We start from the raw sequence: 57,437 nt of genomic DNA on the forward strand, positions 1-57,437 counted from the left end.
GGTCGCCTCCGGGTCGAGTCGTTCCCCAGCCTTCACCGGCATCGTGCCACCACCTCCACGGGTCCACCCTACCGAGCTGGACCAAGATAAGAACGATCAGTACTATCAACTCCCATGTGGGAACAAGTAGCCGAGGCGTTCGAGCGGAACTTCACCGAACACGGCGAGCTGGGCGCGGCGTTCGCCGCGTACCACCGCGGCGAACTGGTGGTCGACCTGTGGGGCGGTACGGCGGACCCCGAGACCGGCCGCCCGTGGGACCGCGACACGATCCAGCTGATGTTCTCCGGTACGAAGGGCCTGACCGCCGCGTGCATCCTGCTGCTCGTACAACGCGGGCTGATCGCACTCGACGATCCGCTCAGCCGCTACTGGCCCGAGTTCGGTGCCAAGGGCAAACAACTCACGACGGTGGCGCAGGTGCTGTCGCACCAGGCGCGGTTGCCCTGGGTCGAGGCGGGGTACGCGGACCTCCTGGACCACGAGGCGATGGCGGCACACCTGGCCGCGCAGGCGCCGGCGACGGATGCTCGCGCGGGGTTCGTCTATCACCCGATCACTTGGGGCTGGTTGCTGGACGAGCTGATGCGGCGGGTGGATGGGCGGACCGTGGCGCAGTTCTTCGCGGACGAGTTCGCGAAGCCGCTCGAGTTGGAGGTGTGGATCGGGTTACCCGAGGAACTGCACTGGCGGGTCGCGGCGATGGTCGCGCCGCCCGGCGTCCTCGTCGACGGTCCGTGGACCGAGCTGAACCGGCCGAACCCGTTGTGGATCCCAGGTGCCGAGAAGATCTGGAACAGCCCGGAATACCGGTCCGCCGGGTTGTCCGCGGTCGGTGGCTACGCGACTGCGCGCGGGATGGCGAAGTTCTACGCCTCACTGCTCGATGCAGCTGGAGTGCTGAGTCCGGAGACGGTCGAGCTCGGCCGCCGGGAGATCCGCCGCGGCGTCGACCCGACGTGGGGGAGTCCGATGCGGTACGGGGCAGGCTTCGAGTTGCAGGCCGGAGACGGCCGGATGGGCGATGAACCGGACGCGTTCGGACACGCGGGAGCAGGCGGTTCCCGGCACGGCGCGTGGCCGGGCCGGGAAACCACCTTCTGCTATCTGATGAACGAGGTACGCGTCGGACCTGACGCGCGCCCGGTCAACCTGCTCGAAGCGCTCAGCCGAGGTAGTCGCGCCACGGGCCGGTGATCGCGAGCGTGATGCCCGGCGTCTGGATGTTGACGAACAGGACCTTGCCGTCCGCGGAGAACGACGGCCCGGTGAACTCGGAGTCGTTCAGCATGTTGCGGGCGATCGCGTACGTCGGCCCGCCCGGCGTGGCGCTCAGCACGTGGCTGCTGGCGTTGCCGTCTTCGGCCAGCACCAGCGAGCCCCACGGGGTGACGGTGACGTTGTCCGGGCTGTCGAAGTTGTAGTCGTCGTACTTCGCGTCCGGGCCGAGGTCGGCGGCGGCGTTGTCCGGGAAGTACGTGACCAGCTGGATGGTCTCGGTCTTGTAGTTGTAGAACCAGACCATGCCGTCGTGCGGGACCGCGTCCTTGGGCAGGTCCGCCGTACCGGACTCGGCGTACGAGTTCACGACGTACACGCCCTGCTTGGTGCCGAAGACGCCCTCGAACTTCTTGCCCCGGGTGATCTGACCGTCGGTGAACTGCTTGCGCACCGACGTCGTGGTGCCGTCCCGGTCCGGCACCGCGACCCACTTGACCCGGAACGGCCGGAGCAGCTGCGCGGAGGTCAGGTATGCGACGTCCGGGATCGGCTTGCCGTCGTCTCCCAGGATGGCCAGCGCCTCGAGCGTGCCGAAGTCCTTGTTCTGCAGGTCCTGCCAGCTGCGCGGGCCCAGCTTGTAGCCGCGCGGCGCGGTCCAGCGGTAGAACGTTCCGTTCGGGCCGGAGGCGTCCTCGGACAGGTAGACATGGGTGCGGTCCTCGTCGATCGCGAGCGCCTCGTGCGCGTACCGGCCGAGGGCCTTGAGCGGGACCGGGTGCGCGGTCTTGCCGTCGCCCCAGACCTCGAAGACGTACCCGTGGTCCTTCAGCCGGGTGGTGCCGTTGGCCTTGTTCTCGGTCTCCTCGCACGTCATCCAGGTGCCCCACGGGGTCGGGCCGCCGGCGCAGTTCGTCAGCGTGCCGGAGATGCCGACCCACTCGCCGAGGTTGGTGCCGTCCCGGTCGACGTCGATGACCGTGCAGCCGCCGGCCGCGCCGACGCCGCTGTCGTAGACAGTGCCCTCGATCTGCGGTACGCCGAGCTCGCTCGCGCTGCCGATCTCGTGGTTCTGGATCAGCTGGTAGCGGCCGTGGTTCGCGGCGAACACCGCCGTACCGTCGTGTAGGGCCGGGGTCGGGTGGCCGCTCTTCAGCTTGGTCTCGCCCGCCTTGGTGACGATCTTGTACTTGAACCCGGCCGGCAGCGCGAGGATGCCGTTCGGGTCGTCGAGCAGCGGCGGGAAGGGCCGGTGCTGCGGGAACGGCGCTCCGCCGTTGCTGCCGTTGCTGCCGTTGCTGCCGTGTGATGCCGGCGCGGCCTCGGCGAGCGTCGGCACGGCGCCGACGGTGGTGAACCCGACCCCGGCGGCACCGGCGGCGGCACCACGGAGGACGGAACGACGATCGACAGACATGGTGTGACTCCTTGGCAATGACGGTTCCCGAGGTCTGGATCCTTCCGGGCGTGGGCTGCCGGACGGGAAACACCAGGTGAACTGCTCTCAGCCAACTCTCAGTTCCGGCACTGCAACGAACGGTGACCGTACGGCGTCTAGGCTGAGAGGTGATCGCGATGCGCAAGGTACTGATCATGGCCGTGGCGACGAGTGCGATGGTGGTTGCGTGCGGCAACGAATCGACGAGTGGAGGACAACCGTCCATGACGCCGAGCACGAGTAGCAGTTCCGAACCGGCGACGCCGTCAGGGGGTCTGGTCGAGCAGGCCAAGGCCGACCTGGTGAAGCGGCTCGGCGTCGACGCCGCCGCGATCAAGGTGATCAGTTCGGCCGAGGTGACCTGGCCGGACGGCAGCCTCGGCTGCCCCGAGCCGGGCATGCGCTACGCGCAGATGCTGGTGAACGGGAACCGGACCGTTCTGGAGGTCGACGGCAAGCAGTACGCGTACCACTCGAGCGCACACCGGGCGCCGTTCCTCTGTGAGCATCCGACGCCGAGCGTTCGTTGAAAACTTTCCTGATCACCGGGTGTATCAACCCGCGCCGAGGGTGACTCCGCAGAAATGTGGGGGAAGCCTTCGGGCCGTTGCAGGGGGGAGGGCGGCGCGGGGCTGCGTAGAGGGGGAGCCTGACGCGGTGCGGAGGGTCCGGTTGGTCAGGCCGGAGGTCCGCACCGCGTCGGCGCGTCACGCTTTCTACGGGAGGGATGCGAGCGCGTCGCCGGCCCGCAGGACCGGACCAGTACCCGGCTCCGGCTGCGTGAGGGCGAACGCGAGCAGCGCGTCGGCGGCCTGCTTGGCCGACTCGCCGGTGACCGACATCCGGCCGGCGATCAGGCCGGCCACCAGCGGCGTCGCGAACGAGGTACCGCTCCAGCGTGCCATGCCCTGGAACGAGCGCAGCTGACCGGTGTTCGGCGGTTCGGTGCACTCGTAGTCGCCGGTGAGGAAGGCGTTCACCAGGTTCGTGCCCGGTGCGTACACGTCGACCCAGCCGCCGAAGTTGCTGTACGACGCGCGGTCCCGCCCGTTGTCCGCGAGCGCGCCGACGCCGACCGACTCCGGGAACGCGGCCGGCCAGAAGTAGTCCCTGGTCGACTCGTTGCCCGCGGCGGCGACCAACGCCAGGCCGTTGATCCGGTCCAGCCGGGTCTTGATGAACACGTCCAGCCCGAGCGGCGCCAGGTTGTGGCGGGTCCGCGTCCCGGCGGACAGGCTGATGATGTCCGGCGCCAGGTCGAGGACCTCGTCGAGCGCCTGTGCGAGGTCGAACTCCCAGATCGCCCCGGCGCTGGTGAAGTAGCTCTTGACAACGATCTCGACGTTGCGTGCGACCGCCCGCAGCACACCCGCGATGAACGTGCCGTGCCCGGCGTACGGCCGGATCCGCCCGGAGCCGTCGAACGCGTTCTCCGGGTCGCCGGTGACACCGTTCAGCCAGTACGCCGCGGGCGCGTCCGACCAGCCGACGTCGAGTACGACGACCTTCACGCCACGGCCGTCCGCGGCGCCGCCGGACAGCAAGGGTGTCGGCAGCACCGGGTCGGGCGGAATGCCGGGCGGTACCTCCTCGGGTTCCGTCGCGGGACAGGGGCTGACGCTCGGGCAGACGTAGAACAGGTGCTCCGGTGTCACCACGCCGCGGCCGAGCCGCAGGTCGGCGTACCGCAGGAATCGTTGGGTCGGCGAACGATCTTCGGGAGCCTGCTCCGGGACCCGCTCCGGCAGCAGCAGCCGGGTGACGCCGCCGATCCCACCCTCGGCGGGCTGACCGCCCTCGAACAGCTCGATCACCCGCGTGAGGTCCTCGTCGCGGACCAGGACGACGCCGGTCCGGTACAGGTACTCCGCGCCCTCGGGCTCCTTCTCCCAGGCGGGTGGGTAGACCTCGACCTCCTTGCCGAACGCCTCCAGGATCAGTTCGATCTGGGCGACGTACTTTCGTTGGCTTGATTGATTTTCCATCTCCTGATTTCCCCCCTCGCGCTACGAAATGCTCGTTATCATTACAGAGTGCCACCGGCCGGGGGGAGTGCTGAGGCGGTAGAAAATCTGCTGCCGCTCGCGTTGTCGCGCCCGCACGACGCGATCGCTTCCGCACGTACCGTGCTGGCGGCGGCTCCCGCCACGGTCGAGGCCTCGATCGCGCATCAGGCGTGGGGGATCGGGTTGCGTCAGCTCGGCGACGTGCCGACAGCGGTTCGCGAGTTGCGGACCGCACTGCGGCTGGCGGAGCAGTCCGGGCGGTCGGAGCGCGAGGCGGATGTTCTTGCCACGTTGGGCGCGACGCTCGGGCGGGCCGGTCGCAGTCGTGAGGGGCTCGCGAGGCTCGATCGGGCGGTGCAGCTGAGCCGGGGTGCGTTGACGGGGCGCGTGCTGTTGCGGCGGGCCGACGTACTGCTCGTGCTCGGGCGGCATCGCGAGGCGCTCGACGATCTGCGCTCGGCGATCTCGCGGTTGCGGCGGTCCGGCGATCAGGTCTGGGAGGCGCGGTCGCGGAACTACCGCGGCTTCATCCAGCTCGCACTGGGCGGGACGAAGCGGGCGGACGCTGACTTCGCGGTGGCGGAGAAGCTGTACGCCGCGACCGGGCAGGAGTTCGAGTACGCCGAGGCGCGGCAGAACCGTGGTTTGGTCGCGTACTCGCGGGGGGATCTGCCGGCCGCCCTGCGGTACTTGGACGAGGCCGGGCGGCGGTTCGCTGCCGTCGGGGTGGTGTGGCCGGATCTGGCGATCGACCGGTGTGGGGTGTTGCTGGCGGCGGGGCTCGGCGCCGAGGCGGTTGCCGAGATGGATCAGGCTCTCGGTGCCTTTGGTGGTCCGGCGACCAAGCGAGGAGAGCTGTGGTTCGCGGCGGCTACTGCTGCGCTGGCCGCGGGGGATGCGGCAGGGGCGCGGGAGCGGGCGGAGCGGGCGCGGCGGCTGTTCTCCGCGCAGCGGCGTGAGTGGTGGGCTGTTCGGTCGGCAATGGTCGTGCTGGAGGCCCGGTATCGGTCGGGCGAGCGTGGTGAGGCGCTCCTGCGGCAGGTGAGTTCGGTGGCTCGGCGGCTGGATGCGTTGGGTGCGTCGGAGGCGTCGGCCGCGCATCTGCTGGCTGGGCGGTTGGCTTTGGATGTGGGACGGATTCGGGCTGCTGATCGGCAGTTGGAGTTGGCCGGTCGGCACAGCAAGGATGCGCCGCCGATCGCGCGGAGTGCGGCGTGGTTGGGGAAGGCGTTGCGGGCCGAGGCGCGCGGCGAGGTGCGGTCGATGTTGTCGGCGTGTGCTCGTGGGTTGGATGCGCTGGACGAGCATCGGTTGACGATGGGGGCCACTGAGCTGCGGGCGTTGGCTACCGGGCAGGGGGCTGAGCTGGCCGAGTTGGCGCTGCGGGATGCGTTGCGGCGCGACGATGCGCGGCGGTTGCTGCTGTGGGGCGAACGGTGGCGGGCGACGGCGCTCGGCGTACCGCCCGTTCGGCCGCCTGACGACGAGCAGTTGGTCGCGGAGTTGGCTGCTTTGCGGGACGTCGTACGACGGTTGGACGCGGCGCCGGATCCGCTGTTGGACAAGGAACGCCGCCGCCTGGAGAAAGCAGTCCGCGACCGAGCCCTCCGCGCCGCCGGCGGTTCCCTCGAACGGACAACCCGCTTCGACATCTCCGAACTGATCGAGGCCCTAGGTCGAACAGTCCTCATCGAACTCATCGAGATCGCCGGCACCCTCCACGCGGTATTGGTAAAAGACGGCAACCTCACCCGCCACGAGGTGGGCCCGCTCGCAACAGCCGCCCTGGAAGTAGAACGCTCCCGCTTCCGCCTGAGGCGGCTGGCCCACGCCCGCCCGACGGGCGGGAGAACCGCCGGCCCGGGCGGCAGCCCGGTCGCGCAGGACGGTTCCTGGGACGTCGCGCCGGGGGGACCGGATGGCGGTCGGCCAGCCGCCCCGGGCGGCGGCTCTCCTGGCTCGTCCGGCGGCGGGCGGGGCACCTCTTACACCTCCTCTCCGGGGCCTTCGTTGGAGGTGCTTGGGGAGCGGTTGGCGGCTGCGATTCTGGGACCTGCGCGGGGATTGATCGGGGATCGGCCTGTCGTGGTTGTGCCGCCTGGGAGGTTGCAGGCTTTGCCTTGGGGGATGGTGGTGGGGGATCGGGCGGTGAACGTCGTGCCTTCGGCGGCGGCCTGGTTGCGGGCGCGGCGGTTGCGGCCGCCAACGGATCGGCGGGTGGTGCTGGTGTCGGGGCCGGGGTTGTCGGCCGGTCGGGCGGAGGTGATGCGGCTGGCCGAGCAGTACCCGGACGCCACCGTCCTCGCCAACGGCGACGCAACAGCCGAGAAGGTACTGCGTGCCCTCGACGGCGCCTGGATCGCGCATATCGCCGCCCACGGCACGTTCCGCTCGGACAGCCCGTTGTTCTCGTCGTTGCGGCTCGACGACGGACCACTCACCGTGTACGACTTCGAGCGGCTCCGCAGAGCGCCGTACCGGATGGTCCTGTCGAGCTGCGACTCCGGCCTGGCGAAACCGGTCGGCGCGGACGAGCTGCTCGGGTTGAGCAGCAGTCTGATCCCGCTCGGCGCCGCCGGCATCCTGGCCAGCGTCGTACCGGTCAATGACCCGGCGACCGCACCCCTCATGCTCGCCCTGCACGAGAACCTCCGCGACGGACAGTCCCTCGCGGAAGCCTTCGCAACAGCCCGCCGGGATGCCCGCGGCGACCCGGTGGCAGACGCGGCGGGCGGGTCGTTCGTTGCGCTCGGCGCCTGATGTATCACCAATGGTCCGGAGTGCTCTGTACCAGTAAGAGAGCGCTCCGGTGAGAGGGGGACGGCATGCGGGACGATCCGACGGTCGTCGACCTGGTCACCAGGGCCAGGGACGGCGACAAGTCCGCCTGGGACGAGCTGGTCGTGCGGTACGCGCCGCTCGTCTACTCGATCTGCCGGCGGTACCGGTTGCCGCAGCCTGACATCGACGACGTCGGGCAGAGCGTCTGGCTGCGGCTGGTCGAACACCTGCCCGGCCTGCGCGAGCCGGCCGCGCTGCCGGGCTGGATCGCGACCACGACCCAGCGCGAGTGCTTTCGGATGATCCGCGCGACCAGCCGGGTCGAACCGGTCGACCTCGCCGACTCGCCGGACGTACCCGAGCAGGCGATCGCCGAGGAAGAGGTGCTGCGGCACGAACGCGGCACGATCCTGCGGACCGCGTTCGGCGAGCTGTCGCGGCGCTGCCAACAGTTGCTGTCGTTGCTGATGCAGGACCCACCGGCGCCGTACGACGAGATCAGCCGGCGGCTGGACCTACCGATCGGCAGCATCGGCCCGAACCGGGCGCGGTGTCTGGGCCGGCTCCGGCAGACCCCCGCGCTGCTGCGGTTGGCCGCCGATGGACCCGATGGACCTGATGGACCCGACGAGGCAGCGAGGAGGTGAGATCCGTGATGAACCCGGACTGGAACGACGACGAAAAGTTGATCGAGGCCTTGCGGGCGGCACTTGCCGCCGCGGACGACGTACCGGCTGCGTTCGTCGAGGCCGGCAAGTCGGCGTTCGCCTGGCGGACGATCGACGCGGAGCTGGCGGCGCTCACCTACGACTCCGCGCTCGAACCGCTGGACGCGGTGGCGATCCGTTCGGAGAGCGCGATGCTGCGGTCGCTCACGTTCGCCTCGGACGGGTGGACGGTCGAGGTGGAACTCACCCCGAACGCCGTCCTCGGTCAACTCGACCCACCCGAGGTCGGCACGGTCACCGCCCGCGGCGACGGCGGCGAACTGGCCACCGCGGACATCGACGAACTGGGCTTCTTCGTGCTCGGCCCACCGCCGGCCATTCCATACCGTTTGGTATGCACCACGCAGTCCGGTACGACGATCCTCACCGGGTGGATCACGCCCTAGCGGCCTCGATACGCGAACGGATCCAGGTGTACGGCGGTCAGACGGCGAACACCTGGGAGTCGTCCGCGAACGCCTTGAACTCCAGGGCGTTCCCGGCCGGATCGAGGAAGAACATCGTCCACTGCTCACCGGTCTGCCCCTGGAACCGGACGTACGGCTCGATCACGAACTCCGTCCCGGCCGCCTTCAGCCGCTCCGCGAACTGCTGGAACTCCTCGACGGCGAGGATCAAACCGAAGTGCGGCACCGGTACGTCGTGCCCGTCGACCGGGTTGTGGATCCGCTGCGGCCGGGCCGGCGCGAGGTGCGTGACGAACTGGTGCCCGCGCAGGTTCCAGTCGATCCACGTCTCGGAACTACGACCCTGCTCGAGCCCGAGCACGTCACCGTAGAACGTCCGCGCAGCATCGAGATCGTCGACCGGCATAGCGAGGTGGAAGCGAGGGATGGGGGAGTCGAGAATTGTCATACCGGCAATTCAAGCAGTCGTCTCGTGGCGTTGTTCGATCTCGACGTGCGGCCGGGACTGCCACAGCGCCCACTCGGCGCTGACATCTCCCGCCGTGCGCAACAGCAACGGCAGATGGTCGTGGAGCAGCGTGTCGACCGTGGTTTCCGCGGCGTGGACCGTCACGTTCATCGCGGCGCGGACGGTCCCGTTGCCGTCGCGTACCGGTGCTGCGACCGAGCGGACGCCGGGCGCGAGCTCCTCGTCCGCGAGCGCCCATCCACGCGCCCGGATCTCGGTCAGCTCGTCGCGCAGTTGGTCCGCGCTGCGGCCGATGTACGGCGGGAGGCCGGCGCGGCTCGGTTGCGCCAGTACGTCGGCCAGTTCGTCCGGGGCGAGCGCAGCGAGCAGTACCTTGCCCTGCGACGTCTGCGCCGCCGGGAAGCGGGTGCCGATGTCGACGCGGAGCGCGATCAGCTTGGGCACCGACACGCGGGCGACGTACACGATGTCCGAACCGTCGAGCTGCGCCATCGACGACGACTCGCCGGTCCGCGCGACCAGGGACTCCAGGTGCGGTTTGGCGATGTCCCACAGGCCGAGCGAACCGACGTAGGCCATCCCGAGCGTGAGCACCTTCGGCGTCAGCTGGAACGAGCCGCCGGTGGTGCGGACGAAGCCGAGCTCCTCCAGCGTCAGCAGCAGTCGGCGCGCGGTCGGCCGGGCGAGGCCGGCCGCGGTCGCGACCTCGGACAGCGACATCGTGCGGTGGTCGGCGTCGAAGCAGGCGAGCACGTCCAGCCCGCGAGCCAGCGACTCGACGAAATCCGGACCCGCGCCACGGCCTGCCATCTGTCCTCCTGTCGTTGCCTACTGCTCACTAGGTTTCACTACGGTGCACCGAAGATGGTGCCACGTGCCTCCCGGGTCGAGTCGGACTTGTAGTCCGTGTACTGATACGGGTTGTCCAGCACCTCACCCTTCGGCAGCTCCGGGTTCATCCCGCTCTTCCACGCGTCCTCGCCGAGCGTGGACCGCAGGTACTCGACGGTCGCCTCGACCTCCCGTCGTACGGCGGCCAGGTCGCAACCGACCAGCTGGTGGTCCTGTTTCACGATCCGGCCGTCGACGATCACCGTGTGGACGTCCCCGCGCTGCGCCTGGAACGCGACCTGCCCGTACGGGTTGATCAACGGGAACGACACCGGCGACGCGTCGTTCTTGATCAGGATCACGTCGGCGGTCTTGCCCGGTTCGAGGCTGCCGAGGTCGTCGCGGCCGAGCGCCCTCGCGCCGCCGCGGGTCGCCCAGTCGACGACGTGCTCGGCGCGCAGATGGCTGTGCGTCACGGTGGCGCCCTTCATGTGCGCCTCAAGGTGTTCGCGGGCGCGGTCGGCGCCGAGCGTCGCCCGCATCGCGCTGAACAGGTCGCCGCTCCACCAGACGCTGGTGTCCATCGACAGCGACACCGGGATGTGGTGCCGCCGGACCTGCCAGGTCGGCGGGTAGCCCTGGCCGGCGCTCTGCTCGGACTCTGTGGAGACCGAGATCGAGCCGCCGGTCGCGGCGATCCGCTGGTACGAGTCGGTGGTCAGGGTGGCGGAGTGTACGTAGATGTTCTTCGGCGTCATGAAGTCGTTCTCGTGCATCAGCTTGATGCCGTTGTCGTTGGTCGCGCCCCACACGCCGGCGTGGGTGGTGACGGCGAGGTCGAGCTCGCGGGCGACCTCGAACGCGGCGCGCTCCGGGAACGCCGGGTCGCCGGTGACGTCGAACGCGAGTTGCAGACCGATGTCGTCGGCGTCCTTGAGGCGTTCGAGGAAGGCGCGGACGGACGGGTCCGCGGTCCACTCCCACGGGCCGGCCTGGATGTTGCCGTAGGCAAGCACGAACCGGCCGGGTACGGCGCGGAGCGCGTCCACGGCGGCCTCGGCATGGTCCACGCTCTGCAGGCCGTGCGACCAGTCGACCGTGGTGGTCACCCCGGCCTCGAGCGACTCCCACGCTGACGTGAGGTTGCCGGCACGGATGTCCTCGGGGCGGAACGCCTTGCCGTGCTCGAGGTAATACCAGACGAAGTACTGCGTGAGCGTCCAGTCGGCGCCGTACGCGCGCATCGCCGTCTGCCACATGTGCCGATGGGTGTCGATCATCCCCGGCATCACAATCCCACCGGCCGCGTCGATGCTGTACGTCCCCTCGGGCACGTCGAGCTTCTGCCCAACCCCGGCAATCCGACCGCCAACAACCAAAACGTCGGCATCGTGCAGCACGGTATGCCGATCATCCATCGTGAGCACAGTCCCGCCCCGCAACACCACAGCCCGCCCACCCACCGCTGACCCCCCGCCCCACCCCGCCGCACCCTCGGCCTGCCCGGACGGGGTGCTGCCGCCCGCCGCGCCCCGAGCGTGCCCGGACGGGGTGCCGCCGGCCGCACCTTCCGCCTGCTCCGGCGTAGCGGCGGCGCCGGCTGCCTGACTCGGGGTTTCGTTCGTTGTCATGATCCCCTCCAGCATTTTCGGACATGCGTCCGTATCACGGTCGACGGGGCGCTGAGGCTCACTGTGTGCTGGCTGTCCGGCGCTGTCAAGGGTTCGCGATGAGCGGTTGACAGGCCGGATTCAGCGGCTGAGACTGAGGCGGTCGAAGACTGCGGACAGTTGTCCGCGAATGTTCGCGGGAGGTTTGGGTGACTGGTCCGTTGGCGGGGCTGTTGGTGGCGGACTTCTCGCGGATTCTCGCGGGGCCGTACGCGACCATGTTGCTCGCGGACCTCGGGGCGGAGGTGATCAAGGTCGAGGCGCCGGCCGGTGACGACACCCGGTCCTGGCAACCGCCGGTCCGGGACGGCGTCTCGACGTACTACCTCGCGGTGAACCGGAACAAGCGGTCGATCGCGCTCGATCTGAAGGACCCGGCGGATCTGGCGGCGGCACAGGAGCTGGCGCGGCGGGCGGACGTACTGGTGGAGAACTTCCGGCCGGGTGGGTTGGCGCGCTTCGGCCTCGACTACCCGTCTGTTGCCGAGGGCAACCCGGGGGTTATCTACGCGTCGATCAGCGGATTCGGGTCCGGGCCGCGGGGTGCCGCGCTGCCCGGGTACGACCTGATCGTGCAGGCGATCTCCGGGTTGATGAGCCTGACCGGCGATCCGGACGCCGAGCCGTTCCGGGCCGGGATCTCGGTGTTCGACGTGATGGCCGGCCTGCACGCGACGATCGGCGTACTGTCCGCGCTGCACACGCGGGCGGAGAGCGGGCGCGGGCAGCACGTCGAGGTGAACCTGTTGTCGTCCGCGTTGTCGGGTCTGGTGAACCAGTCCAGCGCGTACGTCGCCGGTGGCGTCGTACCACAGCGGATGGGGAACAGCCATCCGAGCCTGTTCCCGTACGAGCCGTTGCCGTGCGCCGACGGGGACCTGATCATCACGGCCGGGAACAACGGGCAGTTCCGCAAGCTGGTCGAGGTCCTCGGGGTGCCGGACCTGGCCGACGATCCGCGCTTCGACCGCAACGAGAAGCGGACGGCGAACCGCGACGAGCTGCGCCCACTCCTGGTCGAGCGGCTCCGCACCCGCACCCGAATGGATTGGTTCAACGACATCATCGCCGCCGGCGTCCCGTGCGGCCCGATCAACACGGTCGATGCCGGCGTCGCCTTCGCAGAAGACATCGGCCTGGACCCGGTGGTGACCGTCGACGGCATCCCCACCATCCGCAACCCGATCACCTTCTCCACCACCGCACCGACGTACCGCCTCCCCCCACCATCCCTCGACGAACACGGCACCGACCTGAGGAAGTGGCTGACAAGTGACTGACGAACCGACGCCCACCTCACCGCCGTCCGGGCCCGTCGGCTCGCCGACGCCGAAGCGCGCGGCGGCGGTGCCGAGCTTTCCGACGTCGCTCGGTACGTCGACGGCGGACGAGATCCGGTTGCTCGGGCAGGACCTGACGGCGGACCTGATGGGCAAGGTCGGGTTCGGTGAGCTGGCCTTCTGGCTGGTGGCGATGCGCCGTCCGACACCGTCCGAAACCCGCGTCTTCGAAGCTGTTCTGGTAGCCCTCGCCGACCACGGTTTCACGCCCACCGCGATCGCCGCCCGCCTCACCTACCTGTCTGCGCCCGACTCCCTCCAAGGCGCCCTGGCCGCCGGGCTGCTCGGCGGCGGCAGCCGCTTCCTAGGCGTAACCGAAGACTGCGGTCAATTCCTGGATGCGGCCTTGGGAGAAGAGCTTCCAACGGATGACGCAGGTTGGGACGCCCTCGCGTTGCAGATTGTCCAACAGTCCAAAGTGAGCGGGACGTTCATTCCCGGGTTGGGGCATCCGGTGCACAAGGTGCAGGATCCTCGGACGCCTGTGTTGATCGGCATCGCGAGGGACGAAGGCCTGGAAGGGCCACATCTCAAGCTGTTCCAGGCTATTGGGCGGGTGCACGAGCAGGTGCTCGGGCGGCGGCTTCCTCTGAACGGTGCGGGGGTGTGTGGGGCCGCGCTGGCCGACCTCGGGTTGCCGGTGGAGCTGCTGCGGGGCTTCGCCTTGCTGGCGCGTGCCGCCGGCTTGCTGGGGCAGATTGCCGAGGAGCGGCGGCGGCCTATCGGCATGGATGCCTACCTGACCATCGATCGCAACGCCGAGTACGTCGAACCTTAAGGAGCACCAGATGGCCACAGTCGCCGCGGTGATCGCCTCCACGCACCATCCGTTCTACTACCGCGCGAGCACCGCGACCGGCGCGGACCGCCCGCCGTTCGCCGACGAGTGGGTCGCGAAGATCACGGCGTTCCGCGAGACCCTCACCAAGGCGCGCCCGGACATCCTGGTGATGGTCGGCAGCGACCACTTCCACCAGTTGTGGCTGGACAACATGCCACAGTTCCTGGTCGGCAAAGCGCCGTACTTCGACGCCAACTGGTACAACGAGGAACGCGAGTTCGGCCTCCCGCGGATGCGCCTGGCCGGCGACGAGCAGCTCGCGGCGCACATCCTCCGCAACGGCCTGGACGCCGGCTTCGATCTTGCCTTCAGCAACGAACTGCGGATCGACCACAGCATCACCTGCCCGATCATCACGCTCCGGCCGGACGCGGACCTGCCGATCGTGCCGATCTACACCAACATCTTCGCGCCACCGCTGCCACGGCCGGGGCGGTTCGTCGAGCTGGGCCGGACGATCCGCCAGCTGGTCGAGTCGTGGCCGATCGACAAGCGGGTGGCGATCATCGGTACCGGGCACCTGTCGCTGGAGCTCGGCGGCCCGCGGCAGTTCGGTGCGCACGGGCCGGATCCGGAGTTCGACCGCAAGGCCGTCGACTGGATCGCGAGCGGTGACATCGACGGCTGCCTGTCCGAGGTGACGCTGGACAGCCTGCACCTGCCCGGCAACGCGACGCACGGGTTCATGGACTTCATGCTGATGATGGGCGTCGCGGGCGCCGGTGCGAAGGCGGATCACGTGGACTCGCTCGACCTGTTCCACACCATGGAGGCGTACTTCACCTGGTATCCGAACGGAGCGCCGTCGTGAACGAGCGAAGCGAGTTCAGCAACCAGCAGAGCAGCATTTGCTCAGCCGCGCCCGGAGCGAAGCGAGGACGCGGATGAGCAAGTACCTGCTGAACAAGTTCCTCTACACGGTCGACCGGGACCCGGAGCTCGTGGAGCGGTACCGCAATGATCCGGCCGGTACGGTCACGTGGTGGGAGGCGGAGGTCGCCAACCAGCTCCTGAACTGCGCGGTCCCGGAGCGGTCCACGTGGCAGTCGTTCACCGACGCGGAGCGCAAGGCGTTGCGGGAACACGATCACGTGGCGCTGTTCGAGCTGGGTGCGCACCCGTTCCTCACGCTGACGTTGTTCATCGCGATGTTCGAACGCGATCACGGACCCCTCGAGTACCAGAAGGCGTACGGACGCGCGCTGCAGACGCACTCGTTACCCTATCCGGACATCGCTACCTGAGGAGGCCGCGTGCGAGCCGCAGTACTGCACACCCACGGTGAACCGCCGACCCATGCGGATCATCCGGATCCGGTCGCGGGTGCGGGTCGCTCGATCGTCCGCGTGACGGCGGCGCCGATCGTGCCGCTCGATCTGTTGTGCGCTTCCGGTACGTCGTACTTCGGCGCGCCGGCGTTGCCGTACGTACCGGGTGTGCAGGGCGTCGGCGTGGTGGAAGAGTCCGCGACGGTCGCGCCCGGGACGCGGGTGTTCTTCGCGACGTCGGCCGGCATGGCGCCCGGCGACGGCAGCCTGGCCGAGCGGGCAGCCGTACCTGACGAGGACTTGGTCGCGCTGCCGACCGAGCGCGACGGGGAGCCGACGGGGGAGTCCGGCGATGCCGGGGTCGCTGATGCAGCTGTCGCGGCGATCGGGCTCTCCGGGGTGGCCGGGTGGATGACGTTGACGTGGCGCGCTGGGATGCAGGTGGGGGAGCGGGTGCTGGTGCTCGGTGGCGGCGGCGCGGTCGGGCAGGTGGCGATCGGGGCCGCCAAGGTACTCGGGGCGTCGCGGGTGGTCGCCGTCGTACGGTCGGACGCCTCGCGGGAGCGGGCGCTGGCAGCGGGAGCCGACGAAGTAGTTGCCCTGAGCGACGATGTGGACGAGTTGACGGCCCGGTTGGGCGAACCGGCGTACGATGTGGTGATCGATCCGGTGTTCGGGGTGGCGGCGACGGCGGCGGCGCGGGTGCTCGCGCCGGGCGGGCGGTTGGTGAATCTCGGTGGATCGTCGGGCGACGAGGCGGTGTTCTCGTCCGCGGTACTGCGGAGCAAGTCGGCGAGCGTACTGGGCTACACGAACAACGCTCTGACCGCGGCGCAGCGGCACGACGCGTTGACCGCCGTACTCCGGCACGCCGCGGCCGGTGCGATCCGGGTCGCCCACGAGACCGTCACGCTCGCCGACGTGCCGGACGCGTGGACCCGGCAATCCACAGGAGCGACTTCCGGTCGGTTGGTCCTCACCTTCCCAGCAGCTCAGTGACGAGGCCGTAGGTCTGCGCTTCCTCGGCGGAGAGCACCCGGCCGCTGGTGAGGTCTTCGGTCACCTCGTCGGCGGTGCGGCCCGTGGCTTGAGCGATGAGATCGCGGAGCCGCGCGATCTCGCGTTCGTGCTGGGCGGCGAGCGCGGTCAGCTCGTCGGCCGTGCCGTTCGCGGTGAACGGCGGAACCGACAGCACGAACATCGCGTGCTGGTGAGCCTGCCGTTGTTCACCGGCGGCGAGCACGGCGACCGCCGGACCACGAACGGTGCCACGGGCAACGACGTGGACCGGGCAACCGATCAGGTCGATCGCCGCCGCGACCGAGAGCGCCGCGTCCAGCTCGGACTCCGTCGACGACAGGTGCACCCTGATCGGTTCGTTGCTCTCAGCATCCAACAGCAGGAGCTGTGCTGCCACATGATTGGCCAGCCCGTCATCCAGCCGGCCGCCGACCAGAATCACCCGCTCCGCCAGCAACCGATCGGCCAGTTCCCGCTCCACCGTCACCGATGCGGGCTCGTACCAGGTCGGCAGGATCGGCTGGGGCGGATCCGAGGGTTGCGGGCCTCCAGGCTTCGCGGGCTGCCACGGCCCGGGAACCTCGGGTCGCTGCGGCGGCCAGGTGGCGGTCGGCTTCTCGACGTACATGTGTCCTCCTTCGACAGTTCCAGCCTGAAGCAGGTGGATGCTGAGGAGAAGGTTGTTCCGCTGTCAGCAGACGGATGGTCAGCTCAGCACGGAGACGGCGCGGATGATCCTGTCCCAGAAAGCATCGCGGTTCAGGTGCGTCGCGATGTGGGCGTTCGGCGGGCGGCCGGTGTAGCCGTCGAGGTCGACGACCGTGGCGCCCGCGGTCCAGACGCCGGCGGTTTCGACGACGAGATTCGCTTCGACACAGTGCACGATCCCGGGGTCGATGACGCGCGCGACGGCGACCGGATCGTGCAGCGGTGGGGACGGGAACCCGAACAGATCGCGGTACGTCGAGGCGAAGAACGTCATCCACTCGATGCACACCCGCGCGAGCGGCGTACCGATGCGGGTGAAGCGGGCGAGCACGTCCTGGGTCACCAGCGCCTGGTGGGTGACGTTCAGCCCGCACATGGTGAACGGGATACCGGAGCGGACCACCAGGTCGGCCGCCTCCGGGTCGACGTACGCGTTGGCCTCGGCGAGTGGGGCGATGTTGCCGCGGTCGGTCGAACCGCCCATCCAGACGATCTCGGTGATGTTGGCCGCCGCCTCGGGCGCCGCGGTGATCAGCCGCGCGATGTTCGTCAGTGCCCCGGTAGCCACGATCGTCGCAGGAGTACGCAGTACGTCGACCAGCAGCTCCTGCGCCGAGAGGTCGGACTCCGGCACCGACGGCGAATCGGTGAACGTCGGTCCGTCCAGCCCGGTCCCGCCGTGGACGTCGTCGGCGATCCGGAGCGGCCGGACCAGGGGCCGATCGGCCCCACGCGCCACCGGTACGGACGCGGCCCCGGCCAGCGACAGCACCCGCCGGGCGTTCAGCGTGCACTTGTCGACGGTCTGGTTCCCGGCGACAGTGGTGACCGCCTGCAGCGAGACAGCGGGATCGGCGACGGCGAGCAGGATCGCCAGGGCGTCGTCGTGGCCGGGGTCGCAGTCGAGGATCAGGGGCGTAACCATGCGTCAGCCTATGTCAACCTGCTTTGTGGAGGTTGCTGAAGGTCCTATGTTTGGCAGCATGAGCGAGAAGGAACCGCCGGCCAAGGACCAGGCCTCGGAGCCGAACGGCGCCGACCGGAGCGGCGACCGCAAGGACGACAGGCCGCCGCACAAGCCGTGGCGGACCGAGGGGCTGCCCGCCGGGCACGGGGACGACAAGCCCCGTGGGCCGCGCTGGTGGAAGTGGGCGGCGTGGATCCTCGGCGGCTACCTCGTGCTGTTCCTGCTCACCACGATGCAGGACCAGATGTCCGGCGCCGAGCAGACGATCGCGTACACCGACTTCACCGCGCAGGTGCAGAAGCAGAACGTGGCCGAGATCTTCTCCCGCGGCGACACCATCGAGGGCCGGTTGAAACAGGCCGCCGAGGTGCCGGGCAAGTCCGGCCAGACGTTCACCAAGTTCACCACCGAGCGGCCGACGTTCGCGAACGACAACCTGTACGGCGACCTGCAGAAGGGCGGCGCCACGGTCCGGGCGACGCCGGTGGTCGCGCAGCGCGGGGTGCTGGTGAACCTGCTGATCTCGCTCGGCCCGTTCATCCTGATCGCGGCGTTCTACTTCTGGCTGTTCCGGCGGAGCCGGGCCGGCGGCGGACTGGGCGGCGGAATCGGCGGGCTGCTCGGCGGGAGCGGTCAGCAGAAGAAGCCGGTCGACCCGAGTACGGTCCGGGTGACCTTCGCGGACGTGGCCGGGATCGACGAGGTCGAGGCCGAGATCGAGGAGGTCGTCGACTACCTGAAGGATCCGGGCAAGTACCGGCGGCTCGGGGCGCGGGCTCCGAAGGGCGTGCTGCTGGCCGGTGCGCCCGGTACCGGCAAGACGCTGCTCGCGCGGGCGACCGCGGGTGAGGCCGGCGTACCGTTCTTCTCCGCGAGCGCCTCGGAGTTCATCGAGATGATCGTGGGTGTCGGCGCGAGCCGGGTCCGGGAGCTGTTCGGCGAGGCGCGCAAGGTGGCGCCGGCGATCATCTTCATCGACGAGATCGACACCATCGGCCGTGCCCGCGGCGGTGCGCGTTCGGTCGGCGGGCACGACGAGGGCGAGCAGACGCTGAACCAGATCCTCACCGAGATGGACGGCTTCTCCGGGGCCGAAGGTGTCGTCGTACTCGCCGCCACCAACCGTCCCGACGTACTCGACCCGGCCCTGCTGCGCCCCGGCCGCTTCGACCGGACGATCACCGTGCACGCACCTGACCAGCCGGGCCGCGAGGCGATCCTGAGGGTGCACGCCCGGGGCAAGCCGCTCGCGCCCGACGCGGACCTGGCGGCGCTGTCCCGCTCGACACCCGGCATGACCGGCGCCGACCTCGCGAACCTGCTGAACGAGGCCGCTCTCGCGGCGGCCCGCCAGGGCGAGTCGCAGATCACGATGCGGGACCTGACCGACGCGCTGGAGAAGATCCAGCTCGGTACGGCGCGGAACGTCGTGATGCCGGAGGAGGAGCGGCGGCGGACGGCGTACCACGAAGGTGGTCACGCGCTGCTCGGCATGATCCAGAAGGGCGCCGACCCGGTCCGCAAGGTGTCGATCATCCCGCGCGGGCGGGCGCTCGGGGTGACGCTGTCGACGCCGGAGGCGGACCGGTACGGCTACGACGTGGAGTACCTGCGCGGCCGGATCATCGGCGCGCTCGGCGGGATGGCGGCCGAGCAGGAGGTGCTCGGCGTCGTCACCACCGGCGCGGAGAGCGACCTGGAGACCGCGACCCGGATCGCCCGCTCGATGGTCGGCCGCTGGGGCATGTCGGAAGCGATCGGCCCGGTCTCGGTCCTCCCCGCCGAGGGAGACGCCCGCATGGCCGGCGTCTCCGATCAGCTGCTCAACACGGTCGACGAAGAGGTCCGCCGCCTGATCGAACAGTGCTACACCGAAGCCCGCCGCCTGCTCCGCGACAACCGCCCCAAACTCGACTCGATCGCCGCCGAACTCCTCGAACACGAAACCCTCGACGAAGCCGACGCCTACGCCGCCGCCGGCATACCCCGCACCACCCGCCTCCCCGAACCCCAGCCCGCCCGACGCGACCCGGTCTAGTTCACCGCAGGAGGACCGACACCCCGTCGTAGGACGGGGTGCCGGACGCGTTGGTTGTCTATCCGACGGTGACCGTCTGTTGCAGGTCGTTGTAGCCGGTGGTTGGTTGCCAGGTGCTGTTGTTTGCGAGGCGTACGGCGTACACCGCGTTGTACGTCTCGGTGGAACCGGGCAGCTTGGCCTGCGAGTGCAGCTTCGGGTCGGCGATGTTGAGCAGCACCTTGTATTTCCCGGGCACCGGGGGTGCGGGCACGGTCCAGTTGAGGTCGGTCGTCGTACCGGCACCCCAGCGGCGAGGATCGGCCGGGACGCCGACCTTGTAGGTGTGCTTGTCGCTCTGGAAGATCAACTGAACCTGACGCGGGTTGTACGGTGCGGCCCACCCGTCGTTGCGGATCTTCAGGTCGACGTTCACCCTGCCACGCTGAGCCGAGACCGTGGACTGCGTCAGGGCGAACCGGTAGCCGAGCTTCTGCTTGGCGATCTCGATGTTGGAACCCCAGCTGGCGAGTACGTCCGGGTGGTACTCGATGTTCAGGAACGAGAAGTGCAGGCGTGCCATCTCGGCCGACGCCGACGGCCACTCCGAGCGCGGCGGGTTCACGCCGCACGTCTCACCGCCCTCGGGCACGTAATTGGTGTCCTGGGCAACGAAATCCTTGTCCAGTTCGATCGGGTCGCTCAGGTACGTTCCGTAGTCGTCCGGGCTGGCCAGGAAGCAGTCGTTGTGCTGGCCGATCCGGGCGACCGCGGACCCGTCGTACGCCTGATCCGCGGTCAGACCGCCCGCGGTTCCGGTCGGTAGGCCGTACATCCGTTGCTTCATGTACGGCGTACGCACCTGGACCATCTTGTCCTTCGGCAGCGCCTGGAGCAGTGCGTCGATGACGGCCTTGCGGTCGGCCCAGTTCTGGTCCGAGACCTGGCTCGGGTCGGCCGGGTTCGAGAAGTAGTCGGTGTAGTACCCCTCACCCCAGAGGCCGACGAAGCCGGACTGGACGACCGCGATCATGTCGGAATTCGCGCGCAGGATCGGGGCCAGCTGCTTGATCTGCTTGACCACGCGGGACACCGGTGCGTCGCCGTACGGGGTGGGTGGTGGCCAGCCTGCGCCGGGCAGCGCGTACGCGAACCGGACGATCATCTTCACGCCGGCCGCTCGGGCGGTGTTGAAGTCGGCCTGCATCAAGTCGAGGTAGTGCTTGTCGATCGTGTCCTGCTTGGCGAACTTCTCCAAGTAGAACAGGCGGAGGATCTGGGTGATGTGCTCCTGGGTGCGGAAGTTGCGCAGCTTGGTCACGTCGAGCGGGACGTAGCCGGAGTTGTCGGCGTAGTAGTGCGTCTCGGCGTGGTGGTAGAAGCCGCGCTCCTGGTTGGCGATCACCTCGTCGTTGGTCGTGTAGGTGACAGTCGTGCCGGGGGCGGCTTCGTGCGCCAGGGCTGCCTGGGTCGGTAGCAGCAGTCCGATCGCTGCGAGGGCTGGGACTAACCGGGTGACGAGCCGTCTCATGGGGATCTCCTAGCTGACATCTCGCGTGGCGGGCGATGAGATAATCATGGAGTCCAGGGAAATTATGTCAAGGCCTGAGGCCGCTGGTGATGGTCGCCTCCACCTCGTCGAGCGCCAGCCGGACCGCCCCGAGCGCCACCCCTTCGTCCGCGAACGCCGACACCCGGATCTCCGGCGTCCGCAGACACCACCGATCCAGCTCCCGTCGCAATGGCTCGACCATGACGTCCGCCGACCGCGAGAATCCACCGCCGATCACCACCAACTGCGGATCCAACGTCAACACCAACGCGGACGCCCCCACCGCCAGATCCTTCACATACCCGTCCACCGCTGCCAGCGCGCTGACGTCCCCGGCCCGAGCGGCAACAAACACTCCCTCGAACGCATCGGTCGTCGGGTGGTTGGTGAGCCAGGCGTGCAGGTGGTTGGGCGCGGTCTGCCAGCCGACCGCGGGTAGGGCGCCGATCTCGCCGGACCAGTTGGCGAAGCCCCGGTGGAGTTTGCCGTCGATGATCAGCCCGGCGCCGGTGCGCAGGCCGGCCAGGAGGAAGACGACATCTTTCGCGTAGCGGGCCACGCCGCGCCAGTTTTCGGCGAGGGCGGCTAGTTTGCAGTCGTTCTCCACGCGCACCGGACCGGGAACGAGGCGACGTACGTGAGCCGCGAGATCGACCCCGGTCCACTCAGGCAGCGAGTCCGAGAGCATGACCTTCCCGGTGCCGTCCACCAAGCCGGTGGAGGCGACACCGGTCGCCCAGATCTCGCCGGCGCCCGCGATGGCTTTTGACACGCAGCGGTCGACTGCCGCCAGCCGTGCGCGGCGGCCGGCCTCGGCCGGTACGTCGACGCGCACCTGGTGGAGGACCTCGCCGTCCAGGTCGGTGACCAGCGCGAGCACCTTGTGACCGCCGACGTCGACCCCGAGCAACCGACCGGCCCCGGCATTGAAGCGGTAACGCCGGGCAGGACGCCCGACCGAGCCCGGGGCGGGCGCCACCTCGGCCAGCCAGCCGCGACCGAGCAGGTCTCGAGCCACGTCCTCGGTGGAAGCGCGCGACAGCCCTGTGCGTTTGGACAGTTCGGTGAGCGTCAGCGGCTGATCTCCGCGCAGTTCCCGCAGTACGCCGACCGCGTTCAGCTGCCGCAACCGCGACAGGTCCCCGCCCACCGGCTCTTCGGACATCGCGGTGCTCCTCACTTAATCCAGGACTCCTGGATAACTATAAGCACTCCGATTGCGCGCGGGTCTCACCGTACGAACGGCCCGGACGCAACCCTGTTGCGGACTCCTGACAACGTTGTACCGTGATCAGCCGACGGTCGATCAGAAACGTTTCCGCAGGTTTCCACTGAGGAGGACCAGCGTGTCCAATCCACTGAAGATCGCGACGCTCAGCTTCTGGCACGTCCATGCCGGCGACTACTCGAAGCAGGCCCAGGCGCACCCCGGGACGGAGCTGGTGGCCGTCTGGGACGACGACGCCGAGCGCGGCCGGGAAGGCGCCGAGCGGTTCGGTGCCGAGTACGTCGACGACCTGGACGCGCTGCTGGCCCGCGACGATCTCGACGGCGTGGTGATCACGACGCCGACCGACGTACACCGGGACGTGATGGTGCGGGCGGCGCAGGCCGGCAAGCACATCTTCACCGAGAAGGTGCTCGCGCCGACGGTCGCCGAGGCCGAGGAGATCGTCGCCGCCACCGACGCCGCCGGGGTGAAGCTGATCGTCTCGCTGCCCCGGCTGTACCACGGCTACACGACCGCGATCCGCGAAGTACTCGACAAGGGCACGCTCGGCACGCTGACGTACGGCCGGGTCCGGCTGTCGCACGACGGCGCGATCGGGCGCGACGGCAAGGAGGGCTGGCTGCCGCAGCGGTTCTTCGACCCGAAGGCCGCGATCGGTGGTGCGCTCACCGACCTCGGCTGCCACCCGGTGTACCTGACCCAGCTGTTCCTCGGCGCGCAACCGGAGACCGTGAGTGCGACGTACCGCTCGGTCGCCGGGCGCGGGCTGGAAGACAACGCTGTCGTCGTGGCCGGGTACGGCGACCAGCGGATCGGCGTCATCGAGGCGGGGTTCGCGAGCAACAACCCGTTCACGATCGAGCTGTTCGGGACCGAGGGGACGCTGACCTACACCGACCGCGGCAACGTGCTGCTGGTGAACGGTGAGCAGGTCGACGTACCTGAGCATTCGCCGGATGCGTTCGCGCAGTGGGTCGATCACATCAACAACGACACCCGGGCCGATGAGAACATCGCGCGGGCCGTCGAGCTGACGCGCCTGGTGGTGGCGGCGAACGCGGCGGCCGAGTCCAACCGAGTGATTTCCTACAGCTGAGGAGTAGCGCATGATCAAGGTTGGGTTGGTCGGGGCGGGTGGGATCGCCTCGGCGCATATCAAGGGTTATCGGGCGCACTCCGGCAAGATCGGTGTGACTGCGGTTGCGGACGCTGTGGCCGAGACGGCGAAGAAGCGTGGCGAGGAGCTCGGCGCCGCGGCGTACACGGACTACAACGAGATGCTCGCCAACGAGGATCTGGACGCGGTCGACATCTGTCTGCCGCATCATCTGCATCGGGACGCGATTGTCGCCGCGGCGCGGGCCGGTAAGCACATCCTCTGCGAGAAGCCGCTGTGTCTGTCCGCAGAGGAGGCCGCGGATGTTCGCCAGGCCGTGACGGAGAACGGCGTGACGCTGATGTGTGCGCACAACCAGCTGTTCATGCCGGCGGTCGCCAAGGCGCGGGAGCTGTTGCAGGGCGGCACGATCGGCACCGTCTACGAAGTACGGACGACCGACAGCTTCTACAACGACTTCGACCCGAGCTCGATGGGCTGGCGGGCGAGCAGCAAGACCAGTGGTGGCGGCGAGCTCATTGACACCGGGTACCACCCCACTTATCTGATGCTGCACCTGGCCGGCGGGATGCCGGTCGAGGCGACCGCGATGCTCTCCACGCACCGGTTGAAGTTCATGGAGGGCGAGGACTCCGCGCAGGTGCTGATCAGGTTCGACAACGGAGTCGTCGGGCAGCTCGTGACCAGCTGGGCGTACCAGCCGGCCGCGTCCACCGAGCGGTTCTCCGCCGTCGGCGAGCTGGGCTCACTGACCAGCGACGGTACGACACTCTCGTACCGGCTGCGCTCCGGCGAGACCGAGACGTTCGAGTTCGAGCCGGTCGACACGTTCGTCGCCGAGATCGGGCACTTCGCCGACTCCCTCGCCGGCCAGCAGCGCCCGCTGCACACCGAGGAGGAAGGGATCGCGGTCCTCGGCATCCTGCTCGCGGCCTACGAAGGCTCGAGGTCGAAGACGATCGCACCGGTCCTCAAGGTCTAGTTCTCCGTCTGGTTCTCCTGGAAGTAGAAGCCTTCCGCGAGGTCGGCGAGCAGGTCCGGGTGGGTGGGCTGCCAACCGAGCAGCTCACTCGTCCGGGCCGCGGACGTCGGGATGTCCATCGTCGCGAACCGGCTCAGGAATCCGAGGTACTGCGCCGCCTCCTCGGCACTGACCGAACGCGCCGGCAGCCCGGTGCCGCGGCCGATCGCCTCGGCGATGACGCGGAACTCGATGCCCTCGTCCTGTACCGCGTGCAGCCGGCTGCCCGCGGGCGCGGACTCGAGCGCGAGCCGGTAGAGCCGGGCCGCGTCGAGGGTATGGACGGACGACCAACGATTCGTCCCGTCGCCGATGTACGCCGAGAAACCGTTGCTCCGGGCAAACGAGATCAATGCGGGCGCGAAGCCGTGGTGGTCGAGGCGGCTGTGGGTGATCGGCGGCAGCCGCAGTACGGACGAGCGGACGCCCTTGCCGGCCAGGTCGACGACGAAGTTCTCGGCGTCGATCCGGTAGCCGCCGTTCGGGTCGTAATCCTCCTCGGTCGCGACCCGGTCGTGCACGACGCCGGCCAGCATGCCGGTGCCCGACGTGCTGACGAGCGGCTTGTCCGTGCCGGCCAGTACGTCGCCGATCGCCTGCAACGCGGCGAGGTCGGACTCCGCGGCGGCGGCCAGGTCCCCGGCCATCATCGCGTCGTGCCGGAAGGCGAGGTGGACGACGCCGTCCGCGGCACCGGCGGCCGCACGCAACCGGTCGAGATCGTCGAGGTCGCCACGAACCACCTCGGCGCCCCATGAGGTGAGCAGCTGGGCCGACTCGTCGGATCGGGCCAGGCCGAGCACCTGGTGACCGTTGTGCAAGAGCTCCGGGACCAACGCCGAGCCGACGTGTCCGGACGCTCCGGTGATGAAGACGCGCATGAACGTTCCTCTCGAAAGCGATGTCATTGACTGACATCAACGATGCTACACCCTGATGTCACTCGATGACATCGGTTAGGATCGATCCCATGGGACGGTGGGAGCCGGACGCGGCCGGGCGGCTGCGGGAGGCCGCGATGGCGCTGTACGCCGAGCGCGGGTACGACGGCACGACCGTCGCCGAGATCGCCGACCGGGCCGGAGTCACCGCGCGGACGTTCTTCCGGCACTTCGCGGACAAGCGCGAAGTGCTGTTCGCCGGCTCCGAGCTGCTCCAGCAGCAGATGGTCGGTGCGCTCGCGGCCGCGCCCGCGGACGCGACGCCGATGGAGGCGATCACGACCGCGGTGCTCGCGTCGGCCGAGTTCTTCGGCGACATCCGCCGCGACTACTCGCGCCGCCGTGCCGCGGTGATCACCTCGACCCCGGAGTTGCTGGAGCGGGAGCTGATCAAGATGGCCAAGCTCACCACGGCGCTCAGCGACGGTCTGCTCGAGCGCGGCGTCGCGCCGGACGTCGCCGCCCTGGCCGCCGAGACCGGGGTCGCGGTGTTCCGGGTGTCGTTCGAGCGCTGGATCTCCGCGCCCGACGACGTACCGTTCGCGGACGTGATCCAGGCGACCCTGAAGAATCTCGCCGCCCTCACCGCCTGACCCGTCACAAGCCGCTGGGCTGCCTTGTCTTACCAGTGACAGCTCAGGACAAGTGAAGGGATCTGCGATGAAGATCGTCGTGATCGGTGGCACCGGTCTGATCGGTACGAAGCTGGTGGGCAAGCTCTCCGAGCACGGGCACGAGGCGGTGCCGGCCGCGCCGAGCACCGGCGTCAACACGATCACCGGCGAGGGCCTGGCGGACGTGCTGAAAGGTGCCGACGTGGTGGTCGACGTGGCGAACTCGCCGTCGTTCGAGGCCGGGCCGGTGATGGAGTTCTTCCGGACCTCGACCACGAACGTGCTCGAGGCGGGCAAGGCGGCCGGGGTCCGGCACCACGTCGGGATCTCGATCGTCGGCACCGAGCGGCTGGCCGACAACCACTACTTCGCCGCGAAGATCGCGCAGGAGGAGCTCATCAAGGCCTCTGGTCTCCCGTACTCGCTGGTGCACGCGACCCAGTTCATGGAGTTCGTCGCGGCGATCGCGGACGAGGGCACCTGGGACGACGGCAAGGTACACATCGCACCGGTGGCGTGGGCGCCGATCGCGGCCGAGGACGTCGCGAAGAACCTCGCTCGGGTCGCCGTCGGCGAGCCCTTGAACGCTCGGATCGACATCGCGGGGCCGGACGAGTACCGGATGGACGAGTTCTTCCGGAAGGCGCTCGCGCAGCGTGGTGACACCCGCGAGGTGGTGGCCGACGTGCACGCGAAGTACTTCGGCTCCGAGCTCTCCGAGCGCAGTCTGGTCCCGATCGGTGCGGCCACGCTGGGCGAGTTGCACTACGACGAGTGGTACGCGGCGCAGTGACGTGGGCCGTATCGTCCCAGTGATGACAGATCTCGACGACGCGGTGGCGGTCTTCCATCAGGTGCGGCCGCGCCTGATGGGGATCGCCTATCGGATGCTGGGCAGCCACAGCGAGGCGGAGGACCTGGTCCAGGAGGTGTGGCTGCGCTGGCAGGCCACGGACCGCAGTACGGTCCAGAGCCCCGTCGCATACCTCTCGACGGCGGTGACCAGGCTCGCGATCAACGCGAGCCAGACCGCCCGCGCCCGGCGGGAGACGTACATCGGCCCGTGGCTGCCGGAGCCGGTCGACACCAGCGCCGACCCGTACCTCGGCGCGGAGCACGGGGAGGCCCTGAGCTTCGCCGTCCTGCTCGTGCTCGAGCGGCTCACGCCGACCGAGCGAGCGGCGTACATCCTGCGCGAGGCGTTCGACTACCCGTACGACGAGTTGGCGGCGATGCTGCAGTCGACCGAGCCGGCCGTCCGGCAACTGGTCAGCCGGGCGCGCAAGCGGATCCGCGCGGAACGCCGTACCGAGGTGTCCGGGACGCAGCAGCAGAAGTTGCTGACCGCATTCATCGCGGCGGCCCGGGCAGGCGACGTCGGCGCGCTCCAGGAGTTGCTGGCCGAGGACGCGATCAGCTACTCCGACGGCAACGGCACGCGGCAGGTGTCGAAGTTCCCAGTGGTCGGATACGAGCGCGTCGCGAAGTACTACCGGGCCTTCCACCAGCACTTCTGGGTCGGTGTCGAGGTCGAGTTCGGTACGGCGAACGGCCGCGCGGTGGCGATGCTCCGGCGTGACGGCGGGGACGTGTTCGCGGTCTGCACCGTCACGGTGTCGGATGCGGGGATCGACGAGGTGCTGTGGCAGATGAACCCGGCCAAGCTCACCGCGATCGCCTGATCGGGAGGTGGCTGTGTTCAACGGTGAGCACGCCGTCGTGCATCGGTTCGCGACCGCGTGCCGGGCCGGGAGCAGCGGCGCGATCCGCAGCCTGCTCGCGGCGGAGGTGACAGCGGTCAGCGACGGCGGCGGGCGGGTGCCGGCGGAGCTCGAGCCGGTCCACGGGCCGGTGCAGGTCGCGCGGTGCCTGACCGACCTGCTGCGCCCGGAGATGGCGTTGACGGTCGAGGCGGTCAACGGGCAGCCGGGCGTCGTCCTGCGTTCGGTCGATCGCGTGGTGGCGGTGCTGAGCCTGAAAGTGACGGGACGGAAGGTTTCGACGGTCTGGATCGTGCTGAACCCGGACAAGCTGCGGTACTGGGAATGAACCCCGGCCGGTTTGGTGTTGACGTGTCAACCTAGACTTTTGCTGTGGTGAGTGGACAGGAGCGTGCACAGATGACCGACAGCGTCGAGCTGGCGTTCGGTTTGGATACCTTCGGCGACATCCCGGTCGACGACAGCGGTGCGCCGGTGACGGCCGCCGCGGCGATCCGGCAGGTGGTGGACGAGGCGGTGCTGGCGGACCAGATCGGTGTCGACGCGATCGCGCTCGGCGAACACCACCGGCCGGAGTTCTCGATCTCGACGCCGGAGACCGTGCTGGCCGGGATCGCGACCAGGACGTCGAACATCAAGCTCGGCTCCGGCGTGACCGTGCTGAGCTCGGACGACCCGGTCCGGGTCTTCCAGCGGTTCTCCACGGTGGACGCGCTGTCGAACGGACGGGCCGAGGTGATCCTCGGGCGCGGGTCGTTCACCGAGTCGTTCCCCCTGTTCGGGTACGACCTTGAGGACTACGACAAGCTGTTCGAGGAGAAGCTCCAGCTGTTCGTGCAGCTGCTCGACGAGAAGCCGGTGACCTGGGAAGGCACGGTTCGCGCGGCGCTCGACAACGCCGACGTGTACCCGAAGACGGAGTCCGGCCGGCTGGCCACCTGGGTCGGCGTCGGCGGTTCGCCGCAGTCCGTCGTCCGTACGGCGTACTACGGGCTGCCGTTGATGCTCGCGATCATCGGCGGGTCGCCGGAGCGGTTCGCACCGTACGTCGATCTGTACCAGCGGGCGGCCCAGGAGTTCGGTACGGTCGCGCACCCGGTCGGGATGCACTCGCCGGGGTTCGTCGCGGAGACCGACGAGCAGGCGAAGGAGATCTACTTCGCGCCGTACAAGGTGATGCGGGACCGGATCGGTGCGCTCCGCGGCTGGCCGCCGCTGAAGCGCGAGGAGTTCGAGTCCGAGGTGCTGCACGGGTCGATGTACGTCGGTTCGCCGGAGACCGTGGCGAAGCGGATCGCGGGCGCGGTGCAGGCGCTCGGGGTGAAGCGGTTCGACCTGATCTACTCGGGCGGCCCGCTGCCGGTGAGCGCCCGGATGAAGGCCGTCGAGCTGTACGGGACCGAGGTCGTCCCGCTGGTCCGCGAGATCCTGGCGGACGCGAAGTGACGACGGTCGGCATTCTGGGGGCCGGGAAGGTCGGAACCGTTCTGGCGCGACTCGCCGTCGCGGCCGGATACAAGGTGCTGATCGCGGGCTCGGGGGACGTCTCGAAGATCTCGTTGATCGTCGGAGTCCTGGCGCCCGGCGCGGTAGCGGTGACCGCGCAGGAAGCTGCCGCGGCCGATGTGGTGATCCTGGCGCTGCCGCTGGGGAAGTACCGGACGATCCCGGTCGAGCCGTTGCGCGGGAAGCTCGTCGTCGACGCGATGAACTACTGGTGGGAGGTCGACGGCATGCGCGACGACCTCACCGACCCGCGGACGTCGTCCTCGGAGATCGTGCAGGAGTACCTGCCGGAGTCGCGGGTGGTGAAGGCCTTCAACCACATGGGCTACCACGACCTGGACGAGGGTCCGCGCCCGGCGGGTGCACCGGACCGGAAGGCGATCGCGCTGGCCGGCGCGCCGGCTGATGTGGAGCAGGTCGCCGCCCTGGTCGATGCCTTCGGCTTCGATCCGGTGGTCGCCGGTTCGCTTGCCGAGGGCAAGCGTCTCGAGCCCGGTACGGAACCGTTCGGAGCGAACGTCGACGCCTCCGAGCTCACTGCGATGCTCGCCCGGTACCCCGAAACGGTCCGCGGCCAGGAAGTCGCGGCGGCCCGCGCCGGCTAAAGCGGTTGTCGGCCGGATCGCGGAGCGGATAGCGTCACGAGAGTGACGTACACCTACCCTCCTCTCAACCTTCAGGTGCGGACGCCGCGGTTGACGTTGGCCGCGGCAACGGACGACCTGCTCGAGCAACTGGTGCCGATCGTGCGGGCCGGGATCGCGGACACCGAGCCGTTACCGTTCGACGATCCGATCTCGTTCTACGAGGAGAGCCCGGAGCGCGAATGGCGGTGGCTGCGGAGCATCTGGCGCGGGCGGTCCCGGGTGGAGCCGGACTTCTGGCGGTTGTACTTCGTCGTCCTGGTCGACGGTGAGCCCGTCGGGATGCAGGACGTGTGCGGGGTCGACTTCGCGCGGTTCGGGACCGTGACGTCGTTCTCGTGGCTCGCGCCGGAGCGGCGCGGCCGGGGGATCGGCAGGGAGTCGCGGGCCGCCGTACTGCATCTGGCCTTCGACGGCTTCAACGCCCGCGAGGCCGAGAGCGACGCGTTCATCGACAACCACGCGTCGAACCGGGTGTCCGAGGTGCTCGGTTACGAGCCGAACGGCACCACGTGGGACACCCGCCGTGGCGAAGTGGCTCCCATCCAGCGCTGGCGCCTGACCCGCGAAACCTGGCTGAAGACCCGGCGCGACGACATCGAGCTCACCGGCGTCGAGCCCTGCCTCCCGGTCCTCGGTCTGAGCTGACGCTGGTCGACGGTCAGCTGACCGAGATGTGGGCCTGATCCAGCTGAGGGCGGACGGCGCGCTCGGCGCCGATGCCGGCCGCGATCACGCAGGCGATACCGAAGGCCTGGAGCAGGCCGGGGGATTGGCTGAGCAGTAGCCAGCCGATCAACAGGGCGAGCGCTGGTTCGAGGCTCATCAGCGTGCCGAAGACGCCCGCGTCCAGGCGGCGCAGCGCCAGGTACTCGAGGCTGAACGGGATCACCGGCAGCAAGAGGGCGAGACCGAACCCGATGGCCACGAGTTGCCAGGTCATGACCGGGATCGTGGCCGGACCGGCGACGGCCGTGGCCACGACGGCAGCGACCGGGAGCGATACGCCCATGCCCTGCAGACCGGTGACGGCGCTGCCCACGTGCTGGGTCAGGACGATGTACGCCGCCCAGCACGCGGCCGCACCGAGCGCGCACAGGACGCCCGCGCCGTCGACCGAACCATGCCACGGCTGCGTCAGGAGCAGGACGCCGACGAACGCCAACGCCGGCCAGACCAGTCGCCCGCGACTGCGCAGTACGGCGACCGAGAGCGGACCGAGGAACTCCAGCGCGCTCGCCGTACCGAGCGGCAACCGGGCCGCCGCGGCCATGAACAGCAACGTGACACCGGCCGTGGCAACCCCGAGACCGACCGCGGCGAGGAACGAGTTCCGGTCGAACGAACTCGGCCGCGGACGGAACAGCACCAGCACGATCATCCCCGCACACGCCAGCCGCAGCCAGGCGGCGCCCTCGGGTCCGACCCGGTCGAACAACCCGACCGAAGCGGCCAGCCCCAACTGGACCATCGTCATCGACAGGACCGCGAAGGCGATCCCGGTCTCCCGTGTACGCATGCCTTCCAGTGAAGCCCGTTCATATGTTCGCGTCCACGTGAGAATCCTGGACGGATCGTTCATGATTGCTGAATGGACGTACGACGCCTCGAACTGCTGCTCGCGCTCTCGCGGCTCGGTTCGATGCACGCGGTCTCGGAAACCCTCGGCGTCACCACGTCGACCGTCTCGCAACAGATCGCCGCGCTCGCCAAGGAGGCCGGGCTGCCGCTGATCGAGCCCGACGGCAGGCGCGTCCGCCTCACCCCGGCCGGTCGGCGGCTGGCCGGTCACGCCGTCGACATCCTCGCCGCGCACGAGGCCGCGCGCGCCGATCTCGACCCGTCCGCGGAACCCGCCGGCACGGTCCGGATCGCCGCGTTCCACACCGCGATCCGCGACACGCTGCTGCCCGTCGTACCCCGGCTGCCACCGGCTGTCCGGGTCGAGATCCAGGAGCAGGAACCACCCGACGCGATCGCGCTGCTCGAGCGCGACGAGGTCGACCTCGCGCTCACGTACGACTACAACCTCGCGCCGGCGCCGCTGGATCCCGCCCTGCACGCTGCCCCGTTGTGGGAGACGAGCTGGAGCCTCGCCGTCCCGTCACGGTCGCCGCGCAGCGCCGGTACGGCGGTCGACGTGGTCGCGGCGTTCGCGGACCGGGACTGGATCGTGAACTCCCGGCACACCGCGGACGAGCAGGTCATTCGCACGATCGCCGCACTGGCCGGCTTCGAACCACGCGTCACCCAACGCGCCGACAGCCTGCAACTCGTCCAGGAGATGATCACCGCCGGCCTGGGCGTCGCCCTGCTGCCCGCCGGCTACACGAAGGCCACCGGCATCTCGCTCCGCCGCCTCCGCGACCCCGAGCCCCGCCTGCGCGCCCACGCCCTGACCCGCCGCGGCCGGAGATCCTGGCCGCCGTTGTCGCTCGTTCTCGGCCTACTCGACTAGCCTGCTGTCGAGGGGCCAGCCATGTCACATCCGGCCGGTGGCGGTTGTCTATTCGGTGAGGGACGACGGACGGAGAGTCTGGTGCGCAGGATCTTGGTGGTGGGTGGCGGGTACGCCGGGTTCTACACGGCGTGGCGGTTGGAGAAGAAGTTGCGGCGCGGTGAGGCCGAGGTGGTCGTGGTCGACCCCCGGCCGTACATGACGTACCAGCCGTTCCTGCCCGAGGTGGTCGCCGGCTCGGTCGAGGCGCGGCACGCGGCGGTGTCGCTGCGGCGGAACCTGCGGCACACGAAGCTGGTGGCCGGGATGGTGACCGGGATCTCGCACGCGGACAAGACCGTTACGATCCGGACGGCGTCGGGCGAGGAGTCCACGATGACGTACGACGTGATCGCGGTGACCGCGGGTGCGGTGACGCGGACGTTCGACGTACCCGGGGTGGCCGAGCGCGCGATCGGGATGAAGCATGTCGAGGAGGCGGTGGCGATCCGCGACCGGCTGTTCACCGCGTTCGACGAGGCCGCCCTGCTCGAGCCGGGGCCGCAGCGGCGCAAGCTACTCACGGTCACGTTCGTCGGCGGCGGGTTCTCCGGCGTCGAGGGGATGGCCGAGCTGCTCTCGCTGGCGCGGGCGCTGCTGAAGAAGTACCCGGAGCTGTCCGAGAGCGACCTGGCGTTCCATCTGGTCGAGGCCTCCGGGCGGATCCTGCCCGAGGTGAGCGACAAGCCGGGCGCCTGGGTCGTGAAGACGTTCGAGAAGCGTGGCGCGGTGGTCCACCTGAACACCACGGTGACCTCGGCCGCCGACGGGCACGTCGTGCTGTCCGACGGGTCCGAGTTCGACTCGGAGCTGATCGTCTGGACGGCCGGCAACGCGGCGACCCGGCTGCTGCGCAACCACACCGACTTCCCGCACAACGAGCGCGGGATGGTGCAGGTGCGCGCCGACCTGCGGATCGGTACCGAGACCGAGGTGATTCCGGACGCGTGGGCGGCCGGTGACGACGCGGCGGTCCCGGACCTCGCGACCGGTACCGGGTACACCGTGCCGAACGCGCAGAACGCCGTCCGGCAGGGCAAGGTGCTGGCGAAGAACCTGCTCCGGTCGCTGCGCGGGAAGCCACCGAAGAACTACGTGCATCACAGCCTCGGCGTGATCGCGACGCTCGGGCTCGGGTCCGGCATCTTCCAGTACAAGCGGATCGTGATCAAGGGGCTGCTCGCGTGGCTGATGCACCGCGGCTACCACGTGCTCGCGGTGCCGACCTGGGACCGGAAGATGCGCGTGCTGGCGATCTGGCTGGTGGCGTTCTTCTACGGCCGCGACATCGTCTCCCTCGCCTCGGTGCAGAGCCCACGTGAGGCCTTCCAGTCCGAGGCGAAGGCGGTAGCCGATCGGCGGATGGCCAAACAGATCAGTTGATCCGGGTGAGGCGGCCGTCCTGGGTGATCCGGATGGTGGTTGTGCGGGCGCCGACGGTCAGGTCGACGAAGTACATGCCGGCGACGGTCCGGGTCCGGTAGGTGACGGCTTCGGTCGGGGCGGTGGGCACGATCGCGGACAGGATCGTCGCGTCGGTGCCGTTGCGGCTGAACTTGACGACCGGTGCCGATTCGCGGTGGAAGATGTCGGGGTAGTACCAGCCCTGGACCGGGTCCTGCTGACCTTCGACGACCGTGATGCCGTCCTTGGCGGGCTGCTGCCGGTACGGGATCTGGAGCAGGTATGTCATGGCGCCGCGGCTCGTCGCGATCGCCGACGTGGGCGATTGGACCGTGACCTGCTGGCCTGGCGCGAGGTGCCAGAGGGTCTCGTACCGTTGGGAGCTCGTGGCCTGACCGCGGTCGAGGGTGATGATCAGGTCGGGGTCCTTCAGCACGAGGACGTCGCGCTTGCGGGTGATACCCGGCGCGGGGGAGTCGGCGAGCGAGTACGACTCCCAGGTCGGCGTGATCGACGCCCGGGTCAGCTGGGTCGCGACGGATGTGGTGTCCGCGGACGGGATCGTCATCATGTTGTGCGCGGCCGCGCTTTTCGACCACGCCTGCCACTTGTCGAGCTGGTACCCGGAGTGACCCGGGTCGATCAGGATGTCGCGGCCGTGGGACGAGTACGTGATCGACGTGTGGTCGTCGTGACCGTGCAGTGTTCGCGCGGCGCCGTACCGGATGCTGTACGTCGATTCCTGTGCGAACGGGCGCGTCTCGCCCCAGCCGGTGCGGCCGAAGATGTACCCGGCGTCGAAGACCGCGACGCGTTGCCCGGGCTTCGTACCGTGCTTGCCGAGAGAGGCGACGTAGTCGAGCGCTGTCCCGGCGGCACCGGTCGGCTTCTGCCGTACGGCGTCGCCGACCTGCTGGAGCTCGCCCGTGGACTTGGTCGCGAGCGCGAGCCATTCGGAGAGGGCTGCGCGCCGTTGGGAGATCACCGTGCCGGGGCTGGAACCGCACCGTTGCAGCGCCGTCGTCGCGCGGCCCCAGAGGAGGTAGTTGAACATCGCGTACCCGACGGACTGTTCGTTGGTGGATCCCTGCGCGTCGATCGCGGTGGTGATCGCCTCGGTCAGCCGGTTGACGGCGAGTGTCTTGAGCTCGGGGCGCTTGAGCGTGCAGCCGACGCCGTACAGCGCGATGCTCTCGTCGGTGCCGTGGTTCGACCGGCCGCTCCAGTTCACGATCATGAACTGCGCATGGTCGACGAGCGCCTTGTCGAGCCAGGCGTACTGCGTGGGCAGCTTGCTGACGTGCTGGCCGGTAAGGATGGCCTGGCGTGCGCACAGCAGCACGTTGGTGCGGTGCATCGTCGCCTCCCACGCGCCGACGTCACCCTTCCAGCTGTACGGGTTGTCCCGGACCCAGTCGTGGATGATCGCCATCACGTGGTCGAGCGCCTTGCGGTCGCCGCGCGCGCCGGCCTCGATCCCGCTGCCGAGCCAGCGGAGCGAGTGCAACCACATGTACCAGCTGGGCTTCTGGTAGGGGTTCGAGCGCCAGTTGATGTTGCCGGTGCCGTCGCCGACCTTGTACGGCGGATCGTCGCCCCAGGCGAACGTGTCGGTCAGCAGCATCGGGACCGGTACCTGGATGCCGCTGTAGCCGGGGCACTCGTACGTGCCCGTGTTCGCCACCGGCGTGGACGGCGGGGGAGTCGCCGGGGTGTCGACGCCGGGGAGCGGCTCGTCAGTGGACTCCGGCACGGTCGGCGTTGGCGTTGGCGGTGGGGGTGCATTTGTCGGCGTGGGAGACGCGGAGACGGGCGCAGCGCGGGTGCCGGGCATCAGTACGAAGACGGCACCGGCGAAGGCGACACCGCAGACCAGCACGCAGGCAAGCGTCAGCGCGACGGTCCTACCCAACCGCCTCTGCTGCTGCGCCACTCGCCCCCCTCTCGCGCCAGCAGTCTAGGCGGCCGAGGGTGCGGGGACTTCCGTACGGCGACCGAGGGCAGTCACGCCCAACCCGACGAGGCTCGCCGCGGCGGCGACGATCGCACACGTGACGAACCCGCTGCCGAGATCGTGGGCCGTACCGAGTAGCGGTCCGAACGTGGCGACGCCGATCGCCCCGCCGATCTGCCGGGAGGTGTTGAACGCCGCCGAGGCCGCACCGTGCAGGGTCGGCTCGACCGCGGCGATCGACTGTGCGGTCAGCGTCGGCACGAGTAGCCCGGAGCTGAAGCCGATCGGGATCAGTGCCAGGACCATCGGCCAGACGGCCGACGCCGTACTCGCCCAGGCAAGGCCGAGCATCGCGACCGTGACCACCGCCTGGCCGAGCGCGAGTACGGCGGGGCGCCCGAGCCGCCGGGCCAGCGGTGCCGAGCCGATGTTCGCGATAGAGATCAGACCGGTCAACGGGAGGAACAGCAACCCGGTCACCAGCGCGCTGAGGTGCCGGCCCTGCTGCAACAGCAGGCTCATCGAGAACAGCACGCCGTAGAAGGCGAAATTGAGCAACGACCCCTGGATCGCGGCGGCCGCGAAACCGCGGTCGGCGTACAACCGGGGCGGCAGCAACGGCGCCCGCACCGACCGCTCCACCGCCACGAAGCTCACCAGCCCGATGACTGCAACCGCCGCCGCGCCGAGGATCGCCGGATCGGACCAGCCGCGAACCGGTGCCTCGATCAGCGCGAACACCAGGCCGCCGATGAACGCCGTCGCGGTGCCCATGCCCGCGACGTCCAGCCGCCTCGACCGCCGTACCACCGCAGGCATCGTCCGCCAGGCCCAGAGCGCGGCCGGAATCCCGATCACCACGTTGACCGCGAAGACGGCGCGCCAGTTCGCGAGTGCGACCAGGCCGCCACCCAGCAACGGACCGGCCGCCATCCCGGCACCACCGGCCGCGGCCCACCAACTGACCAGGCGGTGCCGGGCGTGTTCATCGGTCGCGGATGCCGTCGCCAGGACCAGGGCGCTGGGGAGCAGCAGCGCCGACCCCGCGCCTTGGACGAGCCGGGCGAGGTTCAGCATCAGCATCGAGCCGGCCGCCGCGCAGATCGCCGAGGACAGCGTGAAGACCAGCAGCCCGGTGAGGAACGCCCGCTTCGCGCCGAGGGTGTCGGCGATCGCGCCGGCGCCGAGCATCAACGCGGCGAACGAGAGCGTGTAGGCGTTGAGCGACCACTCGAGCTCGGCACGGGATGCGTTCAGGTGGGAGGCGAGCTGGGCGAGCGTGACGTTCACGATCGTGCTGTCGACGAAGACCATGAACGAGGCGATCAACGCGAGCGCGACGACCGACCGGCGGGGAGCTGACATGTCACCCAGCCTACGTCGCTGTTCGACAGACGTCGAACAATGTCTCGGTCCGCGGATCACCCGGCCGCCGCCGGTGCAGGGGGAGCCGGCGGCGGGCGGGAGCCGGTCAGCTGCCGATGTCGGGTTCGGCTACGTGGCAGGCGGCTTGGTGGTTGGGGCCCAGGATGCGGAGGGTCGGGGTGACGTTATGGCACTTCTCGATGGCCAGCGGACAGCGCCAGCGGAAGCGGCAACCGGGGGTGGGGTCGATGACCTTCGGCGGCTCGCCGGTGTCGCCTTCGATGCCGGTCGACAACGGCGCACGCGGGTCGGGGACGGCGCCGAGGAGCAGGTCCGTGTACGGGTGCTTCGGGTTCTGCAGGACCGACTCCGTGGGACCGGTCTCGACCACGTGGCCGGCGTACATGATCATCAGGCGGTCGGCGACGTACCGGGCGCTGGCGATGTCGTGGGTGATGTAGAGGAACGAGACGCCCTGCGATTCGCGCAGTTCGGCCATCAGGTTGAGCAGGCCGATCCGGATCGACACGTCGAGCATCGACACCGGCTCGTCGGCAAGGATCAGTTTCGGCTTGTGCGCCAGCGCCTGCGCGAACCCGATCCGTTGCCGCTGGCCACCACTCAGCTCGTACGGGAACCGGTTCATGATGTCCGACGCGGGCGACAACCCGACCGCCTCGACCACCCGTTCCGCCTCGGCGTACCGCTGCTCCCGGCTCAGCTCCGGCCGGTGCAGCTTCAGCGACCGCAGCACGCCGTGCGACACCCGGAACGCCGGGTTCAGCGAGCTGAACGGATCCTGGAACACCATCGGTACGTCGCCACGGTAGGACAACTGGTCCTTCCGGGAGCGGTACGTCGACATCGCCCGGCCCTGGTAGAAGATCTCGCCGCTGGTCGGCTTGTACACGCCCGCGAGCAGCCGCGCGATCGTACTCTTCCCGCTGCCGCTCTCACCCGCGAGCGCGACGATCTCCTGCTGCCCGATCGAGAAGCTCACCTCGTCGACCGCGTGCAGCAGTTGCCGGGAGAACCCACGCCCGACCCGGAAGTGCCGGGTCAGATCCTTTGCCTCGAGCAACGGTGCCGCAGCAGTCCCGGTAGCCGCGTCCGAGGAACTGGAGACGGTGGTCATGAAACCTCCCGGGCAATCACGGTCGAGGGTGCGTGCAACAGGCACCGTGCCTGCACCGAACCCACCTGATACAGGTCAGGCTCGATCTTCGGGCAGTCCTCGAACGCCTTCGGGCAGCGCGGCTGGAACCGGCACCCCGGCGGCGGCGACGCGAGGTTCGGCGGCGCTCCCGGAATCCCGGTCAACGGCACCTTGGGCCCACGGATCGACGGGAACGCATCCAGCAGGCCGGCACTGTACGGATGTTCAGGGTGGTCGAATACCGCGCGCGTGTCGCCGAACTCGACCACCTGCCCGGCGTACATCACGACGAGCTTGTCGGAGAAGTGACTGACCAGCGACATGTCGTGGGTGACGAAGATGACCGCGAACCCGAGCTTGCGCTGCAGCTCCTTGATCTGCACCATCAGCGACCGCTGCGCGACCACGTCGAGCGCGGACGTCGGCTCGTCCATGATGATCAGGTCCGGCGTGAACAGCAGCGCCATCGCGATCATCGCCCGCTGCCGCATGCCGCCACTCAGCTGGTGCGGGTAGCTCTTCAGATGGATCGGGTCGATGCCGACCAGCCGCAGCACCTCGGCAGGCCGGCCCTCGTCGACCACCTCGTCGTGCGCCATGATCGCGTCGTGGAACTGCGCGCCGATGCTCTTCACCGGGTTCAGCGCGTTCATCGCGCTCTGCATCACCACCGAGAAATCCCGCCAGCGCATCTCGGCCAGGTGTTTCTCGTTCATCCCGACGAGCTCACGGCCCTGGAACCGCACGCTGCCGCCGGTGATCGCGGCCGGCGACGACAGCAGCTGCGCGATCGCGAACAGCAGCGTCGACTTGCCGCAGCCGGACTCGCCGACCACCCCGACGAACTCACCTGCGTGGACGTCGAGATCCACGTGGTCGACCGCGACGACCGGGTGTGCGCCGGTGTCGTACTCGACGGTGAGATCACGGACCTCAAGAAGCTGATCTGGCACGTCGCCTCCGAACCGGCCGCAGCGCGGGATTGCTGATCTCGTCGAACGCATAGTTGAGCAGGGCGAACGAAACGCCGAGCAGCGCCACCGCCAGACCTGGCGAGAGCGCCCACGCGGGCAGGCCGTTCACCAGGGCGCCCTGGTTCTGCGCCCAGTAGAGCATGGTGCCCCAGCTCAGCGAGTTGGGGTCGCCGAGGCCGAGGAACTGCAGGCCGGCGGCGGTCAGTACCGAGTACAGCGCGGCGCCGAGGAAGTTCGCGACGATCAGCGAGATCATCGTCGGCAGCACCTCGACCACGATGATGTACGACGATCTCTCGCCGCGGACCCGGGCCGACTCGAGGAAGTCCCGGTTCCGCAGCGACAGCGCCTGCGCCCGCATCTGTCTCGCGCCGTACGACCAGCCGGTGAGGATCAGCACGATGATGATCACCGTCAGGTTGCCCTTACCGGCGTACGTCGCCAGCACGATGATCAGCGGGAACGTCGGGAGGACGAGAAAGATGTCGGTCAGCATCGACAGACCGTCGTCGGCGAACCCGCCCAGATACGCCGCCGAGACGCCGATGATGACCGACAAGATGGTGGCACCGAGCCCGGCGACCACGGCGATCACCAGGGACTCACGGGTGCTGTAGATGAGCTGCGCGTAGACGTCCTGCCCGAGTCCCGTCGTACCGAGCCAGTGGCTGCCCGACGGGTGCTGCAGCGGCAGGTCGCCGATCGCCTGTGGATCGTGGTGCGCGCTCGGGACGAACAGCCCCGGGAACGCGGCGAGCAGGATGAAGAGCAGGAGCAACGCGGCCCCGACCACAGCCTTGCGATTGCGCAGGATGGCGCGGAACAGTCCGCCCCGCGGCCGGCGAGTGGTAGTTGCGACCGGTGCGGATGCACCAGCAACGACAGCGCTCATCAACTCATCCCTTCGTCCGGGCTCGCGGGTCGAGCAGGAACACCGCGAAGTCGCAGAGCAGGACACAGATCAGCACCGCGAGCGTCACCAGCAGGAACAGTGCCTGCAGCAACGGGTAGTCGGTGCTCACCGTGGCGTTGTAGAACATGTAACCCAGGCCCGGGTAGTTGAACACGTACTCGACCAGGATCGTCCCGGAGATCACGAAGCCGAGCGACATCGCGAACCCGGACAGGTTGGGCAGGAACGCGTTCCGGCCGGCGTACCCGAACATGATCTTGCGGCCCGGGATGCCCTTCGCCCGCGCCATCCGGACGTAGTCCTCGGCGAGCGTGGTGACCATGTTGTTCCGCATGGTCAGGATCCAGCCGCCGACCGCGGTGACCAGGATCGTCGACGCCGGCAGGATCCCGTGCTTGACCACACTCCAGATGAACTCACCACTGAACCCCGGCGTGAGTCCCTGGTCGTAGTTGAAGTCGTTCGGCAGGATCGGGTTGCTGCCGATCGCGAACAGCGAGATCAGCAGCAGCGCGACCCAGAAGTACGGCAGCGCCGAGGTGACGATGAAGACCGGCGGCACGATGCCGTCGATCAGCCCGCCGCGCCGCCAGCCGGCCACCGTACCGATCAGCGTGCCGAGGACGAACGCCAGCACGGTCGCGATACCGACCAGGCCGAGTGTCCACGGCAGCGCGCTGCCGATCAGCGACGTGACCGGGGCCCCGAGGCTGCTGCCGATCGAGACACCCCAGTGCCCGGTGACCATCGACTTCAGGTACTCGAGGTACTGCAGCATCAGGTTCTTGCCCGGGTCGAAGCCGAACTCGGCCAGCACCGTCCGCAACTGCTCCGGTGTGACCACCGATCCGCCCTTGCTGAACCGTTCCCGGAGCGCCTGCTCCGGGCTGCCCGGCATCATCCGCGGGATGAAGAAGTTCAGCGTCATCGCCGCCCACAGCGTGAGCACGAAGAACCCGAGACGTCGTATCAGGTATCGCACTCCCACCAACTCCTCGTGCTCACGCTCATCTGATCCTTACTACTTCTGGACTACTTCTGGGCGGACTTCGAGTACAGGTTGGTCAGCACCTGACCGACATCGGGGATGTTGTACGGCGCCGGCTGCGCGTACGGGTTGTCCTGCGTCGGCCAGCCGTCCAGGTCCTTGGTGTTGTACTGGTACCAGTCGACCGACTCGGTCGTCGGGATCACCGGGACGTCCTTGATCATGTACGACGAGATCTGCTTGATCAGCTTGACCTGGGTGTCCGGATCGGCGGAGGCGTACTGGTCGAACAGCTTGTCCACCTCGGGCTTCATGTAGCGCGAGTAGTTGCTGCTGGCCTGCTTGCCGATCGGGGCCGAGTTCTTCGAGTACAGCAGCTGCCGCAGCTCGTAGTACGGCGTCGGGCCGCCGGACTGGCTCGCGTAGGCGAGGTCGTAGTCACCGGTGAACAGCTTCTGGTTGTACGACTGCTGCTGCAGGTCCTGGATCGTCAGGTCGATGCCGGCCTTCGCGAGCTGCTGTTTGACGACCGCCAGCGACGCGTCCCAGTCGGTGTAGCCGGTGACCGTGATGATGCTCAGCTTCAGCTTGTTCGAGTCGGAGTACCCGGCGGTCTGCAGCAGCTGCTTGGCCTTGTCCAGGTTCTGCTTGTCGTACCCGGCCGCGGCCACCGCGTCCTTGTCGTAGTACTTGTCGAACGTCGGCGACACGACACCGGACTGGTTCGCGGCCGGCTGGTACCCGCTCTCACCGATCTTCGAGATCTGCTCGCGGTCGAGCGCGTACGCGATCGCCTGCCGGACCGCCAGCTTGCTGGTCGCCGGACGGGACGGGTCGTTGTTCGGGACGATCGCGACGTTCGCGGTCGGCGGGAACCAGTAGTTGTTCTCCGGCGACTTCGCCTTGTAGAAGTTGTCGATGTTCGGGATGTACTGACCGCCCCACTGCGCCTTGCCGCTGGCCAGGTCGAGGTTGGCGGGGTTGTTGTCCAGGTACGCCGGGTACTGCACCTTCTGCACGTACGGCTTGCCCGGCTGCCAGTACGACGGGTTCGCGACGTAGGTGATGTTGTTCGAGGTGCAGGACTCGACGGTGAACGGGCCGGTGCCGACGGGCTTCGGGTCCGTCCAGGTCGCGGGCTTCGACGCGGCCTCGCCGGTGGACCAGATGTGCTTCGGCACGATCCCGACCTGCCCGGCGAAGTTGAAGAAGTACGGTTCGGCGGCGGCCTTGAACTTCAGCGTGACCTTGTTGCCGGCCGCAGTGACGCTGGTCAGCCCGGCACCGGTCCACAGGGAGTACAGGTCGAGGGCCGGCTGTTCCTTCATCCGGGTGAAGGTGTAGACGACGTCGTCGGCGGTGAACGGCTGACCGTCGCTCCACTTCACGCCGTCGCGGATGGTGAAGACGATCGAGTCCTTCTTCGGTGACCAGGTGAAGTCGGTCGCCAGCATCGGCGTGGTGGCGCCCGCCTTCAGCACGTTGACGAAGGTCAGCGGCTCGTAGACGAAGCCGTTGGCCTCCTGGTTGACCGCCGGGTTGAACGGGTTGAACTGGCACGGCCAGGTCTGCCCGCCGACGTTGGCGATGGTGACGGTGCCACCCTGCTTGTGTTCCCCGGTGCCGCCGCCTCCGCCGGTGCTCGTCGAGGACGACGGGTTGGACGAGCTTGCGCTCCCGATCGGCTTGTCGCCGCCGCCGCAGGCCGCGGTCAGTGCGCCGACCGCGATCGCCGCGACGGCGATGCGTGTGATGCTGCCCCTCATCGTCTTCTGCCTTTCGCTACTGGAAATCCTGGTCATGCAAATGCTTCCGCGCCGAGGACGGCTCCGGCCGCCTCGACACCAAGGGCGAGCGCTCCGATCAGCGGTGCGTCCGAGGGAAACCGGGCCACCGACAGCTCCGGCGGAAACGGGACGGCTGCGTCGAGGGCGCGGCGCAGACCGGGTTCGAGCTGGTCCCAGGAGCGGACCAGGCCGCCGCCGACCACGATCCGGTCCGGATCGATCGCGATGGCGAGGTTGGCCAGATGCGCAGCCAGCTCCCGGACGAACTCGTCGGTGAGGACGGCGGCGTCCAGTTGGGTCCGCGCCATCGTGAAGACGTCGGCGGCCGTGACCGGTCGCCCGAGCCGGGCGGACCCGGTGGTCTCGAGCGCCTGGCCGCTGACGACGTGTTCCAGGATCGTGCGCTCGTCCGGACCGACGTACACGTCGGCGGGCGAGCGCAGGTTGTAGCCGATCTCGCCGGAGGCGCCGTGCGCCCCGGTGATCACGGTGCCACCGGCAACGATCGCGATCGCGAGACCGGTGCCGAGATTGAGGTAGAGCCCGGGGTCGGAGCCGGCCAGCGCACCCCAGCGCAGTTCGGCCTCGGCCGCCGCCTTGACGTCGGTTGCCAGCCGCACCGGTACGCCGGGGAACCCGTCGCGGATCAGCCGCCCGAAGGGCAGCTCACCCCAGCCGGGAAAGGTCGGCGCCAGCTCGACGCGGTCGTCGTACGGGATGCCCAGCGTGGCCGCCCCGACGCCGGCGAGCTGCTGGTCCGGCGCGACCTCGGCGAGCAGCCCGTGCGCCGCGGCGATACCGCGTGCCATGGCTTCGGCGGCACCACCGGACTCGACGCGGCTGTCGATGGTCGTCGCGCCGAGGCGGCGACCGGACAGGTCCCCGACGGCGACGGCGATCTTCGTACCGCCGAAGTCCAGCCCCAGGACGACCGGTGTCGAAACCACGGGGTGGCACCTCCTCGCGCCTACCAATAGAATCGATAGGAAACTAACTTAACTATCATCGGCACCACAAGGGATCACCGGAACTTGGTGGCCGAGTTGTTAGGAAGAGGGGGTGGACAGTGACGGTTACTGCCGGGGGAGCACGCCCGCAGTTGATCCGGGAGATCAACGAGCAGGTACTGCTCGACCACATTCGGCGATCGGGCCCGGTCTCGCGGACCGAACTCGCCGGCCTGACCGGGCTGTCCAAGCCGACCGTTTCCGCGGCGCTCGGCTCGCTGGAGCGGACCGGTCTCGTGTACGTGACGGGCCAGCGCACCGGCGTACCCGGTCCGGCCGCGAACCTGTACGAAGTACGTCCGGACGCCGGGTTCGTGCTCGGGCTGGATGTCGGGCGTGAGTACCTGCGGGGTGCGATCGCGGATCTTGCCGGAACTGTGCGGTCTCGATTGAGCGTGCGGACGAAGGCCGGCGACGCGATGGCGCGGATCCAGGAGCTCGTCGACCTGACTGCCACGCTCGCCGAGGAGGCCGGGATCGACGTCGCGCAGCTCACCCAGACCGTGCTCGGCAGTCCTGGTGTCTACGACCCGCGGCTCGACGCCCTGACGTTGACCGGGCGGCTGTCCGGATGGGATTCCCCGGCGACGCTGGCCGCGTTGCGTGATCGGTTCGGCGAGACGTTGATGATCGAGAACGACGTGGACGCGGCGGCGATCGCGGAGCGGGTGCACGGGCACGGGCGGGACGTCGACAGCTTCGCGTTCGTCAGCGTGGGCACAGGTATCGGCATGGGGCTGGTGCTGGACGGCAAGCTGCGGCACGGGTCGCACGGGGTGGCGGGCGAGATCGGGTACCTGCCGTTCACCGAAGGCAGCGGTAGCGATCAGCGGGACGCGCGCAAGCGTGGCGGGTTCGACGCGTCGGCGTCGGCGGCAGCCGTCGTCCGCGCTGCCCGCCGGGCCGGGGTGCGCGGCGCGCCGACCGCGGAGAAGGTGTTCGCGGCCGCGGCTCGTGGCGATGCCCTGGCCGCGGCGGTCGTTGCCGAGGAGGCCCTGCTCGTGGCGAAGGCGGTGTGCACGGTCATCACTGTTGTCGATCCTGACCTGGTCGTGCTCGGTGGTGGTATCGGTCAGGCGCCAGGATTCCTGGAGGCTGTCTGCAAGCAGTTGCGGGTGCTCGCGCCGGTGATGCCGGAGGTGAAGGCGAGCGTGCTCGGCACCGAAACCGTCGTCACCGGCTGCATCGCGGCCGGGCTCGATCGCGCCTGGCAAACCCTTGTCGGAAATTCCGCCTGAACCGGACGCAAACCGTCCGCAACCCGGATTACTGTGCGAGCCATGACTATCGCGATGTACCCGAGTTTCGTGCTGGACTGCCCGGACCCGGCCGTTCTTGCCCAGTTCTACGGTGAACTGCTGGGCTGGCAGGTCAAGACCGAGGAAGGCTGGGCGGAGATCCGCCCGGAGGACGGCAGCAACTGCATCAACTTCCAGCAGGTCAAGGACTACAAGGCGCCGACGTGGCCGACCCAGGACGTGCCGCAGCAGCTGCACCTCGACGTGATGGTGCGCGACCTCGACGAGGCCGAGCCCGAGGTGCTGGCGATCGGTGCGACCAAGGCCGAACATCAGCCCGGAACGACGTTCCGGGTCTTCCTGGATCCGGCCGGACACCCGTTCTGCCTGTGTGTGGACTGACAAATAGAGTGAGGGTGTGACGAGCTGGCGCGAGGAACGACGGCAGGCGGCGGTCGAACATGCCGCCGCTCTGGAACGGAAGAAGGACGCCGAGACCGCGCAGGCGCGGACGCTGCTCACCTCCTTCATCGCGACGATGAAGGAACGCGGTGTCGAGCCGGAGCCGTTGCGGGCGCAGGTCGTCGGGTCGAGCGCCAGCTACCGGACGAACCTGACCGGGTGGTATCTGCGCCGCAACCGCTCGTTGGCCGTGGACGTCGACGGAAACTTCTACATCCTCGGCGTACCGGCCAGCCTGAAGGCCCGGGTGGCCGGCGTCCACGTCGAGCCGTCGGACCCGCCGCTCGTCGTCGGCCAGGGCGCCCGCGACGGCGAGTCGATGCCGCTCGCCGAACTCCTACGCCTTCGCCTCGAGTCCTAGCACGCCGGCGATCAGCGCCGTGCCGGGAGCGGTCCGCCCGCCGGGGCCTGGTGACGGTACGACGTCCTGCATCGCAAGGGTCTCGCCGCACTCGGAGCAGCACACTGTCGGTGTGGTGAGCTTCCCGCACGTCGTGTGGGTGAAGCGGATCGGCTGGCCGGCCGGGGGAGTGGCCCAGCGGTCGCCCCATGCCGTCAGTGCCATCAGGATCGGCACCAGCTCCCGTCCGGCGCCGGTGAGCTCGTAGCTGTAGCGGACCGGGTGCTGCTGGTACGGCGTACGTCGTACCAGCCCGCCGTCGACCAGCGTCGCCAACCGGTCGGTGAGCAGGTTGCGCGAGATGCCGAGGTCCTTCGCGAACTGGTCGAACCGGTCCATGCCCAGGTACAGGTCGCGCAGGATCAGCGGCGTCCACCAGTCGCCGATCAGCTCCAGGGACTGGGCGAGCGAGCAGTGCATCGAGGCGAAGCTGGTGTTGCGCATGGCGTCATCCTAGTCAGTTGCTGGATTGAACTCACTATGGCTACGGTGGGGCCATGAGCATTTACCACCGGATCGTGGCCCGGCAGGTGCGGAAAGCGTTCGCACAGATCAGTGCGGGAAACTGGGAGGCGATGGTCGCCGGGATGGCGCCGTCGTTCACGTACCGCTTCTACGGTGAGCACGCGCTCAGTGGTGAACGCCGTACGCACGAGGCGCTGCGGCGCTGGTGGGAGCGTTGCTTCCGGCTGTTGCCCGGGACGCGGTTCGACGTGGACGACGTGATCGTCAGCGGCTGGCCGTGGAACACGCACGTCGCGACGGCGGTGACCGTGCACGTGAAGGTGGTGGACGGTTCGACGTACGACAACGTCGTGCATCAGTTCCTGCGGATCCGGTGGGGGAAGATCACCGAGGTCCGCACGCTGGAGGACACCGCGGTCCTGCAACGGACCCTGGACCGGCTCGCGGCCGCCGGGTACGAGGAGGCCCACGCGGAGCCGATCGTCGGCTGAGATCTTCCGTAGGGGACTACTACCAGGTGACGCTGACCGACCTGGACGGCTCGGGCTACCTGAACGGCCGGTGGGCCAACGTGCGCAGTGCGACTGGCACTCCGGCGTTCACCACGAACGGCACCTACTTCTACAACCGGCACGACGACCAGTTCGAGCAGGTGATGGCGTACTTCTGGGGGACGCAGTCGCAGAAGTACCTGCAGTCGTTGGGGTTCGGACGCGACCTGCCGCCGGTGAACGCGGAGAGCCAGGACTACCGGGTCGACCAGTACGGCCAGGACAACTCGTTCGAACGGGACAACCCCGACATCATCACGCTGGGCAAGGGTGGTGTGGACGACGCCGAGGACGGCGAGGTGATCGTGCACGAGACCGGTCACGCCGTGCACGCGGCGCAGGTGCCCGGGTTCGGGTCCTCGGAGGAGGCCGGCTCGATCGGTGAGGCGTTCGGCGACTACTTCGCGGTGACGGTCGGCGACTGGGTGGCCAAGCAGTACGGCGTACCGGAGCGCGAGGACCTGGCCTGCGTCGCGGACTGGGACTCGACGTCGTACACCTCGACCGTTCCGCACTGCCTGCGGCGCCTCGACACGAACAAGCACTACCCGCAGGACATGGTCGGTGAGGTGCACGCGGACGGCGAGATCTGGTCGCAGGCGCTGTACCAGCTCCGGACCGCGCTCGGCCCGGCGGTAGCCGACCGGATCATCATCGACGCGCAGTTCGGGTTCGCTCCGGACACCAGCTTCGCGGCCGCGGCGCGGCAGACCGTGGCGACAGCGCGCTCGCTGTACGGGCCGAGCCAGGCGGCGGTGGCGCAGAAGGCTTTCGCGGACCGCGCGATCCGCTGACCTGATTGCGGTCACGTCCGGAAATCCGGATGCTTTTGTCGGTGCTGCGGTCTACGGTCGGTCAAGTGCTGACTCTGTTGCGGTACGGCGTTCGAGTTGCACCTGGGAGCACGCTTCTGACGATGGGGCTGGCTGTCCTCGGCTCACTGCTGGGGCTGGCGGTCACGTTGCTGACCGGCCGGGTCGTCGGGGCGGTTCCAGGTGTGGTCGGCGGCGCTTCAGGTGCGATGCCGATCGGCCGGTTCAGCTGGCTGCTCGGTGCGCTGCTCGTCGTGTTCGTCCTCGACAGTCTGAAACCGGCCGCGCAGCAAGTGGCGACGATGGTGATGGACGCGGGCGTGGTGCGGGCGATCGGCACCGGCATCACCGACCCGCTGCTGAAGCCGCGGCGGATCGACCACCTCGAGGACGCCGACGTACTGGACGTGCAGGAACGCGCGAAGGGCAAGGGCGGCTTCCATCTCGCGCAAGGGCTCGGTCAACTGCCCTGGTTGCTCGCCAGTCGGGTCACGCTGGTCGGGTCGTCAGTGATCGTCGGCGCGATGTTCGCGTGGTGGGTTGCCGCGATGCTGCTCGCGATGACTCTGCTCTCCGAGTGGTACTACGGCCGCCTGATCGAGCGTGAGATCGACACCTGGTGGGGCAACACCGAGGAGCAGCGCCGGGCGAGCTACGCCTTCGACCTCGGCATGCGCGACGCGCCGAAGGAGCTGCGGGTCTTCGGGCTGCACAACTGGATCGTCCAGCGGTACGTGCGCGAGTGGACCGACGGCTATCGCCCGGTCTGGGACCGGCGCCGGCGGAACACGCGCTGGACCATGTTGCTCGGCGCCGTCCAGCTGCTCGCCAACGGGATCGCGATTCTCGCGGTCGGCCGGGCGGCGCTGCACGGCTCACTGCCGTTGACGCAGGTCGCGACCACGCTGCCCGCGATCCTCGCGATCGGCCAGTCCGCGAACGGGTTCGGCGTCGTGCAGGTCCGCCGCGGGCTCTCGGCGTACCGCGCGATGCGAGATCTGCCCGAGGTGATCGCGACCCGGCATCCCGAGCGGGAGGTCGCCACGGAGTCGCTCAAGGGGCACCGGATCGCGACGATGCCGGCGCGGGAAATCCGGTTCGAGAAGGTGAGCTTCCACTACCCCGGGTCGGACAAGACGGTACTGCGCGACCTCGACCTCACGATCCACGCGCACGAGGCGCTCGCGCTGGTCGGCATCAACGGCGCCGGGAAGTCCACGCTGGTGAAGCTGCTCGGCGGTGCGTACAAGCCGACGAGTGGGCGGATCCTCGTCGACGGTGTCGACCTGGCGGAGCTCGACCTGGCCGCTTGGCAGCGGCGGGTCGCCGCGATCGTCCAGGACTTCGTCCGGTTCCCGCTGTCGGTCACGGACAACGTCGTGTTCGGCGCGGTCGAACGCGAAGGCGACGAGTTGACGCTGGCCCGGGTCGCGCGCGAGTCCGGTATCGACGACGTGGTCCGCGGTCTGCCGAAGGGTTGGGACACCGTGCTGGACAAGACGTTCGACGGCGGCGTGGACCTGTCCGGTGGCGAGTGGCAGCGCGTCGCACTCGCGCGTGCGCTGTTCGCCGTCCATGCGGGTGCGGGCGTTCTGGTGCTGGACGAACCGGCCGCCGCGCTCGACGTACGGGCCGAGGCGGAGCTGGTGGAGCGGTATCTCGAGCTGACCTCGGGGGTCGCGTCGCTGATCATCTCGCACCGGTTCTCCGTGGTGCGGAACGCGGACCGGATCTGCGTGCTGTCCGACGGCCGGATCGTCGAGGACGGCACGCATGAGGAACTGCTGGCGATCGACGGCGAGTACGCCGCGATGTTCAAGCTGCAGGCCGAGCGGTACGTGACCGGACCGGAGGCCGTAGATGCCTAAGACCTTGCGGATCTTCCGGCTGTGGATCACCACGTCGTTCCGTGCGGCGCCGTGGCTGATGACGGCCTCGACAGTGCTCGTCGCGCTCCGGGCGATCACGGCTCCGGCCCAGACGTACGGCGTGAGCCGCCTCGTCGACGGGATCGCGTCGGACCGGTCGAGCACGATCGCGCTCGGGATCGCGATCATCGTCGGCGGCCTGGCGATCTCGTTCGTCGCGGACACGCTCGGCTGGCCGTTGCAGGACACCGCGCAGGAGCGGATGGCTGGTCGCGTGCATGCGGACCTACTCGACGTGACGACCGGGATCCCGGGGTTGTCGCACCACGAGCGGCCCGAGGTCGCGGACAAGCTCGAGCTGGTCCGCGAACGCGCCTGGCGGATGGGCGTCGGCGCCGAAGTACTGCTGTGGGCGTTCGCCACCGTGACCAACACGGTGACCGTGCTGACGCTGCTCGGCTCGGTGCATCCGGTGCTGCTCGTGCTCCCCTTGCTCGGTGGCGCCCGGATCTGGTCGGCGTACCTGAGCAGCACCCGCCAGCAGAAGGCGTGGGAGGACTCGATGCCGCAGGAGCGGCTCGTCGACCGGCTGATCGACGTCGCCAAGGACCCGCGGATGGGGCTCGAGGTGCGGGTGTTCGGGCTCGGGAAGGTCCTGCTGGACCGGATCTTCGCGTTGCAGACCGAGCGCTTCGACCGCCGGGTGGCCGCGGCGCGCTGGGGCGGGAAGGTCGACGGAGCCGTCCGGCTGGTGTTCGGGCTCGCGTACGCGATCGCGATCATCTGGGTCGTGGCCCGGGCGCGGGACGGGCAGGCCACCGCGGGCGACGTCGTCCTCGTGCTGCTGCTCGCGCCGCAGGTCGACCAGATGACCGGCGGTATCGCCCAGAACGTGTACTGGGTCGGCGAGGTGATCCGGAGCTTCAGCCGCTACGACTGGCTGCGCGAGTACGCCAAGCAGAACTCGTGGCGCTCCAGCCAGGCGCCGGCGCCCGCGCGGATCACCGAGGGCATCGAGCTGCGGGACGTCGGGTTCTCGTACCCAGGTTCGGAGTCGGCGGTGCTGAGCGGGATCAACCTGACCGTGCCGGCCGGGTCGGCGGTCGCGCTGGTGGGGGAGAACGGCGCCGGCAAGACGACGCTGGTCAAGCTGCTCGCCCGGATGTACGACCCGACCACCGGGCGGATCCTGGTCGACGGCGTGGACCTGGCGACGATCCAGCCGGACGAGTGGCGGTCGCAGCTGAGCGCCGGGTTCCAGGACTTCGTGAAGTTCGAGTTCACCGCCCGCGAGGTGGTCTCGATCGGTGACCTGGCGCGGGCCGGCGACGAGGACGCCGTACTGACCGCGATCGGGCGCGGCGACGCCGAGTCGGTGGTCGCCGGCCTGCCACGCGGGCTGGACTCCCAGCTCGGCAAGAAGTTCGCGGACGGCGTCGAGCTCTCCGGCGGTCAGTGGCAGCGGCTCGCCCTGGCCCGGGCGTTCATGCGCGAACGCCCACTGCTCCTGCTGCTCGACGAGCCGACCGCCGCGCTCGACCCGGAAGCCGAACACCGCCTCTACGAGCAGTACGCCGAAGCCGCCAAGATCGCGGCGGCCGAGACCGGCGGCATCACCGTCCTCGTCTCGCACCGCTTCTCCACGGTCCGGATGGCCGACCTGATCGTCGTGATGCACCGCGGCCGCATCGAGGAGTTCGGCACCCACGAAGACCTGCTCGCCGCCGGCGCCCGCTACGCCGAGCTCTTCGAACTCCAGGCCCGCGCGTACCGCTGACGGTCACAAAGCCGCAGGGTGTCCTGTCTCTACAGGTATGAGCCAGCAGATCGACACCGTCGACAGTCTTCGTCAGCACCTGCAATGGGCGATCGAGCTCGAGCACTCGACGCTCCCGCCGTACCTGTGTGCGCTGTACTCGCTCGACCCGGCGCGGAACCCGGACGCCGTTGACGTGGTGAGCAGCGTGTTCGTCGAGGAGATGATCCATCTCTCGCTGGCCTGCAACCTGCTCAACGCCGTCGGGGGCGAACCGCGGCTGGACACGCCCGACAACCTGCCGGGGTATCCGCGGCGGCTGCCGCACGGCGAGGTGGAACTGTCGCTGCTGCCGTTCGGGCCGGCGGCGCTGGAGATGTTCTTGCGGCTGGAGAAGCCCGAGGCTCCCGGCGCGCCGGGGGAGAGCGACCACTACGAGACGATCGGCCAGTTCTACGACGCGATCGAGGACGGCTTGCGGTACCTCTGCGAGACACTCGGCGAGGACAAGGTGTTCTCCGGCGATCCCGCGCGGCAGGTGACGGCCGGCCCGTTCCAGCACACCGACGGCGAGGTGCACCCGGTCACCGGGCTGGACTCGGCACTGGCCGCGCTCGAGGAGATCGTCGAGCAGGGCGAGGGGACGGCGCGGGCCGAGGTCTGGGACGGCGACCACGACATCTTCCACCCGGACCGCGACGAGGTGGCGCACTACTACCGCTTCAAGGAGCTCGAGCTCGGCCGCCGCTACCAGCGCGGCGACACTCCACAGTCCGGCCCGACCGGCGAGCCGGTGACGGTCGACCTGGCGGGCGTCACGCCGATGCAGCCGAACCCGCGGCGCTCGGACGATCCGCAGATCCGGGCCGCCCAGGAAGAGTTCGACAACACCTACTGCACCCTGCTGTACCTCCTCGAGCAAGCCTTCACCGGCCAACCCGCGATGATCCGGGACGCCACCCGTGCCATGTTCGGGCTGAAAGCCGAGGCACTGAAACTGATGCGGCTGAGCGAGGACGAACAGAGCACCGCGGGCCCGACCTTCCGGTACGTTGCGCCCGCGGACCGCCGATGAAAGTGAGACCGAACTGAGAAGTGACTGAGAGGTTGGCTGCAATCTGTTGCTGCTAGTTCGCCAATAGTTAACGTTCGGTCTTCACGTGGCGGTACATCTCTTCCTAATGTATCCACCATGGACATTCCGCCCGCTGTCCGTGCCCGCGCGGTCACGAAGTGCTTCGGTGAGGTCGTGGCGCTCGACGGCGTCGACCTCGACGTCGCGCCAGGTCAGCTCCACGGCCTGGTGGGACCGAACGGAGCCGGCAAGACCACGCTGCTCGGTCTGTTGCTCGGACTCGCCGTCGCCGACACGGGCACGCTGGAGATCCTTGGTACGCCGGTCGGCCGCGCTCTCGCCGTACCCGAAGGGGTTGCCGGCTTCGTCGACGGCCCCGGGTTGTACCCGTCGATGACCGCTCGGCAGAACTTGTCCGCGCTGGCCGCCCTGCGCGGCGACGGCACGATGAAGATCGACGAGGCGATCGACCAGGTCGGCCTGACCGATGTCGCCGACGATCGCGTCCGCGGCTTCTCGCTCGGGATGCGCCAGCGCCTCGGCCTGGCCGCCGCACTGCTCACGAAGCCCCGGCTGCTGATCCTGGACGAGCCGTCGAACGGTCTTGACCCGGCCGGCAAGAAGCACGTGTACGGCGTACTCACCAAGCTGGCCGCCGACGGTACGGCGGTGATCCTGTCCAGTCATCGGATGGACGACGTCGAGGCGCTCTGCTCCGAGGTGACGATCCTGGCCACCGGGCGGGTCGCGTTCACCGGCCCGATCAGCAAGCTGGCGTCGGAGGACACCGACCTCGACTACCGCGTCCGCACCTCGGACCCGGTGGCCGGCCGGCGGGCCGCTCTCGCGACGCCCGGCATCCGCCTGCACGAGACCGGCCTCGCCGACAACGCCCGAAACGCCGACGACGCCCGCGACACCGGCGACGTGGAGCTGCTGGTCGTGTCGGCGACGGTGCCGGCGCTGGACGAGTTCGTGAAGCGGCTGGTTCGGGAAGGCGTGGCCGTCCGGGAGCTCGCGCCGGTCGTGTCGCCACTCGAAGCTGCCTTCCTCGCCCTCACCGAGCAGCAGGAGACCAACTGATGACAGCCACGCTGGCTGCCCCCGACACCCCTGTCGTCCGGCCTGTCCCGATCACGCGCGGGTACCGCTTCGAGCTCGTGAAGCTGCTGTCGCAGTGGCGCGTCCGGGTCCTGATCGTGGCGTGCTGGCTTGCCCCGGCCGTGTTCGTGACGGTCGTGAGCCAGCAGGCCTCGCTCCCGGTCGACACGTTGTTCGGCCGGATGATGCACGCGACCGGCTGGGCCGGACCTCTGGTCCTGCTGGGCTTCTCGGGCTCGTGGGCGTTGCCGTTGCTCACCTCGCTGGTCGCCGGTGACGTGTTCGCGGCCGAGGATCGGCTCGGCACCTGGCGGCACCTGCTCGTCGCGGTCCGCTCGCCCCGGCGGATCTTCGTCTCGAAGGCGCTGTCCAGCCTGTCCGTGATCGTCGTACTCGTGATCGGCCTGGTCGTGTCGAGTACGGTCAGCGGTTTGCTTGTCGTGGGCAACCGTCAGCTGATCGGGCTCGACGGCCACCTGCTCTCGCCGGGTGACGCGGCCGGCCGGGTGCTGCTCGCGTGGTTGTGCGCGCTCGCGCCGACGCTGGCGCTGGCCGCGATCGGTCTGCTCGGATCCGTCGCGATGGGCCGGTCGCCGATGGGCCTGCTGCTTCCGGCAGTCGTCGCGCTCGCGATGCAGATCGTGCAACAGCTTCCGGTGCCCGTCGCCGTACGGCTGGCACTGCCGGGCTACGCGTTCATCAGCTGGAACGGCTTGTTCACCGACCCCGCACAACGGGGGCCCTTGCTGATCGGCGTCATCGTCAGCCTGGTGTGGGCGGTCGTTGCGACCGGCCTCGCGTACCTGCTGTTCGTACGCCGTGACTTCACCAACCCCACGCACGACGGCTCCGGCCGCCGGGCGTTGACGGCCGGCCTGGTGCCGCTCGTCGTGCTGCTCGGTGTCAGCGTCGCCGCGCTCGCACCCGTCACCGGCTTCGGTTCGGGGATCGAACAGGACAAGGTGCAACGGTCGGTCGCGATCGAGTTCGCACACCTCTACCGCCTGCAGACCAAGCAGCTGAACCGGGCCGATGTCACCGAGGCTCAGCTGCAGACCGCTGCCGAGTGCACGAAGGGCGGCGACCAGGTCGCCGCGCGCGGGCCCGGCAACGACTGGCGGTGCGTGATCAGCTGGCATCTGCCGGGCGTCGACGTAGCCGGCTCGGCGATCTACCAGCTCGACATCAACCCACTCGGTCGGTACGTGGCCGACGGGGACGGACCGAAAGAAGTGAACGGCTTCTTCCTGGTCCGCACCCCGTCCGGGGACGAACCGAACCCACTGTGGCAGTTCGACGGCAATATCGAACTGCTACCCGTCAAGTAGTGCCAACCCGAAGGGATCAACCCCATGCAGGTAACACGCCGCCGCAGGCGTGACGAGACGGGCCCGTCCAGCCCCCTCCGGCGCAGGGTACCACTGGTCACGGCGGGTGCCACGGCGGTCGCCGTGACGCTGGCCGGCACCGCGGTCGCCTCGACGACCGGCTTCGGCAAGGACCACGTCGGGCAGGTCACCGACAAGGGCCAGGTCATCTCGTCCGACCAGTACATCAAGCCGATCGGCGACCGTCTCGTCCTCCAGAAGGGCAAGATCATGTCGTCGACCGTCAGCCCCGACGGCAGCCACCTGGCCGCCTCGGTGACCGACGGCGGGATGGCGCTGGCCATCGTCGACCTGAAGAACTGGAAGGTCCAGCAGTACATCGGCAACAACGCCGCCGCGGATCTCAAGATCCCCGGCAACGACGTCGGCCAGGAAGGCCCGACGTACTCGCCGGACGGCAAGCAGGTCTGGCTGGGACAGACCGACGGCTACCGGAAGTTCACCGTGAACGCCGACGGTTCGTTGGCGAACCCGACGTTCGTCTCGATCCCGGCCGACGGTGCGAAGCACTCGCTCGCCGCCGAGGCCGTGTTCTCCGCGGACAGCTCGACCGTGTACTCCGCGGTCAACGGCCAGAACCGCGTGGTCGCGATCGACACCGCGACCGGCACGATCAAGCAGAGCTGGGCGACCGGCAACGCGCCGCGCGACCTGGTCATGGTCGACGGCAAGCTGTACGTGAGCAACGAGGGTGGCCGGACCGCGCAGGCCGGCGACACGACGCTCAACTCGTACGGCACCAACGTCGTGGCCAACCAGGACTCGATCACCACGACCGGTACGGTCAGCGTGATCGACCCGGCGAACCCGTCGGCCGCCGTCGCGAGCATCCCGGTCGGTCTGCACCCGACCGCGCTGTACGCGAAGAACGGCGCGGTGTTCGTCACCAACGTGGCCAGCAACACGGTCTCGGTGATCGACACCAAGCGCGGCAAGGTCACCCAGACGATCGCGACCCAGCCGTGGCCGGCGGCCTCGGTCGGGTACGAGCCGGACGGCGCCACGCTGACCGACGACGGTCACCTGCTGGTCTCGCTCGGCCGGGCGAACGCGATCGCGGTCTACAAGTACAAGAACCCGCTCGAGCCGGTCAGCTACGTGGGTCTGCTGCCGACCGACTACTTCCCGGCTGAACTCGCGCAGGTCGGCAAGGACATCGTGGTCTCGAACACCCGCGGTATCGACGCCCTTCGCGACACGACAGCCGCCGGCCACGGGACCCACGACACCACGTCGAGCCTGACCAAGTTCCAGCTCCCGGACGACCAGGCGATCAAGAAGTACACCAAGACCGTCTTCGACCAGAACGGCTGGACGAACGGTTCGGCGCAGGTCGCCACGGACAAGGGCCACCGCAAGCCGGTGCCGGTCCCCGCGAAGCTCGGCGACCCGTCGACGATCAAGCACGTGTTCCTGCTGGTCAAGGAGAACCGCACCTACGACCAGGTGTACGGCGACATCCCGGAGGGCAACGGCGACCCGGCGCTGACGCAGTACGGCGAGAACGTGACGCCGAACCAGCACGCGCTGGCCAAGCAGTTCGGGCTGTACGACAACACCTACGACGTCGGCACGAACTCCGCCGAGGGTCACAACTGGCTGATGCAGGCCGACAACCCGGAGTACACCGAGTCCTCGGCCGGTGAGTACCTGCGCAGCTACGACACCGAGGACGACGCGCTCGGCCACCAGAAGAGCGGCTTCCTCTGGACCGGCGCGCAGGCGGCCGGCAAGTCCGTCAAGGACTACGGCGAGTTCCTGTCGATCGAGAAGAAGCCGACCGGTGCGAGCTGGCAGAACCTGTACTGCGACACCAAGCAGATGCAGGCCGGTGCCGACACGAAGTACCCGATCCAGGTCGGCTCGGCGATCCCGTCGCTGAACAAGGTCGCGGTGCAGGGCTTCCCGCAGTTCGACACCTCGGTGCCGGACATCTACAAGGAACAGGTCTGGGAGAAGGACTTCAAGAAGAACGGTCCGGCGAACCTGAACATGTTCTGGTACTCCAACGACCACACCGGCGGGACCGCGAACGGCCCGGCGCAGGTGGCCGACAACGACCTGGCCGTCGGCCGGACCGTTGACGCGATCACGCACAGCAAGTACTGGAAGGACTCGGCGATCTTCATCGTCGAGGACGACTCGCAGGCCGGGCTGGACCACGTCGACGGCCACCGGGCGCCGATCCAGATCATCAGCCCGTACGCGCAGCACGGTGTG

Annotated in this window: 54 protein-coding genes (2 of these 54 only partly in view); 33 read left to right on the plus strand and 21 right to left on the minus strand. The window is 69.0% G+C overall.

Annotated features, from left to right (window positions below; all coding sequences use genetic code 11):
* Positions 1-42: the 5' portion of a TetR/AcrR family transcriptional regulator gene (locus FB475_RS28225; protein WP_141860039.1), read on the minus strand. 537 nt of this gene lie to the left of the window's left edge; 42 of the gene's 579 nt are visible here — the first part of the coding sequence; it begins with the start codon at positions 40-42; the stop codon falls past the left edge of the window.
* A gap of 72 nt (positions 43-114) precedes the next feature.
* Here FB475_RS28225 and FB475_RS28230 point away from each other — a divergent pair, with 72 nt between their 5' ends.
* On the plus strand, positions 115-1,197 hold the full coding sequence (locus tag FB475_RS28230; RefSeq protein WP_141860041.1) for a serine hydrolase domain-containing protein: 1,083 nt from the start codon (positions 115-117) through the stop codon (positions 1,195-1,197).
* Here the strand turns inward: FB475_RS28230 and FB475_RS28235 are convergent.
* Complete coding sequence (locus FB475_RS28235; protein WP_141860043.1) at positions 1,166-2,635, minus strand: alkaline phosphatase PhoX; 1,470 nt, start codon at positions 2,633-2,635, stop codon at positions 1,166-1,168. The two genes, FB475_RS28230 and FB475_RS28235, sit on opposite strands and share 32 nt — an antisense overlap.
* A 158-nt stretch (positions 2,636-2,793) precedes the next feature.
* Here FB475_RS28235 and FB475_RS28240 point away from each other — a divergent pair, with 158 nt between their 5' ends.
* Positions 2,794-3,186 carry a hypothetical protein gene (locus FB475_RS28240; RefSeq protein ID WP_141860045.1) on the plus strand — a complete coding sequence of 131 codons (393 nt, stop codon included), beginning with the start codon at positions 2,794-2,796 and terminating at the stop codon, positions 3,184-3,186.
* Positions 3,187-3,372: 186 nt separating this feature from the next.
* On the opposite strand, the gene FB475_RS28245 is transcribed toward FB475_RS28240, so the two are convergent.
* Positions 3,373-4,641, minus strand: a complete 1,269-nt coding sequence (locus FB475_RS28245; protein WP_141860047.1) for a S8 family peptidase — start codon at positions 4,639-4,641, stop codon at positions 3,373-3,375.
* A 48-nt stretch (positions 4,642-4,689) separates the two neighbouring features.
* On the opposite strand from FB475_RS28245, the gene FB475_RS28250 reads away from it, so the two are divergent.
* The 3 genes from FB475_RS28250 to FB475_RS28260 all read left to right on the plus strand — a co-directional run bounded on the left by FB475_RS28250 (position 4,690) and on the right by FB475_RS28260 (position 8,557).
* The gene (locus tag FB475_RS28250; RefSeq protein ID WP_202878571.1) at positions 4,690-7,422 is read left to right on the plus strand and encodes a CHAT domain-containing protein; all 2,733 of its coding nucleotides are present in this window, start codon (positions 4,690-4,692) and stop codon (positions 7,420-7,422) included.
* Positions 7,423-7,487: 65 nt separating this feature from the next.
* Entirely contained in the window at positions 7,488-8,090 is a 603-nt protein-coding gene (locus FB475_RS28255) for an RNA polymerase sigma factor (RefSeq protein WP_141860049.1), read from the plus strand.
* Positions 8,087-8,557 carry a hypothetical protein gene (locus tag FB475_RS28260; protein WP_141860051.1) on the plus strand — a complete coding sequence of 157 codons (471 nt, stop codon included), beginning with the start codon at positions 8,087-8,089 and terminating at the stop codon, positions 8,555-8,557. The genes FB475_RS28255 and FB475_RS28260 overlap by 4 nt, the downstream gene beginning before the upstream one ends.
* Before the next feature lie 37 nt (positions 8,558-8,594).
* On the opposite strand, the gene FB475_RS28265 is transcribed toward FB475_RS28260, so the two are convergent.
* From FB475_RS28265 to FB475_RS28275, 3 genes are read right to left on the minus strand one after another with little or no spacing between them, the layout of a single operon-like run.
* Positions 8,595-9,026: a VOC family protein gene (locus FB475_RS28265; RefSeq protein ID WP_141860053.1), complete on the minus strand. Its 432-nt coding sequence runs from the start codon at positions 9,024-9,026 to the stop codon at positions 8,595-8,597.
* 9 nt (positions 9,027-9,035) lie between these two features.
* Positions 9,036-9,857 (minus strand): IclR family transcriptional regulator domain-containing protein, encoded by an 822-nt coding sequence (locus tag FB475_RS28270; RefSeq protein WP_141860055.1) that lies wholly within the window; start codon positions 9,855-9,857, stop codon positions 9,036-9,038.
* Positions 9,858-9,895: 38 nt separating this feature from the next.
* Positions 9,896-11,509, minus strand: coding sequence for an amidohydrolase family protein (locus FB475_RS28275; protein ID WP_202878572.1), 1,614 nt, complete (start codon positions 11,507-11,509; stop codon positions 9,896-9,898).
* A 188-nt stretch (positions 11,510-11,697) separates the two neighbouring features.
* Between FB475_RS28275 and FB475_RS28280 the strand changes: the two genes are divergently transcribed.
* The 5 genes from FB475_RS28280 (at position 11,698) to FB475_RS28300 (ending at position 15,996) form a co-directional block, all read left to right on the plus strand.
* Positions 11,698-12,828: a CaiB/BaiF CoA transferase family protein gene (locus tag FB475_RS28280; protein ID WP_202878573.1), complete on the plus strand. Its 1,131-nt coding sequence runs from the start codon at positions 11,698-11,700 to the stop codon at positions 12,826-12,828.
* The gene (locus FB475_RS28285; RefSeq protein WP_202878574.1) at positions 12,821-13,666 is read left to right on the plus strand and encodes a citryl-CoA lyase; all 846 of its coding nucleotides are present in this window, start codon (positions 12,821-12,823) and stop codon (positions 13,664-13,666) included. Before FB475_RS28280 ends, FB475_RS28285 begins: the two co-directional genes overlap by 8 nt.
* A gap of 10 nt (positions 13,667-13,676) precedes the next feature.
* A complete protein-coding gene (locus FB475_RS28290) occupies positions 13,677-14,540 on the plus strand; it encodes a DODA-type extradiol aromatic ring-opening family dioxygenase (RefSeq protein WP_141860057.1) in 864 nt (287 codons plus the stop codon).
* A gap of 73 nt (positions 14,541-14,613) precedes the next feature.
* Complete coding sequence (locus FB475_RS28295; RefSeq protein ID WP_141860059.1) at positions 14,614-14,973, plus strand: hypothetical protein; 360 nt, start codon at positions 14,614-14,616, stop codon at positions 14,971-14,973.
* A 9-nt stretch (positions 14,974-14,982) separates the two neighbouring features.
* Positions 14,983-15,996, plus strand: coding sequence for a quinone oxidoreductase family protein (locus FB475_RS28300; protein WP_141860061.1), 1,014 nt, complete (start codon positions 14,983-14,985; stop codon positions 15,994-15,996).
* On the opposite strand, the gene FB475_RS28305 is transcribed toward FB475_RS28300, so the two are convergent.
* The gene (locus tag FB475_RS28305; RefSeq protein ID WP_141860063.1) at positions 15,974-16,645 is read right to left on the minus strand and encodes an ATP-dependent Clp protease proteolytic subunit; all 672 of its coding nucleotides are present in this window, start codon (positions 16,643-16,645) and stop codon (positions 15,974-15,976) included. The genes FB475_RS28300 and FB475_RS28305 overlap by 23 nt on opposite strands.
* A gap of 78 nt (positions 16,646-16,723) precedes the next feature.
* Positions 16,724-17,650, minus strand: coding sequence for a nucleoside hydrolase (locus FB475_RS28310; RefSeq protein WP_141860065.1), 927 nt, complete (start codon positions 17,648-17,650; stop codon positions 16,724-16,726).
* A 58-nt stretch (positions 17,651-17,708) separates the two neighbouring features.
* On the opposite strand from FB475_RS28310, the gene ftsH reads away from it, so the two are divergent.
* Positions 17,709-19,730, plus strand: a complete 2,022-nt coding sequence (ftsH, locus tag FB475_RS28315) for an ATP-dependent zinc metalloprotease FtsH (protein ID WP_238332488.1) — start codon at positions 17,709-17,711, stop codon at positions 19,728-19,730.
* A gap of 58 nt (positions 19,731-19,788) precedes the next feature.
* Here the strand turns inward: ftsH and FB475_RS28320 are convergent, their stop codons facing one another.
* Together FB475_RS28320 and FB475_RS28325 are read right to left on the minus strand one after the other, a co-directional pair.
* Entirely contained in the window at positions 19,789-21,240 is a 1,452-nt protein-coding gene (locus tag FB475_RS28320; RefSeq protein ID WP_141860069.1) for a DUF4832 domain-containing protein, read from the minus strand.
* A gap of 67 nt (positions 21,241-21,307) precedes the next feature.
* Positions 21,308-22,426, minus strand: coding sequence for an ROK family transcriptional regulator (locus FB475_RS28325; protein WP_141860071.1), 1,119 nt, complete (start codon positions 22,424-22,426; stop codon positions 21,308-21,310).
* Between the two features lie 181 nt (positions 22,427-22,607).
* Between FB475_RS28325 and FB475_RS28330 the strand changes: the two genes are divergently transcribed.
* Positions 22,608-23,588: a Gfo/Idh/MocA family protein gene (locus FB475_RS28330; protein WP_141860073.1), complete on the plus strand. Its 981-nt coding sequence runs from the start codon at positions 22,608-22,610 to the stop codon at positions 23,586-23,588.
* A gap of 10 nt (positions 23,589-23,598) precedes the next feature.
* Complete coding sequence (locus FB475_RS28335) at positions 23,599-24,591, plus strand: Gfo/Idh/MocA family protein (protein ID WP_141860075.1); 993 nt, start codon at positions 23,599-23,601, stop codon at positions 24,589-24,591.
* Here the strand turns inward: FB475_RS28335 and FB475_RS28340 are convergent.
* On the minus strand, positions 24,588-25,511 hold the full coding sequence (locus tag FB475_RS28340; protein WP_141860077.1) for an SDR family oxidoreductase: 924 nt from the start codon (positions 25,509-25,511) through the stop codon (positions 24,588-24,590). The two genes, FB475_RS28335 and FB475_RS28340, sit on opposite strands and share 4 nt — an antisense overlap.
* An 89-nt stretch (positions 25,512-25,600) precedes the next feature.
* Here FB475_RS28340 and FB475_RS28345 point away from each other — a divergent pair, with 89 nt between their 5' ends.
* The 7 genes from FB475_RS28345 (at position 25,601) to FB475_RS28375 (ending at position 30,704) form a co-directional block, all read left to right on the plus strand.
* The gene (locus FB475_RS28345) at positions 25,601-26,164 is read left to right on the plus strand and encodes a TetR/AcrR family transcriptional regulator (RefSeq protein WP_141860079.1); all 564 of its coding nucleotides are present in this window, start codon (positions 25,601-25,603) and stop codon (positions 26,162-26,164) included.
* A 67-nt stretch (positions 26,165-26,231) separates the two neighbouring features.
* Positions 26,232-26,978 carry an SDR family oxidoreductase gene (locus tag FB475_RS28350; protein ID WP_141860081.1) on the plus strand — a complete coding sequence of 249 codons (747 nt, stop codon included), beginning with the start codon at positions 26,232-26,234 and terminating at the stop codon, positions 26,976-26,978.
* 22 nt (positions 26,979-27,000) lie between these two features.
* Positions 27,001-27,867, plus strand: a complete 867-nt coding sequence (locus FB475_RS28355; RefSeq protein ID WP_141860083.1) for an RNA polymerase sigma-70 factor — start codon at positions 27,001-27,003, stop codon at positions 27,865-27,867.
* Between the two features lie 7 nt (positions 27,868-27,874).
* Positions 27,875-28,234 (plus strand): sigma-70 family RNA polymerase sigma factor family protein, encoded by a 360-nt coding sequence (locus tag FB475_RS28360; RefSeq protein ID WP_141860085.1) that lies wholly within the window; start codon positions 27,875-27,877, stop codon positions 28,232-28,234.
* A gap of 71 nt (positions 28,235-28,305) precedes the next feature.
* A complete protein-coding gene (locus tag FB475_RS28365) occupies positions 28,306-29,352 on the plus strand; it encodes an LLM class flavin-dependent oxidoreductase (protein ID WP_141860086.1) in 1,047 nt (348 codons plus the stop codon).
* On the plus strand, positions 29,349-30,017 hold the full coding sequence (locus FB475_RS28370) for an NADPH-dependent F420 reductase (RefSeq protein WP_141860088.1): 669 nt from the start codon (positions 29,349-29,351) through the stop codon (positions 30,015-30,017). Before FB475_RS28365 ends, FB475_RS28370 begins: the two co-directional genes overlap by 4 nt.
* Positions 30,018-30,059: 42 nt before the next feature.
* A complete protein-coding gene (locus tag FB475_RS28375) occupies positions 30,060-30,704 on the plus strand; it encodes a GNAT family N-acetyltransferase (protein WP_141860090.1) in 645 nt (214 codons plus the stop codon).
* A gap of 13 nt (positions 30,705-30,717) precedes the next feature.
* On the opposite strand, the gene FB475_RS28380 is transcribed toward FB475_RS28375, so the two are convergent.
* Positions 30,718-31,575: an EamA family transporter gene (locus tag FB475_RS28380; protein WP_202878575.1), complete on the minus strand. Its 858-nt coding sequence runs from the start codon at positions 31,573-31,575 to the stop codon at positions 30,718-30,720.
* A 72-nt stretch (positions 31,576-31,647) separates the two neighbouring features.
* Here FB475_RS28380 and FB475_RS28385 point away from each other — a divergent pair, with 72 nt between their 5' ends.
* Both FB475_RS28385 and FB475_RS28390 read left to right on the plus strand, forming a co-directional pair.
* A complete protein-coding gene (locus tag FB475_RS28385; protein WP_141860091.1) occupies positions 31,648-32,514 on the plus strand; it encodes a LysR family transcriptional regulator in 867 nt (288 codons plus the stop codon).
* Between the two features lie 81 nt (positions 32,515-32,595).
* A complete protein-coding gene (locus FB475_RS28390) occupies positions 32,596-33,936 on the plus strand; it encodes an NAD(P)/FAD-dependent oxidoreductase (protein ID WP_141860093.1) in 1,341 nt (446 codons plus the stop codon).
* Here FB475_RS28390 and FB475_RS28395 read toward each other — a convergent pair.
* The 8 genes from FB475_RS28395 to FB475_RS28430 all read right to left on the minus strand — a co-directional run bounded on the left by FB475_RS28395 (position 33,929) and on the right by FB475_RS28430 (position 44,041).
* Positions 33,929-35,869, minus strand: coding sequence for a heparinase II/III domain-containing protein (locus FB475_RS28395; protein ID WP_141860096.1), 1,941 nt, complete (start codon positions 35,867-35,869; stop codon positions 33,929-33,931). The genes FB475_RS28390 and FB475_RS28395 overlap by 8 nt on opposite strands.
* Positions 35,870-35,914: 45 nt before the next feature.
* Positions 35,915-37,276: an MFS transporter gene (locus FB475_RS28400; RefSeq protein ID WP_141860098.1), complete on the minus strand. Its 1,362-nt coding sequence runs from the start codon at positions 37,274-37,276 to the stop codon at positions 35,915-35,917.
* Between the two features lie 106 nt (positions 37,277-37,382).
* Entirely contained in the window at positions 37,383-38,411 is a 1,029-nt protein-coding gene (locus FB475_RS28405) for an ABC transporter ATP-binding protein (protein WP_141860100.1), read from the minus strand.
* Positions 38,408-39,385, minus strand: coding sequence for an ABC transporter ATP-binding protein (locus FB475_RS28410; RefSeq protein ID WP_238332489.1), 978 nt, complete (start codon positions 39,383-39,385; stop codon positions 38,408-38,410). Before FB475_RS28410 ends, FB475_RS28405 begins: the two co-directional genes overlap by 4 nt.
* Positions 39,366-40,298: an ABC transporter permease gene (locus tag FB475_RS28415; protein WP_141860104.1), complete on the minus strand. Its 933-nt coding sequence runs from the start codon at positions 40,296-40,298 to the stop codon at positions 39,366-39,368. The genes FB475_RS28410 and FB475_RS28415 overlap by 20 nt, the downstream gene beginning before the upstream one ends.
* A 4-nt stretch (positions 40,299-40,302) precedes the next feature.
* Positions 40,303-41,301: an ABC transporter permease gene (locus FB475_RS28420; RefSeq protein WP_141860106.1), complete on the minus strand. Its 999-nt coding sequence runs from the start codon at positions 41,299-41,301 to the stop codon at positions 40,303-40,305.
* A gap of 50 nt (positions 41,302-41,351) precedes the next feature.
* On the minus strand, positions 41,352-43,073 hold the full coding sequence (locus FB475_RS28425) for an ABC transporter substrate-binding protein (protein ID WP_141860108.1): 1,722 nt from the start codon (positions 43,071-43,073) through the stop codon (positions 41,352-41,354).
* A 32-nt stretch (positions 43,074-43,105) separates the two neighbouring features.
* Positions 43,106-44,041 carry an ROK family protein gene (locus FB475_RS28430; RefSeq protein ID WP_141860110.1) on the minus strand — a complete coding sequence of 312 codons (936 nt, stop codon included), beginning with the start codon at positions 44,039-44,041 and terminating at the stop codon, positions 43,106-43,108.
* 119 nt (positions 44,042-44,160) lie between these two features.
* Between FB475_RS28430 and FB475_RS28435 the strand changes: the two genes are divergently transcribed.
* The 3 genes from FB475_RS28435 to FB475_RS28445 are packed head-to-tail and all read left to right on the plus strand — an operon-like array spanning position 44,161 to position 46,162.
* Positions 44,161-45,339: an ROK family transcriptional regulator gene (locus tag FB475_RS28435; protein ID WP_141860112.1), complete on the plus strand. Its 1,179-nt coding sequence runs from the start codon at positions 44,161-44,163 to the stop codon at positions 45,337-45,339.
* Between the two features lie 42 nt (positions 45,340-45,381).
* On the plus strand, positions 45,382-45,741 hold the full coding sequence (locus FB475_RS28440; protein WP_141860114.1) for a VOC family protein: 360 nt from the start codon (positions 45,382-45,384) through the stop codon (positions 45,739-45,741).
* 16 nt (positions 45,742-45,757) lie between these two features.
* The gene (locus tag FB475_RS28445) at positions 45,758-46,162 is read left to right on the plus strand and encodes a hypothetical protein (protein ID WP_141860115.1); all 405 of its coding nucleotides are present in this window, start codon (positions 45,758-45,760) and stop codon (positions 46,160-46,162) included.
* Here the strand turns inward: FB475_RS28445 and FB475_RS28450 are convergent.
* Positions 46,139-46,645, minus strand: a complete 507-nt coding sequence (locus FB475_RS28450) for a winged helix-turn-helix transcriptional regulator (protein ID WP_141860117.1) — start codon at positions 46,643-46,645, stop codon at positions 46,139-46,141. The genes FB475_RS28445 and FB475_RS28450 overlap by 24 nt on opposite strands.
* Positions 46,646-46,698: 53 nt before the next feature.
* Here FB475_RS28450 and FB475_RS28455 point away from each other — a divergent pair, with 53 nt between their 5' ends.
* The 8 genes from FB475_RS28455 to FB475_RS28490 form a co-directional block, all read left to right on the plus strand.
* Complete coding sequence (locus tag FB475_RS28455) at positions 46,699-47,157, plus strand: nuclear transport factor 2 family protein (protein WP_238332490.1); 459 nt, start codon at positions 46,699-46,701, stop codon at positions 47,155-47,157.
* A gap of 26 nt (positions 47,158-47,183) precedes the next feature.
* Positions 47,184-48,011, plus strand: coding sequence for a M4 family metallopeptidase (locus FB475_RS28460; protein ID WP_202878576.1), 828 nt, complete (start codon positions 47,184-47,186; stop codon positions 48,009-48,011).
* Positions 48,012-48,133: 122 nt separating this feature from the next.
* The gene (locus tag FB475_RS28465; RefSeq protein ID WP_238332491.1) at positions 48,134-49,897 is read left to right on the plus strand and encodes an ABC transporter ATP-binding protein; all 1,764 of its coding nucleotides are present in this window, start codon (positions 48,134-48,136) and stop codon (positions 49,895-49,897) included.
* Positions 49,890-51,674, plus strand: a complete 1,785-nt coding sequence (locus tag FB475_RS28470; RefSeq protein WP_141860124.1) for an ABC transporter ATP-binding protein — start codon at positions 49,890-49,892, stop codon at positions 51,672-51,674. Before FB475_RS28465 ends, FB475_RS28470 begins: the two co-directional genes overlap by 8 nt.
* 37 nt (positions 51,675-51,711) lie before the next feature.
* Positions 51,712-52,728: a ferritin-like domain-containing protein gene (locus FB475_RS28475; RefSeq protein WP_141860126.1), complete on the plus strand. Its 1,017-nt coding sequence runs from the start codon at positions 51,712-51,714 to the stop codon at positions 52,726-52,728.
* 117 nt (positions 52,729-52,845) lie between these two features.
* Positions 52,846-53,811 carry an ABC transporter ATP-binding protein gene (locus FB475_RS28480; RefSeq protein ID WP_141860128.1) on the plus strand — a complete coding sequence of 322 codons (966 nt, stop codon included), beginning with the start codon at positions 52,846-52,848 and terminating at the stop codon, positions 53,809-53,811.
* Positions 53,811-55,157: an ABC transporter permease gene (locus FB475_RS28485; protein WP_141860131.1), complete on the plus strand. Its 1,347-nt coding sequence runs from the start codon at positions 53,811-53,813 to the stop codon at positions 55,155-55,157. The genes FB475_RS28480 and FB475_RS28485 overlap by 1 nt, the downstream gene beginning before the upstream one ends.
* A 24-nt stretch (positions 55,158-55,181) precedes the next feature.
* A protein-coding gene (locus tag FB475_RS28490) for an alkaline phosphatase family protein (RefSeq protein WP_141860133.1) crosses the window boundary here: on the plus strand, positions 55,182-57,437 show its 5' portion. The gene runs 483 nt beyond the window's last position; the window shows 2,256 of its 2,739 coding nt (coding positions 1-2,256); the start codon lies at positions 55,182-55,184; the stop codon falls past the right edge of the window.

This window comes from Kribbella jejuensis (assembly GCF_006715085.1).
Lineage (GTDB): Bacteria > Actinomycetota > Actinomycetes > Propionibacteriales > Kribbellaceae > Kribbella > Kribbella jejuensis.

Coding starts and splice junctions, on each gene's coding strand:
- FB475_RS28230 (WP_141860041.1), top strand. CDS start 115: ATGTGGGAACAAGTAGCCGAGGCGTTCGAGCGGAACTTCACCGAACAC.
- FB475_RS28235 (WP_141860043.1), bottom strand. CDS start 2,635: ATGTCTGTCGATCGTCGTTCCGTCCTCCGTGGTGCCGCCGCCGGTGCC.
- FB475_RS28240 (WP_141860045.1), top strand. CDS start 2,794: ATGCGCAAGGTACTGATCATGGCCGTGGCGACGAGTGCGATGGTGGTT.
- FB475_RS28245 (WP_141860047.1), bottom strand. CDS start 4,641: ATGGAAAATCAATCAAGCCAACGAAAGTACGTCGCCCAGATCGAACTG.
- FB475_RS28255 (WP_141860049.1), top strand. CDS start 7,488: ATGCGGGACGATCCGACGGTCGTCGACCTGGTCACCAGGGCCAGGGAC.
- FB475_RS28265 (WP_141860053.1), bottom strand. CDS start 9,026: ATGACAATTCTCGACTCCCCCATCCCTCGCTTCCACCTCGCTATGCCG.
- FB475_RS28270 (WP_141860055.1), bottom strand. CDS start 9,857: ATGGCAGGCCGTGGCGCGGGTCCGGATTTCGTCGAGTCGCTGGCTCGC.
- FB475_RS28275 (WP_202878572.1), bottom strand. CDS start 11,509: ATGACAACGAACGAAACCCCGAGTCAGGCAGCCGGCGCCGCCGCTACG.
- FB475_RS28290 (WP_141860057.1), top strand. CDS start 13,677: ATGGCCACAGTCGCCGCGGTGATCGCCTCCACGCACCATCCGTTCTAC.
- FB475_RS28295 (WP_141860059.1), top strand. CDS start 14,614: ATGAGCAAGTACCTGCTGAACAAGTTCCTCTACACGGTCGACCGGGAC.
- FB475_RS28305 (WP_141860063.1), bottom strand. CDS start 16,645: ATGTACGTCGAGAAGCCGACCGCCACCTGGCCGCCGCAGCGACCCGAG.
- FB475_RS28310 (WP_141860065.1), bottom strand. CDS start 17,650: ATGGTTACGCCCCTGATCCTCGACTGCGACCCCGGCCACGACGACGCC.
- ftsH (WP_238332488.1), top strand. CDS start 17,709: ATGAGCGAGAAGGAACCGCCGGCCAAGGACCAGGCCTCGGAGCCGAAC.
- FB475_RS28320 (WP_141860069.1), bottom strand. CDS start 21,240: ATGAGACGGCTCGTCACCCGGTTAGTCCCAGCCCTCGCAGCGATCGGA.
- FB475_RS28325 (WP_141860071.1), bottom strand. CDS start 22,426: ATGTCCGAAGAGCCGGTGGGCGGGGACCTGTCGCGGTTGCGGCAGCTG.
- FB475_RS28335 (WP_141860075.1), top strand. CDS start 23,599: ATGATCAAGGTTGGGTTGGTCGGGGCGGGTGGGATCGCCTCGGCGCAT.
- FB475_RS28340 (WP_141860077.1), bottom strand. CDS start 25,511: ATGCGCGTCTTCATCACCGGAGCGTCCGGACACGTCGGCTCGGCGTTG.
- FB475_RS28345 (WP_141860079.1), top strand. CDS start 25,601: ATGGGACGGTGGGAGCCGGACGCGGCCGGGCGGCTGCGGGAGGCCGCG.
- FB475_RS28350 (WP_141860081.1), top strand. CDS start 26,232: ATGAAGATCGTCGTGATCGGTGGCACCGGTCTGATCGGTACGAAGCTG.
- FB475_RS28355 (WP_141860083.1), top strand. CDS start 27,001: ATGACAGATCTCGACGACGCGGTGGCGGTCTTCCATCAGGTGCGGCCG.
- FB475_RS28365 (WP_141860086.1), top strand. CDS start 28,306: ATGACCGACAGCGTCGAGCTGGCGTTCGGTTTGGATACCTTCGGCGAC.
- FB475_RS28380 (WP_202878575.1), bottom strand. CDS start 31,575: ATGCGTACACGGGAGACCGGGATCGCCTTCGCGGTCCTGTCGATGACG.
- FB475_RS28385 (WP_141860091.1), top strand. CDS start 31,648: ATGGACGTACGACGCCTCGAACTGCTGCTCGCGCTCTCGCGGCTCGGT.
- FB475_RS28400 (WP_141860098.1), bottom strand. CDS start 37,276: ATGTCAGCTCCCCGCCGGTCGGTCGTCGCGCTCGCGTTGATCGCCTCG.
- FB475_RS28405 (WP_141860100.1), bottom strand. CDS start 38,411: ATGACCACCGTCTCCAGTTCCTCGGACGCGGCTACCGGGACTGCTGCG.
- FB475_RS28415 (WP_141860104.1), bottom strand. CDS start 40,298: ATGAGCGCTGTCGTTGCTGGTGCATCCGCACCGGTCGCAACTACCACT.
- FB475_RS28425 (WP_141860108.1), bottom strand. CDS start 43,073: ATGAGGGGCAGCATCACACGCATCGCCGTCGCGGCGATCGCGGTCGGC.
- FB475_RS28440 (WP_141860114.1), top strand. CDS start 45,382: ATGACTATCGCGATGTACCCGAGTTTCGTGCTGGACTGCCCGGACCCG.
- FB475_RS28450 (WP_141860117.1), bottom strand. CDS start 46,645: ATGCGCAACACCAGCTTCGCCTCGATGCACTGCTCGCTCGCCCAGTCC.
- FB475_RS28455 (WP_238332490.1), top strand. CDS start 46,699: ATGAGCATTTACCACCGGATCGTGGCCCGGCAGGTGCGGAAAGCGTTC.
- FB475_RS28465 (WP_238332491.1), top strand. CDS start 48,134: ATGGGGCTGGCTGTCCTCGGCTCACTGCTGGGGCTGGCGGTCACGTTG.
- FB475_RS28470 (WP_141860124.1), top strand. CDS start 49,890: ATGCCTAAGACCTTGCGGATCTTCCGGCTGTGGATCACCACGTCGTTC.
- FB475_RS28475 (WP_141860126.1), top strand. CDS start 51,712: ATGAGCCAGCAGATCGACACCGTCGACAGTCTTCGTCAGCACCTGCAA.
- FB475_RS28480 (WP_141860128.1), top strand. CDS start 52,846: ATGGACATTCCGCCCGCTGTCCGTGCCCGCGCGGTCACGAAGTGCTTC.
- FB475_RS28485 (WP_141860131.1), top strand. CDS start 53,811: ATGACAGCCACGCTGGCTGCCCCCGACACCCCTGTCGTCCGGCCTGTC.